The 57,671-nt window shown below is 37.2% G+C and carries 64 protein-coding genes (1 of these 64 running past the window's edge); 51 read left to right on the plus strand and 13 right to left on the minus strand.

The annotated features are described in order from the left end of the window. Positions 1–130 precede the first annotated feature (130 nt). From EHQ64_RS16745 to EHQ64_RS16855, 22 genes are all read left to right on the plus strand, one after another. Entirely contained in the window at positions 131–688 is a 558-nt protein-coding gene (locus tag EHQ64_RS16745; protein WP_135650951.1) for a hypothetical protein, read from the plus strand. Positions 689–968: 280 nt separating this feature from the next. Then, positions 969–1,250 (plus strand): type II toxin-antitoxin system RelE/ParE family toxin, encoded by a 282-nt coding sequence (locus EHQ64_RS16750; RefSeq protein WP_081603616.1) that lies wholly within the window; start codon positions 969–971, stop codon positions 1,248–1,250. 12 nt (positions 1,251–1,262) lie between these two features. Next, a complete protein-coding gene (locus EHQ64_RS16755; protein ID WP_036090699.1) occupies positions 1,263–1,568 on the plus strand; it encodes a HigA family addiction module antitoxin in 306 nt (101 codons plus the stop codon). Positions 1,569–1,776: 208 nt separating this feature from the next. After that, positions 1,777–2,472, plus strand: a complete 696-nt coding sequence (locus tag EHQ64_RS16760) for a hypothetical protein (RefSeq protein ID WP_135650952.1) — start codon at positions 1,777–1,779, stop codon at positions 2,470–2,472. Positions 2,473–2,490: 18 nt separating this feature from the next. After that, the gene (locus EHQ64_RS20430) at positions 2,491–3,210 is read left to right on the plus strand and encodes a hypothetical protein (protein WP_246048818.1); all 720 of its coding nucleotides are present in this window, start codon (positions 2,491–2,493) and stop codon (positions 3,208–3,210) included. 653 nt (positions 3,211–3,863) lie between these two features. Continuing rightward, a complete protein-coding gene (locus EHQ64_RS16775) occupies positions 3,864–4,613 on the plus strand; it encodes a hypothetical protein (protein WP_135650953.1) in 750 nt (249 codons plus the stop codon). A 192-nt stretch (positions 4,614–4,805) separates the two neighbouring features. Beyond that, complete coding sequence (locus tag EHQ64_RS16780) at positions 4,806–5,561, plus strand: hypothetical protein (RefSeq protein ID WP_135650954.1); 756 nt, start codon at positions 4,806–4,808, stop codon at positions 5,559–5,561. Positions 5,562–5,573: 12 nt separating this feature from the next. Continuing rightward, positions 5,574–5,903: a hypothetical protein gene (locus tag EHQ64_RS16785; protein WP_135650955.1), complete on the plus strand. Its 330-nt coding sequence runs from the start codon at positions 5,574–5,576 to the stop codon at positions 5,901–5,903. Positions 5,904–6,105: 202 nt separating this feature from the next. Further along, positions 6,106–6,813, plus strand: coding sequence for a hypothetical protein (locus EHQ64_RS16790; RefSeq protein ID WP_135650956.1), 708 nt, complete (start codon positions 6,106–6,108; stop codon positions 6,811–6,813). Positions 6,814–7,758: 945 nt separating this feature from the next. After that, the gene (locus EHQ64_RS16795; RefSeq protein WP_135651229.1) at positions 7,759–8,001 is read left to right on the plus strand and encodes a CopG family transcriptional regulator; all 243 of its coding nucleotides are present in this window, start codon (positions 7,759–7,761) and stop codon (positions 7,999–8,001) included. Then, on the plus strand, positions 7,991–8,266 hold the full coding sequence (locus EHQ64_RS16800) for a type II toxin-antitoxin system RelE family toxin (protein ID WP_135650957.1): 276 nt from the start codon (positions 7,991–7,993) through the stop codon (positions 8,264–8,266). The genes EHQ64_RS16795 and EHQ64_RS16800 overlap by 11 nt, the downstream gene beginning before the upstream one ends. Positions 8,267–8,483: 217 nt before the next feature. Further along, positions 8,484–9,968, plus strand: coding sequence for an ATP-binding protein (locus EHQ64_RS16805; RefSeq protein ID WP_135650958.1), 1,485 nt, complete (start codon positions 8,484–8,486; stop codon positions 9,966–9,968). 202 nt (positions 9,969–10,170) lie between these two features. Further along, positions 10,171–10,749, plus strand: coding sequence for a suppressor of fused domain protein (locus EHQ64_RS16810; RefSeq protein WP_135650959.1), 579 nt, complete (start codon positions 10,171–10,173; stop codon positions 10,747–10,749). A 127-nt stretch (positions 10,750–10,876) separates the two neighbouring features. Next, the gene (locus EHQ64_RS16815; protein ID WP_135650960.1) at positions 10,877–11,560 is read left to right on the plus strand and encodes a DUF4328 domain-containing protein; all 684 of its coding nucleotides are present in this window, start codon (positions 10,877–10,879) and stop codon (positions 11,558–11,560) included. 200 nt (positions 11,561–11,760) lie between these two features. Next, on the plus strand, positions 11,761–12,558 hold the full coding sequence (locus EHQ64_RS16820; protein ID WP_135650961.1) for an NADase-type glycan-binding domain-containing protein: 798 nt from the start codon (positions 11,761–11,763) through the stop codon (positions 12,556–12,558). A gap of 46 nt (positions 12,559–12,604) precedes the next feature. Beyond that, positions 12,605–13,411, plus strand: a complete 807-nt coding sequence (locus tag EHQ64_RS16825) for a hypothetical protein (protein WP_135650962.1) — start codon at positions 12,605–12,607, stop codon at positions 13,409–13,411. 157 nt (positions 13,412–13,568) lie between these two features. Further along, positions 13,569–14,057 (plus strand): VOC family protein, encoded by a 489-nt coding sequence (locus EHQ64_RS16830; RefSeq protein ID WP_135650963.1) that lies wholly within the window; start codon positions 13,569–13,571, stop codon positions 14,055–14,057. A gap of 152 nt (positions 14,058–14,209) precedes the next feature. After that, positions 14,210–14,776, plus strand: a complete 567-nt coding sequence (locus EHQ64_RS16835) for a dihydrofolate reductase family protein (RefSeq protein WP_135650964.1) — start codon at positions 14,210–14,212, stop codon at positions 14,774–14,776. Between the two features lie 279 nt (positions 14,777–15,055). Beyond that, positions 15,056–15,448, plus strand: coding sequence for a hypothetical protein (locus tag EHQ64_RS16840; protein ID WP_135650965.1), 393 nt, complete (start codon positions 15,056–15,058; stop codon positions 15,446–15,448). A 179-nt stretch (positions 15,449–15,627) separates the two neighbouring features. Beyond that, positions 15,628–16,752: a hypothetical protein gene (locus tag EHQ64_RS16845; protein WP_135650966.1), complete on the plus strand. Its 1,125-nt coding sequence runs from the start codon at positions 15,628–15,630 to the stop codon at positions 16,750–16,752. A gap of 138 nt (positions 16,753–16,890) precedes the next feature. Beyond that, positions 16,891–17,583 carry a hypothetical protein gene (locus EHQ64_RS16850; protein ID WP_135650967.1) on the plus strand — a complete coding sequence of 231 codons (693 nt, stop codon included), beginning with the start codon at positions 16,891–16,893 and terminating at the stop codon, positions 17,581–17,583. 120 nt (positions 17,584–17,703) lie between these two features. Further along, positions 17,704–18,105, plus strand: a complete 402-nt coding sequence (locus EHQ64_RS16855) for a hypothetical protein (protein ID WP_135650968.1) — start codon at positions 17,704–17,706, stop codon at positions 18,103–18,105. A gap of 73 nt (positions 18,106–18,178) precedes the next feature. Here the strand turns inward: EHQ64_RS16855 and EHQ64_RS16860 are convergent, their stop codons facing one another. After that, positions 18,179–18,688 carry a hypothetical protein gene (locus EHQ64_RS16860; protein ID WP_135650969.1) on the minus strand — a complete coding sequence of 170 codons (510 nt, stop codon included), beginning with the start codon at positions 18,686–18,688 and terminating at the stop codon, positions 18,179–18,181. 330 nt (positions 18,689–19,018) lie between these two features. On the opposite strand from EHQ64_RS16860, the gene EHQ64_RS16865 reads away from it, so the two are divergent. The 7 genes from EHQ64_RS16865 (at position 19,019) to EHQ64_RS16895 (ending at position 22,978) form a co-directional block, all read left to right on the plus strand. Next, positions 19,019–19,612, plus strand: coding sequence for an alpha/beta hydrolase (locus tag EHQ64_RS16865; RefSeq protein ID WP_281275542.1), 594 nt, complete (start codon positions 19,019–19,021; stop codon positions 19,610–19,612). Positions 19,613–19,680: 68 nt separating this feature from the next. After that, a complete protein-coding gene (locus tag EHQ64_RS16870) occupies positions 19,681–20,043 on the plus strand; it encodes a hypothetical protein (protein ID WP_135650971.1) in 363 nt (120 codons plus the stop codon). Between the two features lie 112 nt (positions 20,044–20,155). Next, the gene (locus EHQ64_RS16875; RefSeq protein WP_135650972.1) at positions 20,156–20,695 is read left to right on the plus strand and encodes an RNA 2'-phosphotransferase; all 540 of its coding nucleotides are present in this window, start codon (positions 20,156–20,158) and stop codon (positions 20,693–20,695) included. After that, a complete protein-coding gene (locus tag EHQ64_RS16880) occupies positions 20,695–21,222 on the plus strand; it encodes a hypothetical protein (RefSeq protein WP_135650973.1) in 528 nt (175 codons plus the stop codon). Before EHQ64_RS16875 ends, EHQ64_RS16880 begins: the two co-directional genes overlap by 1 nt. Before the next feature lie 9 nt (positions 21,223–21,231). After that, the gene (locus tag EHQ64_RS16885) at positions 21,232–21,789 is read left to right on the plus strand and encodes a dihydrofolate reductase family protein (RefSeq protein WP_135650974.1); all 558 of its coding nucleotides are present in this window, start codon (positions 21,232–21,234) and stop codon (positions 21,787–21,789) included. A 150-nt stretch (positions 21,790–21,939) separates the two neighbouring features. Further along, on the plus strand, positions 21,940–22,497 hold the full coding sequence (locus EHQ64_RS16890; RefSeq protein ID WP_135650975.1) for a hypothetical protein: 558 nt from the start codon (positions 21,940–21,942) through the stop codon (positions 22,495–22,497). A 13-nt stretch (positions 22,498–22,510) separates the two neighbouring features. After that, positions 22,511–22,978 (plus strand): CYTH domain-containing protein, encoded by a 468-nt coding sequence (locus EHQ64_RS16895; protein ID WP_135650976.1) that lies wholly within the window; start codon positions 22,511–22,513, stop codon positions 22,976–22,978. On the opposite strand, the gene EHQ64_RS16900 is transcribed toward EHQ64_RS16895, so the two are convergent. Next, positions 22,975–23,571 (minus strand): dihydrofolate reductase family protein, encoded by a 597-nt coding sequence (locus EHQ64_RS16900; protein WP_135650977.1) that lies wholly within the window; start codon positions 23,569–23,571, stop codon positions 22,975–22,977. The genes EHQ64_RS16895 and EHQ64_RS16900 overlap by 4 nt on opposite strands. A 147-nt stretch (positions 23,572–23,718) precedes the next feature. Here EHQ64_RS16900 and EHQ64_RS16905 point away from each other — a divergent pair, with 147 nt between their 5' ends. From EHQ64_RS16905 to EHQ64_RS16965, 13 genes are all read left to right on the plus strand, one after another. Next, positions 23,719–24,102, plus strand: coding sequence for a DoxX family protein (locus EHQ64_RS16905; protein ID WP_135650978.1), 384 nt, complete (start codon positions 23,719–23,721; stop codon positions 24,100–24,102). 9 nt (positions 24,103–24,111) lie between these two features. After that, positions 24,112–24,690: a YdeI/OmpD-associated family protein gene (locus EHQ64_RS16910; RefSeq protein WP_135650979.1), complete on the plus strand. Its 579-nt coding sequence runs from the start codon at positions 24,112–24,114 to the stop codon at positions 24,688–24,690. 38 nt (positions 24,691–24,728) lie between these two features. Next, on the plus strand, positions 24,729–25,793 hold the full coding sequence (locus EHQ64_RS16915; RefSeq protein ID WP_135650980.1) for an NAD(P)H-dependent flavin oxidoreductase: 1,065 nt from the start codon (positions 24,729–24,731) through the stop codon (positions 25,791–25,793). Positions 25,794–25,806: 13 nt separating this feature from the next. Beyond that, positions 25,807–26,451, plus strand: a complete 645-nt coding sequence (gene tmpT / locus EHQ64_RS16920; RefSeq protein WP_135650981.1) for a thiopurine S-methyltransferase — start codon at positions 25,807–25,809, stop codon at positions 26,449–26,451. A 9-nt stretch (positions 26,452–26,460) separates the two neighbouring features. After that, positions 26,461–27,165, plus strand: coding sequence for a hypothetical protein (locus tag EHQ64_RS16925; protein ID WP_135650982.1), 705 nt, complete (start codon positions 26,461–26,463; stop codon positions 27,163–27,165). A gap of 119 nt (positions 27,166–27,284) precedes the next feature. After that, positions 27,285–27,695: a hypothetical protein gene (locus EHQ64_RS16930; protein ID WP_135650983.1), complete on the plus strand. Its 411-nt coding sequence runs from the start codon at positions 27,285–27,287 to the stop codon at positions 27,693–27,695. 134 nt (positions 27,696–27,829) lie between these two features. Further along, positions 27,830–28,180, plus strand: a complete 351-nt coding sequence (locus EHQ64_RS16935; protein WP_246048819.1) for a DUF4345 domain-containing protein — start codon at positions 27,830–27,832, stop codon at positions 28,178–28,180. Positions 28,181–28,209: 29 nt separating this feature from the next. Further along, positions 28,210–28,581 carry a TM2 domain-containing protein gene (locus EHQ64_RS16940; protein WP_135650985.1) on the plus strand — a complete coding sequence of 124 codons (372 nt, stop codon included), beginning with the start codon at positions 28,210–28,212 and terminating at the stop codon, positions 28,579–28,581. A 60-nt stretch (positions 28,582–28,641) separates the two neighbouring features. Further along, on the plus strand, positions 28,642–29,031 hold the full coding sequence (locus tag EHQ64_RS16945) for an iron chaperone (RefSeq protein ID WP_135650986.1): 390 nt from the start codon (positions 28,642–28,644) through the stop codon (positions 29,029–29,031). 191 nt (positions 29,032–29,222) lie between these two features. Continuing rightward, positions 29,223–29,633 carry a DoxX family protein gene (locus EHQ64_RS16950; RefSeq protein WP_135650987.1) on the plus strand — a complete coding sequence of 137 codons (411 nt, stop codon included), beginning with the start codon at positions 29,223–29,225 and terminating at the stop codon, positions 29,631–29,633. 75 nt (positions 29,634–29,708) lie between these two features. Beyond that, entirely contained in the window at positions 29,709–30,365 is a 657-nt protein-coding gene (locus EHQ64_RS16955) for a hypothetical protein (protein ID WP_246048820.1), read from the plus strand. 2 nt (positions 30,366–30,367) lie between these two features. Next, on the plus strand, positions 30,368–30,763 hold the full coding sequence (locus EHQ64_RS16960) for a c-type cytochrome (protein WP_135650988.1): 396 nt from the start codon (positions 30,368–30,370) through the stop codon (positions 30,761–30,763). A gap of 52 nt (positions 30,764–30,815) precedes the next feature. Then, the gene (locus EHQ64_RS16965; protein ID WP_135650989.1) at positions 30,816–31,280 is read left to right on the plus strand and encodes a GNAT family N-acetyltransferase; all 465 of its coding nucleotides are present in this window, start codon (positions 30,816–30,818) and stop codon (positions 31,278–31,280) included. On the opposite strand, the gene EHQ64_RS16970 is transcribed toward EHQ64_RS16965, so the two are convergent. Beyond that, positions 31,281–31,511: a helix-turn-helix domain-containing protein gene (locus EHQ64_RS16970; RefSeq protein WP_135650990.1), complete on the minus strand. Its 231-nt coding sequence runs from the start codon at positions 31,509–31,511 to the stop codon at positions 31,281–31,283. It lies immediately after the preceding gene. A gap of 262 nt (positions 31,512–31,773) precedes the next feature. Here EHQ64_RS16970 and EHQ64_RS16975 point away from each other — a divergent pair, with 262 nt between their 5' ends. The 4 genes from EHQ64_RS16975 (at position 31,774) to EHQ64_RS16990 (ending at position 35,457) form a co-directional block, all read left to right on the plus strand. Further along, the gene (locus tag EHQ64_RS16975; protein WP_135650991.1) at positions 31,774–33,327 is read left to right on the plus strand and encodes an NAD(P)/FAD-dependent oxidoreductase; all 1,554 of its coding nucleotides are present in this window, start codon (positions 31,774–31,776) and stop codon (positions 33,325–33,327) included. Between the two features lie 13 nt (positions 33,328–33,340). Further along, positions 33,341–34,207 carry an effector binding domain-containing protein gene (locus tag EHQ64_RS16980; RefSeq protein ID WP_281275543.1) on the plus strand — a complete coding sequence of 289 codons (867 nt, stop codon included), beginning with the start codon at positions 33,341–33,343 and terminating at the stop codon, positions 34,205–34,207. Positions 34,208–34,285: 78 nt separating this feature from the next. Next, positions 34,286–34,717, plus strand: a complete 432-nt coding sequence (locus EHQ64_RS16985) for a DUF1801 domain-containing protein (RefSeq protein ID WP_135650992.1) — start codon at positions 34,286–34,288, stop codon at positions 34,715–34,717. 86 nt (positions 34,718–34,803) lie between these two features. After that, complete coding sequence (locus EHQ64_RS16990; RefSeq protein WP_135650993.1) at positions 34,804–35,457, plus strand: hypothetical protein; 654 nt, start codon at positions 34,804–34,806, stop codon at positions 35,455–35,457. A gap of 3 nt (positions 35,458–35,460) precedes the next feature. Here the strand turns inward: EHQ64_RS16990 and EHQ64_RS16995 are convergent, their stop codons facing one another. The 10 genes from EHQ64_RS16995 to EHQ64_RS17040 form a co-directional block, all read right to left on the minus strand. Next, complete coding sequence (locus EHQ64_RS16995; protein WP_135650994.1) at positions 35,461–35,889, minus strand: acyl-CoA thioesterase; 429 nt, start codon at positions 35,887–35,889, stop codon at positions 35,461–35,463. A gap of 23 nt (positions 35,890–35,912) precedes the next feature. Beyond that, the gene (locus EHQ64_RS17000; protein WP_135650995.1) at positions 35,913–36,632 is read right to left on the minus strand and encodes a hypothetical protein; all 720 of its coding nucleotides are present in this window, start codon (positions 36,630–36,632) and stop codon (positions 35,913–35,915) included. Positions 36,633–36,694: 62 nt separating this feature from the next. Continuing rightward, the gene (locus EHQ64_RS17005; RefSeq protein ID WP_135650996.1) at positions 36,695–38,263 is read right to left on the minus strand and encodes an FMN-binding glutamate synthase family protein; all 1,569 of its coding nucleotides are present in this window, start codon (positions 38,261–38,263) and stop codon (positions 36,695–36,697) included. A 93-nt stretch (positions 38,264–38,356) separates the two neighbouring features. Then, the gene (locus EHQ64_RS17010) at positions 38,357–39,154 is read right to left on the minus strand and encodes a UDP-2,3-diacylglucosamine diphosphatase (protein WP_135650997.1); all 798 of its coding nucleotides are present in this window, start codon (positions 39,152–39,154) and stop codon (positions 38,357–38,359) included. 128 nt (positions 39,155–39,282) lie between these two features. After that, on the minus strand, positions 39,283–40,587 hold the full coding sequence (locus EHQ64_RS17015; RefSeq protein WP_135650998.1) for a porin: 1,305 nt from the start codon (positions 40,585–40,587) through the stop codon (positions 39,283–39,285). A 181-nt stretch (positions 40,588–40,768) separates the two neighbouring features. Further along, entirely contained in the window at positions 40,769–41,161 is a 393-nt protein-coding gene (locus tag EHQ64_RS17020; protein ID WP_167882427.1) for a DoxX family protein, read from the minus strand. Positions 41,162–41,222: 61 nt separating this feature from the next. Continuing rightward, positions 41,223–43,157, minus strand: a complete 1,935-nt coding sequence (locus EHQ64_RS17025; protein WP_135651000.1) for an AMP-dependent synthetase/ligase — start codon at positions 43,155–43,157, stop codon at positions 41,223–41,225. Between the two features lie 101 nt (positions 43,158–43,258). After that, positions 43,259–45,052 (minus strand): sensor domain-containing diguanylate cyclase, encoded by a 1,794-nt coding sequence (locus EHQ64_RS17030; protein ID WP_135651001.1) that lies wholly within the window; start codon positions 45,050–45,052, stop codon positions 43,259–43,261. A 131-nt stretch (positions 45,053–45,183) separates the two neighbouring features. Further along, on the minus strand, positions 45,184–46,629 hold the full coding sequence (locus EHQ64_RS17035; RefSeq protein WP_135651002.1) for a polysaccharide deacetylase family protein: 1,446 nt from the start codon (positions 46,627–46,629) through the stop codon (positions 45,184–45,186). A 180-nt stretch (positions 46,630–46,809) separates the two neighbouring features. Continuing rightward, the gene (locus EHQ64_RS17040; protein WP_135651003.1) at positions 46,810–47,322 is read right to left on the minus strand and encodes an LB099 family protein; all 513 of its coding nucleotides are present in this window, start codon (positions 47,320–47,322) and stop codon (positions 46,810–46,812) included. A gap of 323 nt (positions 47,323–47,645) precedes the next feature. Between EHQ64_RS17040 and EHQ64_RS17045 the strand changes: the two genes are divergently transcribed. The 5 genes from EHQ64_RS17045 to recD form a co-directional block, all read left to right on the plus strand. Continuing rightward, the gene (locus tag EHQ64_RS17045) at positions 47,646–48,212 is read left to right on the plus strand and encodes a cysteine rich repeat-containing protein (RefSeq protein ID WP_246048822.1); all 567 of its coding nucleotides are present in this window, start codon (positions 47,646–47,648) and stop codon (positions 48,210–48,212) included. Between the two features lie 52 nt (positions 48,213–48,264). After that, positions 48,265–49,104: an SDR family oxidoreductase gene (locus tag EHQ64_RS17050; RefSeq protein WP_135651004.1), complete on the plus strand. Its 840-nt coding sequence runs from the start codon at positions 48,265–48,267 to the stop codon at positions 49,102–49,104. A gap of 242 nt (positions 49,105–49,346) precedes the next feature. Then, a complete protein-coding gene (locus EHQ64_RS17055; protein WP_246048823.1) occupies positions 49,347–52,787 on the plus strand; it encodes an exodeoxyribonuclease V subunit gamma in 3,441 nt (1,146 codons plus the stop codon). After that, complete coding sequence (locus tag EHQ64_RS17060; RefSeq protein WP_135651005.1) at positions 52,774–56,433, plus strand: UvrD-helicase domain-containing protein; 3,660 nt, start codon at positions 52,774–52,776, stop codon at positions 56,431–56,433. The genes EHQ64_RS17055 and EHQ64_RS17060 overlap by 14 nt, the downstream gene beginning before the upstream one ends. Further along, positions 56,430–57,671 carry the 5' portion of an exodeoxyribonuclease V subunit alpha gene (recD, locus tag EHQ64_RS17065; RefSeq protein WP_135651006.1) on the plus strand. Its footprint extends 537 nt past the window's final position, so the window shows 1,242 of its 1,779 coding nt (coding positions 1–1,242); its start codon is at positions 56,430–56,432; its stop codon lies off the right edge, out of view. Before EHQ64_RS17060 ends, recD begins: the two co-directional genes overlap by 4 nt.

Consider the following 57,671-nt stretch of genomic DNA (forward strand, 5'->3'; position numbering starts at 1 on the left):
TCACTCGTCTTGCTAAGCAAGCCTCATGCCAAGTGCGTGCGCACTCGCGAAACGTCGTCAAGCCTTGGTCGTTAGGCGAAAGCCACCAAATTATTGTCGATATGGATGAAATAAAAATACAGGTAATTAAATGATCAGAAATACTAGACTTCTTCTTTTACTATTAATTCCAGTTTTTTCTATACAGGCCTGGAAAGGTGATTCATTTGAAAAAATATTGAAAGATTTCAATTTTCAATTTAGTTTTAGTAATGATTTCAGATCGATAAAGACAAAAGATAATCCAAATTTGTATTATGATTATGCAATTAAGCATAAGAGCAAAAAATTAGAAATCAGATATTTCATTGGCTTGCCAGCACCTAAAGTTGAAGGATTCGATTTTGAAAAGAATGAGTTTTATAAAAAGCAAGCTCTAACAACAGCAGCAAACGTTTGTCAGTGTATGGATAGGATTCGTTCGAAAGAGTTATCTGCAGATACAGTTTTGTCGTTTAATGCAGATTGGGGAGCCAATTTTTATATTGAGGCGACTTCAGAATTTGGCCGGGGGTTCAAGTATTCAATAGTGACGGCAGTTCATAAGAAAGATTTGCCTGATCTTTATACAATATTTCTTTTTGATGATTTTGAATTAGTAATGCCTGATATCCAGGCAGCTGCCTTAAATCTCAAATATAACCCATAATCTATTAAACAAGTGGCCATCGCCTAACTATCGGCTCTGACGCTGCGCTTCGGGTTTGCTTTGCAACCCTCGCTTGGGCTGCGCCACATTGGCTCAGTCACTCGTCTTGCAAAAGCAAGTCTCGTGCCTGTCTTCGCTTTGCTCAGCGCGCCAACGTCGTCAAGCCTTGGTCGTTATACGCCATGCTTAAAATTCATTTTATATAGGAAAAACTACAAAATTTGCTTCAAATCTTATTAATGGCGCTTGACACCAGTGGTGCATATCGCCATTATAAATTGTGATCCTTTCTTTTTCGGATAAAGAATGCGAAACCATATGGCTGGGTAAGTTTTCAAAGAAATTCCCGAAGGATATACAAAGAACAGCTAGACGGAAGCTTATACATTTAGATAGCGCGAAAACTTTAGAAGATTTAAAAATTCCTCCCGGTAACAGATTGCATGCTTTATCTGGAGATAGGCGAGGACAACATAGTATTTCCATAAATATGCAGTATCGGATTTGCTTTATTTGGGAAAATGGTAATGTAACAAATGTCGAGATAGTCGATTATCATTAGGCGGCAATAATTATGAATAAAGAATTAATGAATATTCACCCTGGAGAAATCTTAATAGAAGATTTTCTAAAGCCGATGGAAATTACTGCTTATAAATTAGCTCAAGCTACTCATATAGATCAAAAGCGTATAAGTGAAATAATTCATGGTCGTCGTTCTATTACTGCTGATACTGCGCTAAGATTTTCTCGTTTTTTTGGAAATTCACCAGAGTTCTGGTTATCAATACAAGCTCATTATGATTTAGAAGTTAAACAGTATGAGCTTAAAAATGAATTAAAAACGATCAAAAAGTTTCAAGAACTTCAAGCTAGTTAATCAAGCACGGCGTATAACTATCGGCTTGGCGTTGCGCTTCGGACTCGCTTCGCGATCCTCGCTCCAGGCTTCGCCACATTTCGCTTTGTCATTCGTCTTGCAAAGCAAGCCTCATGCCAAGTGCTTACGCACTCGCGAAACGTCGTCAAGCCTTGGTCGTTAGGCGAAACACGCATTAATTTTATTTTATAACCATAAACGAGTGCCGATGAAAAAGAACATATTCCTTATCTTAGTAAGTATGAGTATCCATTGTTCAGCAGAGCAAGGTAGGGTAGAAAATTATATTCCGCCTTCGACTGAAGAAAGAAATAGTATAATTTGGACATCCAATGAAAAATTTCCTAATGGAAAAGAATGGGCTTTTGAGAATGATTTTTCATTTTATAGATATGTAGATATTCTAAAAAAGTTTAATAAAGAAACTGCTTATATCTTGTATGATATTAATAAACAAGCAATTGCTATTGCATTTGAAGATTTTATATACGTTAATCGAATATTCTTTTCAGATGTGAATCGAAAAGATTTTCTAAAGATAATTGAAAAATATTTAGACTGGGAACTGATAGCAAAGAAGAATAAAGAAACTTTAGAAAAAGACATTGGTGAGGTTGGCTTTTATTGCCTTTGGAGTCAAAAAAATGGAGATTCTCATTTATCCTCGGAACAAAAAATGAAGATTAGCTTTCTGAGCCAAAATAAAGACTATCATCAGCTTGTTCTTATGTTTCCGACGGTAAGTTCAGAAAGAAATGACTATATATCGCATAAGCCGGAAACGATTTATCTAGATAAAAGTAACGTATTGGCCCTTAAAAGTATATTCGATGATGCTTCAATTGGAAAAGTATTACAGAAAATTATACAAACGCAGAAAGCAGAGGAAGAAAAATACAAATAAGCTCATGCTTAAGAATGCGTGCATCGCCTAACTTTCGGCTCTGACGCATCGCTTCGAGATGCTTCGCACTCTCGCTCGGGCTGCGCCACATTTCGCTTTGTCACTCGCCTTGCAGAGCAAGTCTCGCGCCAAGTCCTAACGGACTCACGAAACGTCGTCAAGCCTTGGTCGTTAGGCGAACATGCAGGCAAATTTTTCTCTTTTACTAAAATGAACTTTCTCGATAAATTACTCAAAACTATCGATTTATGGGTACCTGACGAACGTCAGGTAATGTTAGATAAAGGAAAAGATTTTGAGAAATATGTAATATCAAAATTTGATAAGAAATATTTCACTATAGTCGATTGGACACGAGATCATAATATAAATTCATCTGGGCGATTAGTAGAAAGTAATCTAAATCCCGATCTTAAAATTCGTTATAATCCGACAAAAGATTTATTTGCTGTGGAATGCAAGTTCAGAAGTAATCCGGTGAAAAGTTCGAAGATTAATGATTATGTAGTTAATTGGTCTAAGCCAGAACAAATCAAAAGATATTCTGACTTTATGAGTAGGGAAAGAATTCCTGTGTTTATTGTAATTGGTCTTTCTGGTGAGCCCAGAAGCCCGGAATATATGTTTTGTTTACCATTGACGTCTGCTCCGTATCCGGAAATATTTCCAAGCGTACTGGATAAGTTTGAGCGTGATCCGCGAAAGAACTTTTTCTGGCAAAATGGAATTTTAAAATAATTATAAAGTAAAAATTGTTGCATGATAATGCCTGCACGTCGCCTAACTTTCGGCTCTGACGCTGCACTTCGGGATTGCTTCGCAACCCTCGCTTGGCCTCCGGCACATTTCGCTTTGTCACTCGCCTTGCAGGGCAAGTCTCGCGCCAAGTCCTTACGGACTCGCGAAACGTCGTCAAGCCTTGGTCGTTAGGCGCCATCCGAGAGAACTCTTGAGTTTTGGTTATGAAACTCGGAAGTTTTAGAAATTTACAGTGAATTGGCCTTAAAAAATCATTCTCTATAATTCTCGCTCCTTGATAGCTTATTTCAAAAGTATATCGGTTGGAGCTATTTACAGAATTTGGTTACTTGAGTCGCTTGGTGAAATCGGAGCGTCTTTTAGTATTTGCAAAAAGGGTAGTAAGGGCATGTTTCTTAGAGTGGAGATTGGGTTAACTCTCTCGTTATACATTCGGACGGCAGCCTAACTATCGGCTCTGCTGCATCGCTTCGGGATTACTACGTAACCCTCGCTCGGCCTTCGGCAAATCGCCTCGGTCACTCAAATTGCAAAGGCAATTTTCGTTCCCGTCTTCGCTTCGCTCAGCACGGCGACTTCAGCAAGCCTTGGTCGTTAGGCGAAAGTCAGCATCAATTAAATAGAATGACAATATGAAATTTGAATTAGTAGTAATTGTAGGAATTATCAGTGTAGTAGCCTGGAATTTAGCTCTGTATATAATCGGGAATGCTTTTTGGGGTGAAAGAAGCTACATTGTATATCAATGGAAGAGTAGAATTGCAAGTTCCATTGCAATGATTAAGCAATCATGGTTAACGGGCATTTGCTCATTAGCTATTTTCTCTTCATTTATGCTTCTGGATATTGTGGTGAATTTTGTTAAAGTATTTTCCATTTTTAATTCGGATACATCAAACCCTGTCTCAAATAGGAAAGCAAAACCGCAAAATTATACTCATCTGAGTGATATTACTATTTTATTTTCTGTTTCGATTACAATAGTTATTCTACATAATAGTAATACATCAACAATTGATCAGTGGTTATTTTTGTATCTTTTGTGGAGACTTGTCCATCCCATTACAACGTATTTTCAAATGATTTTTGAGTCATTCTTACCTGAAAAAAATAGTCCAGATGTTTTAGCATCTCTTCCTAGATCGTTCATTCTATGGATAATTTCTTTAATAGAAGTTTCATTGATTCTTTCTTGGAGTAAGGACGGTTACATGAGCTTAAAGTATATAACTTCAATCATAACACTCGGATGTGACAATTGCTCAGACATGAAAATTAACGAGAATTGGTTTAGAATCTTCGGATTCGTTTTAATTACTATCTTTATAAGAAACTTGAGAAATTTGCCCATTATTGACGATAAAAAGAATCAAGAAAGCTGACCTTCGCCTAACTTTCGGCTCTGACGCTGCACTTCGGGATGCTTCGCACCCTCGTTTGGCCTCCGGCACATTGGCTTCAGTCACGACTTTTGCAAAGCAAAAGGTCGTGCCTGTTCTAACGCCTCTTCGAGGCTCAGAAATCGCCAACGTCGTCAAGCCTTGGTCGTTAGGCGAAACGCTTTAATTTTTCCGATGAATAAATTTGACTTTTCCAGTTTGCGAACCATTCAGATAGAGCGCTCAATTAAGAGAGATGGGCCTATAAATGGAATAGGGTCTGGATTCTTAGGAAAATTAGATAATCAAGTCTATGCTATTTTTGCTGCGCATATTAATCGAAAAGGAGAATATTTATCAATTAGAACTGCAATAAGAAATCCTTTAAACCCTTCTCAGGCATTGAGATACACGATCAATCCTACATACTATAAGATCTATAAATTAAAATCTTTTGCAAAGCTATTACTTATTAAAAGAAAACTTTTCCGGCAAAAAATCGAATTTAATACTTTATTTAAGGTAAAAAGAATAATCGATGTTGCTACTCACGTTCTCCCTTATGGATTTAAAGTAATGCATGAACACGCGTTGATAGAATCTAAGGACATATATAAATCTTATGTGAATGTAGAAAGGTTGCCGCAAATACCGAAATTTAAGGAACCCGCATTCTTTTCGGCTCTTTGCGATTTGCGGATGAAATCGATACGTATTGAAGGTCAAATACGATTAATTGACAATATCATTTTTCTATTCAAATCTAAAAGACATTATGTATATATTATTTTAAATAAAGAGAAAGGGCTAGATTTAAAGGGATCCAGCGGATCTCCTGTATTTAACTCGTCCAATGAGGTAGTTGGTATTGTTACCAAGCCATCAATATTTTCAAAAAGAATCCTATATATTACACCCATTGATTTAATTATAAAGAATATAAATAAGTAAAGGAATAGCCATATGAAGAATGATGAAGATTTTATATCTGACCCCCCTGAATTTAAAGATAAAAGATATAGTGCTGATCTAAGTAAAGATACTGATTTAGACATCCAGAGAAATTCGATATTAGCTGAATCTGAAAGTTCAAAGTATCTTCGGATTATAGCTTTTGCTTTAATTCTTGGCGGTTTGGCTCTTGTATTCCTTGGTTATTCTGGCACGATAAGCCTTGAAATAGCCAGTAAGATCCTTAGCGCGAAAATTTTGAATAGTACGCCTGGGTTATTGTCAATTCTTTTAGGCGTAGTAGTAGCAATATTTTCAAGACCCAAGATTAAGATTAAATAAACGCGCTTCGCCTAACTTACGGCTCTGGCGCTCCGCTTCGAGCTGCTACGCACTCTCGCTCCGGGCTGCGCCACATTTCGCTTTGTCACTCGCCTTGCGGTGGCAAGTCTCGCGCCAAGTGCTCCGCACTCGCGAAACGTCGTCAAGCCTTGGTCGTTAGGCGTAATAAACGCCAAAAAATATTGTAAAGGAAAATTCAATTATGGATATACTGTATTCAATTCTGGTGACTACAATTATATCGATACCTTTAACTTCTCTCATTTCATTTTTGATTAAAGCGTGGATAAATTCAGGATTTTCGAAGAAAATTGAAAAATTTAAGAGTGAGCTAGATAATATCACAAGAATTCAGGAGTTTAAGTTCAAAAAAGCACTCGATGATTATTCATTATATTCCGCAAAGAAACACGAAATTTATCGAAACTTGTTTGCAATATTTTCTGAGAGTTTTGGGCACCTTTTTTCACTTTCTGGATTCACTATTGGTCCAGACTATAATGTATTATCGAAGGCTGATATTCTAGAAATAATACCTTCATTAGGTATTTCCGATACAGATAAGAAAGAGATTATTAATTCCGGCGAAATCAAAAAGAAAGATGATATAATTTCAGAAATCCGGAGAGCTGAATATAAAGTTAAAGTAGTGATAGCCGATCAGAAATTTAGTGAATTTAAAAACTTTTCTGTTTTAAATGAAATATACTTTGCTGACGATATAAACAGACTCATAGATGAAATCATTAAGCAAAAGGCAAAATTGATTACTTCTGCTAAAATAAGGGCATTTAATAGCAATAAACATGTTCAAACTGGGATAGATGAAGAATTGATTAAAACAAGTCTAAGCGATTTGAAGGACCAATTAAGAAGAGTAATTCGGAACGGCTTATTAAATTCCGATTAAAGGCGTTTACTACGCCTAACTATCGGCTCTGACGCAGCACTTCGGGATTGCTTCGCAACCCTCGTTTGGCCTTCGGCACATTGGCTTCAGTCACGACTTTTGCAATGCAAAAGGTCGCGCCTGTTCCTAACGCCTCTTCGAGGCTCAGGATTCGCCAACGTCGTCAAGCCTTGGTCGTTAGGCGAAACGATTCAAATCATTTCTAATATAAGAAATTACTCCTTCGATCAATTTTAGATAGTTATAGAGATTATATGAGGCCATTGTTAGAATATTGCTTAGATACCAGTTCAATTCTTCTTTTGCTTATTTGGTCATTTTTGCCTTTGAATTTTGGACTTAAACCAATCTATGAAGATGGATTTTCTTTAGCGTTCTTAAGTATTTTTCCTTTAATAATTCTAGTAATACTTCAATTAAGAGTTAATTTTGGCATATTCCCGTTGAGCCAATATCGTATGTTTATAATTGGCTCGATTTCTATAATTAATTTAGTAATCTTTCTGATTAGTCTTTCTGCATTAATTTATAGACTGTTCAATAGAAGCGATTTACGGAGACCTATCGTTGGGATTATAATAATTTCACTTTGCGTTTTGTTAAGCATACGTATTTCTATGAAATTCATTAAAAATAGTAACTGAGTTGCAGAAATGAATCGCATCGCCTAACTTTCGGCTCTGACGCAGCGCTTCGAGATGCTTCGCACTCTCGCTCGGCCTTCGGCACATTTCGCTTTGTCACTCGCCTTGCGGTGGCAAGTCTCGCGCCAAGTCCTTCGGACTCGCAAAACGTCGTCAAGCCTTGGTCGTTAGACGAAACGACCGCCGAATTTATCTGTAAGATCTAAAATTATTAGGAATTTTGTTCGAAAAGGCTTTAAAAAGCAATTTGACATAAGAATTATAATGCTATATTTTGAATAAAAATGCAGGTCTAATAAGTATGTCCAAAACAATCACATTAAGAATCGAAGATCCAATTTACGATATATTTAAGAAAGCGGCAGAAGGGGAAAGACGTACAATTTCCAATTTTGTGGAGAACGCAGCTATTCAATATTTAACAAATGAATTTTACGCTTCTGATGAGGAAATGGATGAAATTCTTTCAGACAAACAGCTAATTTCATCTTTAAAGAAAGGTCTCAAAGAAGCAGCTCAAGGAAAGTATAAAGTTGTCCGCTGAATATAAAATAGCGGAGACTGAACAATTTCAAAATAAGCTCAAAGATAGACAATTTTCTCATCTTCAAAAGAAACTGACTGATTACGTATATCCAATCCTTAAAAAGAATCCATTTTTTGGACCGAATATCAAAAAGCTAAAAGGTGAGTTTGATGGCCTTTATAGATATCGCATTGGTAAATATCGCTTATTTTATTTGATTAAAGATAACGAATTATTAGTAATTTTTGTAGATATAGATCAAAGAAAGGATAGCTATAAGTAGGGCGGTCGCATCGCCTAACTATCGGCTCTGACGCTTCGCTTCGAGATCGCTACGCGACTCTCGCTCGGCCTTCGGCATATTGGCTCCAGTCACCCCTTTTGCTTTTGCAAAAGATCGTGCCTGTTCCTAACGCCTCTTCGAGGCTCAGAAATCGCCAACGTCGTCAAGCCTTGGTCGTTATACGCAATTTTACAAAAAAATAAAGGAGGAACTAAATATGGCAAAACATGAGGTAGAATTAATAGCAAACGAAGGCATATTTAAGGGTCTAGCAAAGCAAAACATGCTTTTTCATCAATGCATTTGTGAATTAATCGACAACAGTATTTCAGCGAAAAGCGACACAAGAAAGTTCATAATTGATGTTATACTGCACAAGATTGATGATTTATACATTTCAGTATTTGTATGTGATAACGGAAGTGGCATGAATCTTGAAACAATGAAGAATGCACTACAATTAGGCAAAGAACCAGTAGGAACAAATAGACTGAATGAGCATGGATTTGGGCTAAAAAATGCCTTAGCAACACTCAGTTCTGCAAGTGAGGGATGGTCCATATTTTCAAAAGATCTGAATTCGGGAAAGATTGCCTCGGTGAATGGCCCTTTCGGGCCAAAAATGAAAATAGAAGATGATGATAATTTTCCAAATTTTGATTTTTTACCTGCAGACTGTACGACAATAATCGAGTGTAAAGTAAAGCTCTCATTCGTTCAAACATTACAAGGCAGAGGAGCGCCAACAAGCGACCTTTCCAAACTAAGAGAATGGCTAATTGAGCATCTCGGTGTTCTTTACAGAGGTTATATAGAAAATGATCCAATTAGTTACGATAATTTAGGTAATATTTATATTTCCATTGATAAAGACAGACAGGTAGTTCCTCCAATTCCAGTGCCTTTAGGAGCTAGAAAAACAGAATACTTCGATGTTGAAATATCAGGGAAAAATTATAAATTAGAATACCAACATGGCACAATCGATGAGGTCAAACGAGATAAATTAGTACGCGGGAATAAGTCAAAGTATTATTATCTTGGGAACACTTCATCCCAAGGTATTGATATTAGACTTGGAAAACGAGTAATTGCCGTTCGACAATTGGAAACAATATGGAAGACTGATGAAGGAAATCGTTCTACGCAGGTAACTCGTCATAGTGATTTTAATGATTTTGCAGGCGAATTAATTATTCCTGAATTACCGAGAGGCGTCCTTTCTACCGTAAACAATAAGACAGATTTTAACTTGGATGATAATGACTGGCAAAAAATCTTTGACCAATTAAATAATTTCAAACCTCCTCGCCGTCAAAGAGAAAAATCAGAATCGGAACTTCGTAAACGTTGGGTAGCAATGTTAAAGGCTACAAATCCTTTAGAAACTATTTCCGATGAAAAAACAGTGTGGCCTACAGGCGTAAGAATTGATGTCTACCGGAAAATGGCTAATTCTGACATTATTATATATGAATTAAAAGTTGGAACAGGTGCCCCTCAACATTTATATCAATTAAAAATGTATTGGGATGGACTAGCTCTGCAAAACGAAGAGCCCAAAGAAGGCATACTATTGGTAGAAGACTTTAATACAACTTTGGAAGAAATGGCAAATAAAATCAATGGATTTAAATCTCCAACGGGTAAACAATATAACCTTAAAGTGGAAAAATTAAAGGATAGAAATCTATTAAGCTAGTATTCATGAAGTGTAAACCTGCGTATAACTTACAGCTCTGACGCTTCGCTTCAGGATTGCTTCGCAACCTTCGCCACATTTGCTTCTGCCACTCGTCTTGCGGTGGCAAGTCTCGTGCCAAGTGCTTACGCACACGCGAAACGTCGTCAAGCTTTGGTCGTTATGCGCAATAGGCTAGAATATTCACAATAAAAGTATTTATATGAAATCAATCAGTCGAATTTTGCAAGATTCTTATGTAGAGAATTTGATCTCGCATTATAGAAAGGTGTGGGGTAGTAATTATCATCTTCTAAAATTTGATAAAGGCCCTATTGAAAAATTTCCTGATAAGTTTCAGATTATTGAATTTTCTCCTCAAGGGTCAAAGAACTATTGGATATATGCTACAGTTGGAATGTCATTTTACTTTCCTAAGCAGCCAATTGAACTCCATATTTTTTCACCGACTAAAGAAAGAGGATTACTTGAAATTTTATATTCAGTTGTCCATTTTCATTGGTATGAAAGGCAACTAAATTTACTTCATATCGTCAATTTTGGGAAAGGGTGGATAAAATCATCCGCTTGTTCTTATGGATTGATTCAATTGCCTTATATTGACGGGCCAGCTGTCGAAATATTTAACTTTGAGCCTTATGAAGTCCATTGCTATTGGTTATTACCAATCACTGAAAATGAAAGAGATTTCAAAAAGAAATACGGTTTTGATTCTCTCGTAGAGATTTTCGAGAAAAAGCAAATTAACTATATTGACCCAAATAGGAATAGCTTAGTTTAAATAAACTGTCTTACTGCCTACAGCGCCTAACTATCGGCTCTGACGCTACACTCTGCCGTACCATTGTAAAACTTCGGCAAAGTTTGTTCGTTAGGCGAAAGCCAGATACATATCGTTAAGGATTAAAATGGGAAATAGTAAGTCAAATTGGACAAAAGGGCGAGTGGCAATAATAGTCATTTGGACTCTACTCGTTATAAACATATTCTCTCTAATATTTTCAGTATTTCAATTAGAGTTGGTTCTAAAACTTATAAAAGGGATAGAGATATCAGATTTGACTATCGAAAAGTATGACTATTTTGATAGTTTAATTTCTTCAGTAACCTTTGGACTTTACGTCATATCGATTGTTACCTTCTTAAATTGGTTTGCTCCAGCCTACTTAAACTTACTGGATCGTATTCCAAGCTTAAGTGCGACAAATACTCAACTGATACTTTCATGGTTTATTCCAATTATTAACCTTTATCGCCCGTTTGATATCATGAAAGAAATGTTTCGGCGATCTCAGGAATTGTTGATTGAGAAAAAATTCATTTCTAACAAGATTTTCAATATCTCGCTTTTGTCCTGGTGGTGGAATCTCTGGATATTTGATAATATAGTAATTCTTATTAAGAGAAGTTTTCTTTTGCCAGAGAGGTCTGCTGAAGAATTCATAATCGGCATTAGTTTACGTATTTTTGAGAACATTCTTTATATTGCTCTTGTGATAGTAACTGCCAAGATGATTCGCGGTTATGAAAATATCGAATACATGATTTTGGAGATTCCGATCGATAAGGATTTACCGGAACAAGCCGTCTGATCCAAATCACTTTTATTATGTAAAGGCAATACAGTTAATGATGTTCTGGTGCATCGTTTCGAGATTGCCACGTACTTTCACTGCCATCACTACATTTGTTTACGAAAATTCGTTCCGTTGCAAAATGTCGCCGAGTCATAATCGTTCGGTGTAATATTGATAATAATTTTTATAGGAAAAAGGAAAAAATCCCAAAAGCCATGCTAAGAACAATTTCGTTAATTATCCTAATACTCATTAATTTTATACCTTTGTACTCTCAACTTTATGATGCTACTCCTTGCAGTTTTGGAAATAGAAATAACTCTTCTAATTCGAATTTAGAAAGTTTAACCAGTAATAATTTGAAGAAATTTGACTTGTGGGAACAATCTGGGAAAGACTATCCGAACTATTATTCAAATTGGACATCTTCCATTTTAAAACCGGAGGGAGTTCCTCCCAAAAAACAAATTTCATTCAATATCGATGGTTTAGGAAAAGAAACCGTATATACGAAAGAATATATTTCATACACATGTAAGTATTCTCCTGCTGCAGCCTTCGATAATAATACGGGAACCGCATGGTCAGAAGGAGTTGAAGGAGATGGAATTGGTAAGTATATATTCGCTAAAATTGATATTACTAAACCGATAAAAATTTGGAATGGCTTTGGAAAAAATGAAAACTTATATTATAAAAATAATAGAGTTAAAGATTCTACCATCTATATTTTCGTATCAAAATGTAACAGCCATGCCGATAATGCTCGTGCTTACCATAATTTCTTTTTTATCGATAAATTCCGTTTTACACTTCAAGATTTAAATTCTTTTCAAGAAATTAAAGTTCCAAATTCAATATCGGAATATTTTAAAAAAATACATAACGAGGCTCAAGATTCGAAAGAATGTGGAAATGAGAGCAATTATACTTCATTTATCGCCATTCAAATTGATTCAGTTTATAAAGGTTCCAGTTATTCTGATACTTTAATCACGGAAATTAAGAATTAGGATACGCGTAAATACAATGCTTATTCGAAATTAAATAGAGGAAATCATGAAAACTAAAAATATTATTCTAACAATATGCATACTTATACTTGCGAACTCGATTGAAGCGCGAGAATTTTCTTCAAGTGATATATTATTTGTATCCCAAAAGAATAATGCTCCGATGAAGGTTAATCTTAACGCATATTTCTTAGCTCACAATTTTCTAACTCATGTGGCTGGCCCGCTGGGCTTGGATTTATCTGCGAATGAAGCCGTAGGAATGCTGAGGTTTATAGCGGCTTCTGGATCCTTAGCTGCTCCAAATCAAATCTTGATTAAAAATTTTCAAAATGGAGATGATCTGAAAATTAACTTTCGTTATTTAAAGCCTAAAAATGATATAATTTTATTATTTACCGCAAATTATAATGTAAATAGTTCAAAGATCGATAACGAGGATGAGAAGAATATTTTTGCGACCATTTTTGTTCTTTCTCTCGATAGATTAGTATATTATAATGATACATATTCCAAAGAAAAGGAAGATGAATTAAAGAAGTCTGATAATTTATTGTCTCTTTCTGATTCTTATATTCTCGATGAACTTTTTGAAAATGATAATTTGGTTATACCTATTTTAAATAAAATCGAGAGCGATTCAAAACGGGATCCATTTGAAAAGGTAATAGCTATTTTAAGTAAAGGGCAAATAGCTTTAATTAAAAATGATTTCAAGTCTAGTGAAGATATTATCTCGGCTGCAAAATCGGCAATGGGCAATCTCTCGGGTGAAAAATTAACTCAACTAAAGCAGATCTTTGATCTTTTTAGTTACGAACACTCAGTTGTAAGGTTATATACAGAGAAATAGCCTGCCCACACCTAACTTTCGGCTTTGACGCTTCACTTTGGGATGCTTCGCACCCTCGTTTGGCTTCCGGCAAATTTTGATTATCAACTTGACTATGGTAACCTGATCAATTACTACCTGTATCGTAGTAATTGGCAAATATGGCTAAGGAGTTCGAATGCAAAAGATAGTAACTTTTCTTTGGTTTAACGATCAGGCTAAAGAAGCAGTAGATCTTTATATATCGCTGTTTGAAAATGCAAAAATCACGAACATGTCGTATCTCACAGAATCAGTGGCAAAAGCAGCTGGAAAGAAAGCCGGCGATCTGTCAACAATCGACTTTGAACTGAATGGGCAAAACTTTACTGCGCTAAATGGTGGCCCGATGTTTACTTTTAGCGAGGCTATCTCAATAGCTGTAAACTGCAAAACTCAGGAAGAGATTGATAAGTTATGGGAAGCTCTATCAAAAGGCGGCCAAGAAATTTCTTGCGGATGGCTTAAAGATAAATATGGCTTAACATGGCAGATTGCACCGGAATGCCTCGACATCATGATGAGTGATCCAGATACTGTTAAAGCCGATCGGGTTAGTGCTGCTATGCTTGGCATGGGTGGTAAGTTGGATATAAGCGCACTTGAAAAAGCCTACAAAGGTGAATAAAAATTTCATCAAGTCTTTCCCGTTAGGCGTTATAACTCACTGGCACTTGATCAAAGGCCAGCCCACGCAAGACTGATTGTAGTTATCTGTGCAATGCCTTTAAAAGGCTATAAAAATGATGAGAAAGTCGTAGGCGAAAATATAAGGAATATATGAGAAAAATAATCGCAGCAATCAATATGACTCTCGATGGGTTTTGTGACCATACCTCAGGTGTTCCTGATGAGGAAATACATCAACATTATGCTGATTTGTTAAGAAATGCCGGTGCCGTTTTGTATGGTAGGGTAACATACCAGCTTATGGAATTTTGGCGAACTATACTAGAAAATCCCACGGGCGAAAAAGCAATGGATGATTTTGCAGTAGCAATAGACAGCACCCCGAAAATTGTTTTTTCCCGCACGCTGAAAAATGTAGATTGGAAAAGCGTAAAATTGGCAAGTCAAGATCTTGAGAAAGAAGTTTTGGAGCTCAAACAACAATCGGGTAAAGATGTTTTTGTGTGTAGTCCAAGCTTGATCGTAGCTTTGACGAAACTTAATTTAATAAACGAATATCAACTTTGCGTTCACCCTGTTATCGCAGGAAGCGGTTTGCCGTTATTTAAAAATATCAGCGAAAAAATTTTGCTTAAACTTACAAAAACAAGACCGTTTGGCGTTGGTGCAGTTATTCTTTATTATGAACCAACAACAGAAAAAACAACGGCTCATTAAGATAGGATATCGAGAGAAATCCACTCAGTCTCTTTTCTGATTTATAGTAGCAATAGTTCTTGAATTGGAACCACACTAAACTTTAGCGTGTGCGTCCACGGGTTTCTTTCTAAAAATGCAGCAAGTTACTATCTGTTCTGATGCATCACTTTCGATTTACTACGTGACCCTCGCTTAATTTCGTATCATTACAGAACATTGTTAGGCGAAAAAATACCAAATCTATCTTTAAATAAATGAATGATAACAAATTGAAAAATCTGACGGAGAATAACTAATATGGATCCAATTGCTTACAGAGGTATAGAAAGATTGTTAATAGCCTTTGGAGGAATACTCTTCGGGTATTTAGGCTACCGGCTTTTTCTGAAGGGGATAACGACGACTAAAAGCGATTTAAAATTTGAATCCGCTAGTTTGAATATAATTTTTTCAGGAACCGGGCCAGGTTTGTTTTTTATGATATTTGGTGCGATAATTTTAATTACTTCTCTTTATAGTGGAGGAGTCTCGGTCAGTGAGAAGACATCGTTAGATGAAAAAAATACGGAAACGACTGCAACTATCCCCAATGAATCGGAAGAAGCGAAGGTAAAAACAAAATTACCAGAAGTAAAGTCTTCAAAGCCGGAAAGGCCAACTCGTGAAACTCATACGCAAATGGGGCTTTGAATACAATACTTTCATTGCCTAACTAACGAATCCAACTCTTGCTTCCAGCCCTTATTTGGGCTTCGCATATTTGGGTCTGTCACTCATCTTGCAAAGTAAGTTTTGGTCGTTAATCGTTATGAAAACAAATAGCATCGAACTACTTATACCATTTGAGAATTTAATTGTATGGAGATTAAATGAAACTATTACTTCTAATACTGTTGTTAGCTTCCCATAGTATTTTTGCGGATGATGATTATCGAAGACAAATTTTTAAAGCTGTGAATGAGCTAAGAAAAATTGAGGAAAAAAGTTCGAATAAAGAATTAGATAAAAATAATGCTCTTATGGATGAAAACTGGGCCTTATTTAAAAAGAATAAATCCGATTCTATAAGAATATTAAAGAATATTTTGGACGAAGAGATCAAGAAGGAAAAACCAAGTTCCTTGGTTATTTTGGACCTGTCTTGGTTTTTAGTCTTAGAAGATAAAAACAAAAATGAATATCTTCCTCAATTAATTAAGTACTATGAGAGGATAGATTTTAGATCTAAAATAATTTCTTTTAGCTCACAGCAATTCTTTAACTTTTCACTATTTTTAAGTGAAAAGCAACAACCCGATTTTTTAAAACTTATTGATGAACGTTTTTTAAGACATGAAACCGGTACATTTTTCATCCCACAACATATGACTTCCGTTAGTAATCATGCGCAGCGGACGCACCTATATGGGGTTTACGGAAACCAAAGTATTAAACATTTGCTAAATATTTTGGAATCAGAAAAAACAATTACAAATAGACAATCGATTTTAAGTATTTTGCGGAGAATTTGTACTTCGGACTGTGCAATTCCTATTTCCAATCTCTTAGAAAAAGAAAAGGACCATGAATCATTTGTGAGCGGAACCTACATTTTGCTCGATAATGCCGGTCCGATTGGCAAAGAGCTGTATTTAAAACTTTCAACAGGCGCTCTATCCGCAAAGACTAAGGATTATTTTGATAGTGAAAAAGAATTCGCCAAAAATCTTACATACGAATATCTAATGAATCAAATAGAGCAAAAATTTGGAAAGAGTAATAATCAATTTAACGACAAAGAGTTGTTATCCGAGACTGAGAAGATGATCAATAATGCAGGTTCATCGACTACTTTGCATCCATCTGACTTCATTAATAGTACGAAAGATAAAGAAATTTTAATCGGAAAATTGTTGGAAGCAAGACGTAAAAGTTTTTTGAGAGTAAATAGGCATGGATTGGATGATATTGATATTACAAACATGGTGATTAATACTCTCAATTTTAAACCTTAGTATCTCGTCTATCAAGTCGCCTAACTGTTCCCTCAAGATGTTATGCTCTTTCTTCTTTTATAAGAATTGATTGTTAGGCGATATCCCTTCATATTGTACTTTTTTAATTATCATAGAAGGTAGGAATTAATTATTAAAATGAATAACGTTACCCTTAGATGCTTAGTTAGTTCTCTAATCATTCTTGGTATTTCGCAATGTAAGACTAACGCCGAAGTAAATAACGTTGATCATCTTTGGGAAGAATCGAATAAATTAATTTCGGAAATATGCTGCGCTCGGAAAATTAATATAGATGAACTCTTAGATCGGAAGCATGAAAAAACAAAAACCCGGATAAATGGTACGTATATTTACGATAAAAAATCGCAAAAATACATTTTTGATTTTGGGGATATTAACGGAGCAAAAGTCTCACCAGATAATAAAGAAATTCAAAGACAACTTTTGGTTTTAAACTCGGCGTCCAGTAAAGGAATTTATACCGAAGTTATCAAAACGGACAGGAGAAAAACCATTGGAGGTAAGGTTACTATCGGATTTGACTATAAAAGAGAGATCCAGAGTGCGGGGGAAAACAGTTATTTCAAATCTTCATATGGAACGAAGTGGATTGATCCCATTTCAAAGTTATGCCTTTCAAATGAAGAGCATTATACACTTCCGACTTTTTCGCTTTATAGGATTATATTTGAAAAGTCTGAACTAAATGCTAATTTTGAATATGATCGTAATGGAAAATTGGTATTTATAAGTAATGATATTATTATGAAGCTAAAATTTTCTTTTTTCGATTCGACTATACAAACGAAAATTAAATATTACTTATAAATACGACGTATTTCGAATAACTACAAAATTGATGGAAGAGCGGCTTAAGTTATAGACTAAGAAAAATTATTTGCTTCGACTGTCCGTTTTGGACCGGTACTTGGTATGCTTATCTAGAATATGGAAATTATTATCGAGATTATCGTCGAAGTATTTATTGAAATAATAGGACAGTTTATCGCCGGTTTAATAGCGGAAAATATAATGCAGTCGGTGAGGGCATCTAAATTTATCGAATATTTCTTTTGTGCAGTCGGTTACATCATTTTTGGCGCAATAATAGGATATGCAAGTATGTTAGCATTCCCAAAAATTTTGCTTAAAAACCCGAACTTGCAGATTATAAATTTATTGTTGGTCCCAATTTTAGTGGCATTAGCGATTTGTGCTGTAGGGAATTGGCGTAAAAAAATCTCTATTTTCAGAATTAATTTCGAAATATTTATATTCGCTTACTTATTTGCTTTTACTGTTTCATTCGTTCGATACTCTTTTTTAGATGTAGCGAAACCATTTTGGTGATATTAATATCACCTTAATTTTTTAGTCACTTGTTTGCATTCGATAATGCAGACATTGATTATAATGTTTAAGTTTAGTTCAGAAATTTTTTAATATTAATAATGTTTTCTTGATCAAATTTCACTATGACTTCCTGAGTCCCGGCAGTAAATTTTATAGAAATTTCTTTTGCCTTCAATATTCTTTCTTTTAAATCTTCATTGATTAAAATTTCTCCTGAAACAACTAAATCTTCGTCAGTAATTTTTCCAGAAGGATCTGGTTTATATATAACCTGTGAATTCGCATTTTGAACTGTGCCTTCAAGTATAGACTGATCAAATTTGAAATAGAATTTGTTACTAAGCGTCTTTCCAGGAAAGTAAACGTATAGTGTACGCTTGAATTTAATTTTTGCATTTTCAAGCTTGGGTGTACTTGTTTTAAGTTTTGAATAATCGAATTCAAAACCATCAACGAAGTCATTCATTTCGATATTTGTCATCCCAGTGAAATTATCTTTGGTAATCCTAATTTCCCCTCTTGGAATACAAGAAATTAGATAAATGCTTATGATAAAGAAAAAATAATTTGCCGGTCTCATTTACGCCCTTTATGGATAGCTTTCCTTTAATGTAAAATATGTCTATGGTGTTTTTGTATATATTCTTCTGGGTTATATATTATGCATAGTTGCTGTTCGCATTCTAAATTTTGAGGTTTTGACGAATTGAAAAGAAGGGTCCTAATCTTCACAATTGCTGCTTTTACAGTTTTAATCTTAGCTTATCCGTATTTGTTTAGAAGGTTCGTATATTTCGGTAAAAATGAGAAAATAGATCCTGGGCAAATCCCAGGAGAATTAATTACAATTTCTAATTCGGATAGAAAAGTAAACGCTCATTTGTTTTTAGGAAAGGATCTGTCAAAGGGGTTGATCATTTTGCTTCATGGCCAGGGAGGGACCATGTACGGGGAAGCTAGATTTTTTAAATATTTCTATGAACGGGGTTATTCAGCTCTTCTTGTTGAATATGCTGGATTTGGATTATCTAAAGAATATTCGCCAAATGAGATTAGATTGTACGATGATTCGGAGAAAATTATCAAATATGTTCAGAGCAAATATAGTTTTTCTAAACAGAAAACATCATTATGGGGTAGATCTCTCGGCAGCGGCGTTGCCTTAGAATTGTCTTTAAGAGATATATGTTCTCATTTAATTCTTGTGACTCCTTATACATCTTTAGGTGAAGTCGCAAGGTATAAATATTCTCATTTTATTCCGGAATTTCTTATTTTAGATAAATTTGATAATCTTTCAAAAGCGGAGAAGGTAAGTTTGCCTACGCTAATAATCGGAGCAAAATTAGACACATTGACACCAGTGTTTATGGCGAACCAATTAAACAGGAAAATTAACGGCTCAATCTATATAGAGCTACCTCATTCCGACCATTTTCACGTTAATGAAAATTTGTCTTCTTTGGAGTGGGATAGAATAATTTCCTTTTTACAAAAGATATAAGAATATTTCGACTTTCCTTGTCTGATATTCGGATTTGATAGTATAGACATTACGAAAGGAGACTTAGAATGAAGTGTTACTCACATAATGGGCAGGATGCGATTGCAATTTGCAAACATTGTAATAAGGCTTTATGCCCAGTTTGTGCCGTTGATACGGGAGTAGGGATCTCCTGCCAAGGACTATGCGAGGAAGAGGTGAAGATATACGGTGAGTTGATGAGTAGAAGTAAGAAAACATTTGCAACTACAGCCGGCTCATTTAAAAGAAACTCTCTTATTTATTTACTACTTGGTGTTGTTTTTTTAGGAGTAGGCCTTTTGAATATCTCGAGTGGATCTACACTAATCACTATTCCAGCGGGCTTGGTCTTTTTATTAGGGGCTTATTTAAGCTATTCTAGCGGTAATAAATTCCTCAAGAAGGACTGATCTTTCGTTTCGTTTTATGATCGATTATAAAGTAAGCTTGTGTCGATTTGAAATGTTGTTAAATCTTTGCCGTTAGTTATCCGCTCCTAAGTATGAAATTGCTATTTATTGTATGAATGATCCAACGAAAATAAGTAAGTATTTGAGTTATATACTAAGACATGCCCCTGGATCTATTGGTTTAACTTTAATGGATGATGGTTGGCTTCGGATAGAAGACCTAATTTCTGCCTCCGAAGAACACGGAAATTTTATTTCGATTAAATCCATTCAAGATGTAGTGAAGAATAGCGACAAACAAAGATTTTTGATTAGTGGAGATGGTTTATTTATCAAAGCAAATCAAGGGCATTCGGTTTCTATCGAACTAAATTTTAAAGAAGTAAAACCTCCTGATCAATTGTATCATGGGACTGCGAAACAATTTCTAAAGAGTATTCAAGAACAAGGCCTATTAAAGATGAAGAGGCATCATGTGCATCTTTCTGATTCGGAAGAAAAAGCTCGTCAGGTGGGAATGCGCCGAGGATCCCCGATTGTATTGGCAATAAAATCCTCTTTCATGTTCGAAGCAGGTGAAAAATTCTATTTATCAGAAAACGGTGTTTGGTTAACCGATCATGTCTCGCCGGCTTATATAAGATGGGGTTAATGAGAAATATATTTTTCCATGAGGATGACTATTGTCAACGTGAGTTGCTGCCAATAGACAATTTCGAATTTTGTCGAAATCAGATTTCCGAAATTGAAGAATCTTCCAAAATGAATTTCGACGGTTACGGATGGAATGATCTAACTATTCGAAGAGAAAATCCAATTAAATTATCCGATCTAAATATTAACTTAGAGATCATTCGTGAATTTATTTCCGAAGAGCTTCCTGAATATGATAAAGTAATGACTGGTTATAGCTCTTATAGAGAAGAATGTAGCAATATTTTTGCATTTGGTCTTGAAGATACGGATACTCTTTTTGTAGAGGTTAATGAAGAAAATATCTTAATTTCTATATGGTGCAGCCACCCAATGAAAGAATTATATACTCTACCTTTCGCGAAAGAAATACTGTATGTTGATTGGAGCTGGGGATTTGTTTGTCCCTTATCAGATCCAGAAACTATTAATCAATATATTATGGAATATGAAAGAAATAAAGAAACAACTAACAAGAATTCCTAAAAAATATCTATGAGAAAAATTATTTTTGCGATCAATATCACCACCGATGGGTACTGCAGTCATATGGATATGATTGCAGATGACGAACTGCATAAATATTTCACTGATCTTTTGCGGAATGGAAGTCTTATGCTCTATGGCCGGGTCACATATCAACTTATGGTACCTTTTTGGCCTGAAGTAGCAAGAAATCGATCAATGTCAGAAGTAAGTAATGAATTTGCAGATGTATTCACTTCGCTCGAAAAGATCCTATTTTCCACTACATTGAAACATATTGATGAAACGAATACAAGGCTCGTGCAAGGAAACATAAAAGAAGAAGTTCTTAGATTGAAGCAAGAGCCCGGAAAGGACATTTTAGTAGGTAGTTTAAGCATTGCCTCTCAACTTTCGGAATATGGACTGATTGATGAGTATCGTTTTGTAGTTCACCCAGTCCTTGCAGGGAAAGGGCCACGATTATTCGACACTGTGAAACTACAGGAAACACTTCGGCTTGAATTTCTTGGCTCGAAAACTTTTCAATCCGGATCCATTGCTCTTCATTATAAAAAACACACATGAAGAGAAACGTATTTTGGAGCAATAACTGTTACTATCATGAAGTCCTGTATAAACTTCGCAACTCTTCTCGTGGATTAAACGATGCTTATATACGAGTATCAGATTCAGAACTGTTAGTTTGTTAGGCGATATCCTGAAAACGAATACTTAATGGAACACCTGAAAGAAATAATAGAATTAGGGCCAGGAATCATCGTCCAAGTTCAAAGCACATTCATTTTGGTTAAATCTTCTAATCCCTCTGAAAGTGTAATGTATAAGATCCACTCAAAGAAAAAAATTGATTCACGAGTTATAAGAGGGGCAACTTTTGAAAATATCTATTATTATGATGAGCATCTTATCAATCTGGAAAGGAGGGAAGATTCTTTTCAAATTTATTTTATGGCTGAAGATGATGATTCACTTATTTCCTTAATCAATTTTTCAATCAAATGTATTGAGGATATATATTCTGCTTATAGATCTCCAGAATATTTTATGAACGACTACTTTTTAAATTATACTAAAAGAAATACAGGTCCGATTTTTGGCCTTATTTGCGAAGTTCCTGAAACTGTTCTAAAGCTGATAGAATCTAAACATATCGAAGGAATTAAACTTTCAAAACTTTCTTCGAGAAAATATGAGTCGGCGGGAAAAGTGTTGATGTTGGATGATATGTTTATCTGGGCCCAGGATTTTCGATCAGAAAGAATATTTAATTAATATTAGGTAATAAATGGAAATCGAAAGGAAATTTTTAGTAAAAAATTCTGATTATAGAAAGGAAGGTAAGGCTTCCTTAATTTCTCAAGGATATCTTAATTCGGACAAAAATCGTACGGTACGAGTTAGGATTAATTCAAATCGGGGGTTTATTACAATTAAATCAAAGACTGTTGGAATTTCTAGGGAAGAATTTGAATATGAAATTCCCCTTATAGATGCCGAAGAAATGATCAATAATATTTGTGAGAAGCCCATTATTAAAAAGCTTAGATACCTGGTTCATTTTCATGGAAATATTTGGGAGATCGATGAATTTCTTGAAGATAATGAAGGACTAATAGTCGCTGAAATTGAATTACAGTCGGAAGACGGATCCTTTGATAAGCCGGAATGGGTTGGAGAAGAAGTTTCGAATGATCCTAGATATTTCAATTCAAGCCTCATCAAGAAACCGTTTAAGGAGTGGAGTAATATTTAATAACTCCCGGTTTCAACTTTGCCTGCACGTTTGTAAGTCGCAATAATGATACCGTTTGGGGAAATTTGACTTTCTGTTACCTTGAATGCTGCCGGAATTGTGCCTTCAACGAACAACCGTTTCCCAGTGCCTAAAGTCAGGGGATAAATTTTTAACCAGAACTCATCAACCAAATCATGTTTCATAAGTGTTTGAACAAGATTTGCACTTCCATACACATGCAAATCGGGTCCTTCTTCTTGTTTGAGGTTTCTGATTTTTTCTACAATGTCACCGTTTAAGAAAACTGAAGGTTTCCATTCATGAGAAGCCAAAGTATTCGAAGCAACGTATTTAGTCGCGGTCATGACACTTGGCCAGAAATCCGAATGTTTGGGCCAATAAGGAGCCCAAATATCAAAGGTCTTTCTTCCCAATAATAGATCGAATGGAGGGCTCATCTGTTTATTCATGACTGTCCCGAGAACGTCGTCTGAGTATGGGACCTGCCACCCACCGTACTCGAAGCCGCCACTTGTATCTTCTTCCGGTCCGCCTCCAGCTTGTATTACGCCATCGAGAGTGATAAATTCGAGTACAATAATTTTTCTCATGATAGAGTACCTTCCGCATGATATTCGAGCTTAATTTTGAAGTTAAAGTTTACACACGTCAATAGAATTTACTTAGAGATTTTCATCCTACGAACGAACATACATAAATCAGTTGCATACAAAGTATGATAATCTAAAATATCGATCATGACGAAAATAGGTAAAATCATATATTGGATCTCTACTCTTTGGCTTTCCTTAGGAATGATTTCAAGTGCAGTAGTGCAACTACTTAAACTAAACACCGAAGTGGATTTTATTACGCGCTTAGGCTACCCTAGTTATTTTCTAACAATATTAGGAGTTTGGAAGATTTTTGGTGTTATCGCTTTACTAATTCCTAAATTCACTTTATTAAAGGAATGGGCTTACGCAGGATTTTTCTTTTCCATGTCGGGAGCGATAGTATCGCATATTGCATCCGGAGATCCTATAACCGAAGTTTTTCCTTCTTCATTACTATTAGTTTTAACTATTATATCCTGGTATTTTAGACCTGCTAATAGGAAAATTATTCCTGCAAACCAATAAGTATATAGAATGAATTCGAAAGTTGATAAAATCATAAATAAAGAAAAAAAGTGGAAAGTTGAATTTGAGAATCTCAGACAGATTGCTCTTGATGCAGGTTTAACTGAAGAATTAAAATGGGGACAACCATGTTATACATATCAGGAAAATAATATTGTTTTGATCCATGGGTTTAAAGAATACTGCGCGTTTTTATTCTTTAAAGGAGCTTTATTAAAAGATCCAAAAGGTATATTAGTCCAACAGACGAAGAACGTACAATCTGCACGCCAGATCCGATTTACAAGTCTTCAGGAAATCACAAAGAAGAAGTCGGTATTGAAGACTTACATTCGCGAAGCCATAGGCGTAGAAAAGGCGGGATTAAAAGTAAACTTCAAAAAAACTTCTGAATTCGAAATGCCCGAAGAATTTATAAATAAATTGGATGAAGTTCCTGAATTGAAAGTCGCCTTTGACGCGTTAACACCCGGTCGACAAAAAGGATATCTTTTGTTTTTTGCTGCTGCTAAACAATCTAAGACTAGAGAGTCTAGGATTGAAAAGTATATTCCACAAATTTTAAAAGGTAAGGGATTAAACGATTAATAGGTAAAATATAGGGTCTAATTTTTTAGGAGAGCTCTTTGAAATCGCAAAATCAAATTGTCGACATTCTACAATTAAAAGGACCTTTGATCCTTGCTCCTTTGGCAGGGGGGCCTTCTACTCCAGCTTTAGTTGCTGCAGTTTCTAATGCAGGAGGGCTCGGTTCTCTTGGGCTTGCTTATGAAACCCCGGAGCAGATCTCTTCCATTATAAAAGAAACAAGAAAGCTAACTTCGAAACCATTCGCGGTAAATCTTTTTGTTCCTACAAAGGATCCAGATCTTCTCCCTGAAAAAACGGAATTAGCGATCAAGTCTACGGAAAAGTACCGAAAAGAATTAGGAATACCTTCTCCTCAACTTAAAGCCCCGTATAGCATCGATTTCGATCAACAATTCGAATCTATACTCAGGGAGAGACCGGCGGTGTTCAGTTTCACTTTTGGTCTTCTTGATCATCACTATGTAGAAGAATGTAGGAAGAATAATATTATTACCTGCGGAACTGCCACCACATTAGAGGAAGGAATAAGTTTAGAAGAAACTCATGTAGATTGGATTGTTGCCCAAGGGATTGAAGCAGGAGGTCATCGAGGGATTTTTTCAGCTTCTTCCGAAGATCAGATGATAGGATTATTTCCGCTTACTCGGTCTTTGACGCAAAAACTTCGGATCCCTGTGATCTCTGCCGGTGGAATTATGGACGGTGCAGGGATAGCTGCGGTCCTCGCTTTGGGAGCACAGGCAGCACAACTCGGTACAGCATTTCTTCTTTGCGATGAGGCTGGGACATCCGAACCATATAGAAAGGCATTATTAGATCAAAAAGATCGTAAGACTAAAACGACTCGAGTGTTCTCCGGTAGGATAGCTCGTGGCTTGGAAAATAGATTTATGAAGGAGATGGAAAAAGATCCGGATGTGATCCTTCCTTTTCCTGCGCAAAACGTTTTCACAAGAGATATTCGAAAAAGGTCTTCAGAGTTAGGCATCTCCGATTTTTTATCTCTTTGGTCCGGCCAAGGGATCGATTTAATCAGGCAAATGAAAGCAGAAGAGCTGGTTTCGGTTTTATTCGAAGAACTGAAGACATATTCTGCATAACGTAGGAATATTCATGGAAGCAGATTTTTGGCACCAAAGATGGGAGAAGAACGAAATTGCTTTTCATGAACCTGAAGCAAATCCTCTCTTAGTCGAATACTTTGGAAAATTATCCTTAACTAAAGGAAGTCGGGTATTCATTCCTCTATGCGGTAAGACTCTCGATATTTCTTGGCTGCTTTCGAACGGTTATCGGGTCGTTGGAGCCGAATTGAGTAAGATCGCGATCGAGCAATTATTTCAACAACTTGATATGGGAGTGAAGAAAACAGTTATAGGCGGTATAGAACATTATGCTGCAGAAAATATAGATATCTTTGTAGGAGATATTTTCCGCTTATCAAAAGATATCGTCGGATCTGTAAATGCTATTTATGATCGAGCTGCTTTAGTTGCATTGCCTGAAAAAATGCGTAAGTCTTATACAGATCATTTAATAGAGATCTCGGTTAAAGCCCCTCAACTCTTGGTCTGTTATGAGTATGATCAGAATTTGATGGAAGGTCCACCATTCTCTATAAGTAATGAAGAAGTAAAACGACATTACGAAAACACATACAATTTAAATCCACTCTCTAGTAGGGATGTAGTTGGTGGTTTGAAAGGAAAATGTCCGGCGAAAGAAAACGTTTGGCTACTACAATCGCCTAATCCGTGATGGCAAGATATGAAGAGAATTATTTCCGAAAATATTATTTTTGGTTACTCTGAAGTATCCGAGTTAATTCGAAGTTATATACTAGGGGTTGAGGCTCAAGTCGAAGATTCCATAAATAGATATTATAATAGTCAAAAAGAACAGATTTCGGATAATTTAGAATTTGATGATATGCCAACATTGACACATCTCGGTTTGGATTCGGGGCCATGGAATTTAGAAGAAATATTTGTAGAACATTTCCCTAATCTTTTAAGGCGCTCTGCTTTAGTCACGTTGTTTTCATTTTTTGAATCTCAGCTGAATGAGTTTTGTAATGTGATGAAATTTAATGATTCTTTACAATTAAGTTATAAGGATATAAGCGGGCAAGGTATAGAAAGATCTAAGAAATATTTAGAGAAAGTAATCTATTTGAATCTCTCCGAACTACTCCCCGTCTGGAATGAAATTAAGATAATTCAAACAATAAGAAATTTAATTGTACACCAAGATGGTGAGATGGATAGCCTGAGTGAAGGTTTATCAAAAGAGATTAATAGATATATTCGTTCAAAATCTCCTTTATTATCAGATGAAAGGGGTATAGTTATTCAATCTGGATATTTATTGCATGCCGCCTCGGTTTTTGAAAAATATTTCAAAGGTTTAGAATCAATGGTAGAGCATACAAGTATTGTAGAAAATGATAACTGGGATGCTTTTTTCCGCTGAAATCCTATTTAATACGTAAGCTACTTTGATATTAGAAATCTCATCCGAGATTTTTTCACTTGCATGTCTTAAAAATTATCTTATAAATCGTTCACTTTATTATTTGGTGATGGGATCGTATGAACTCGATTATTAGGAATATTCTCTCCGTAATTCTAGGATTTGTTATTGGGAGCTGCGTGAATATGGGGCTCATATTGATCAGCGATAAAGTAATCCCTCCTCCGACCGGTGCCGACGTGACCACATTAGAAGGGCTAAAGGCTTCTATTCATTTATTCCAGCCGAAACATTTTGTTTTTCCTTTTCTTGCTCATGCTCTCGGTACTTTTATAGGAGCTATAGCCGCTTCTGTCATCGCTGCAAGCCATAAGATCAAATTTGCCTTGGTCATCGGTGGACTGTTTTTCTTGGGCGGATTAGCAAACGTATTTATGATCCCTTCTCCTGTTTGGTTTATCGTTTTGGATTTAGTTGGGGCATATATCCCAATGAGCATATTGGCGGGAAAATTAGCCGTCAGGAAATAATTTTGTTCATTGTGTTCCCACGAATTCTAATTTTGAGCCTACATAATTTCCATTGACAACAAAATTATGTTAAACTAATTCTTACTGCAATGAAAACAGATAGTTCGGTTTCTATAAGCACGAGAGTAGTGCAAGTGTGTTTATTTCTTGTTGCGGCTATCGCTCTTTTTGGCGGTTCCTTGCAGATGTATCTCGGACAACCTACAACGACTCCTAGATTAGATAATGTCCATCGTTTTCTGGCAGGAGTTTATCTTTCTGCCGGATTGATATCTGCCTGGGCTGCTTGGACAGTACAAACTCAAAAGGTCTTAGTATATTTGATCGCTTTAGCTGTTTTTAATGCTGCTATAGGACGACTTATTTCTATTAGTATTGTTGGTTTGCCGGAACCTGCCGCTGTTTGGATCGGATATTTGCTTCCGGAGTTGATCATTCCGATAGTCATTCTAATCGCTCAAACTTTTCGGAACAGAGAAAGTTAATATTAGGTCTTATTTAGTCTGAGGAAAAAATGTCTGAATTTAGAAGCAAGAATGTAGATGAAGTTTTTTGCAGATCCTGCGGATCCGTGATCAAGAAAGAAGCTGAAATTTGTCCGAAATGTGGAGTAAGACAAATGCCTGCTCCAAATACCGCCCAAAGTTTCAATATGAATAGCGAGATGGATCACTGGACCATGACTTTACTATTATGCCTGATCGCATTCTTTGGGGTTGCGGGGATCCATAGATTCTACAACGGCAAGATCGTGACCGGTGTTTTAATGTTGATCACTTTCGGCTTCTGCGGGCTTTGGACTTTAATCGATATTATACTCATTGCATCGAATCAGTTTACTGATGCAAAAGGGAATATTATCTCAAGAGGGAACAGAGCTCTTTAAATTTAGTATTTAAGAAGAAGGTGGATCGAAAACTGACTTTCTGGTCCACTAACTGATTTTATGGATAATAAAAATACATTCGAATCGATTGATGAATATATAAAAACTTTTCCTAAGGATGTACAATCCCTCTTGAAGGAACTTAGAAAGGTAATCCAGGAAACTGCTCCGAATGCTGAGGAAAAAATCAGCTACCAGATGCCGACATTTTTTTTGAATAAAAATTTAGTCCATTTCGCCGCATATAAAAATCATATAGGATTTTATCCGGGCGCGAGTGGAATCGCAAAATTTAAGAAGGAGATCGACAAATATAAAAATGCAAAGGGATCGGTACAGTTCCCAATCGATAAATCTTTACCTTTCGATTTGATCCGAAAAATCGTCAAGTTCAGGGTGGAAGAAGATCTAAAGGATCCTCCTAAAAAGCAAAAAGCCAAAAAGAAATAATTGCGTGAAGAAATTTATAGATCTTCTGTCCTTATATCGAACCACAAATTCTTAATAATTTATTACATTCTACACTTTGATCTAAGTTCGAAAAAGATTTTAGGTCCATATAAATTCAAAATCGATCAATTATAGTTGAACTTTGCTTCAAAGATCTCAAAATTGCCATCTCATTTGGAGGAAAATACAGAATGGGATCTCAAGAAGTTTCAAAAGGTCAATTATGGACAGGACGGATCCTCAGCGGATTGATCGTAACATTTCTGCTTTTTGATGGAATAATAAAATTTTTCCTAGATAAAATACCGATGTCACCCGAGGCTCAGGCAGATGCACTTAGACTTGCATATCCTCCTGAACTAATGCCGTATTTAGGAACTCTACTGATCATCATAACTTTGTTATACGCATTTCCAAAAACGGCGATTTTAGGTGCTATCTTGATTACCGGTTATTTAGGTGGTGCGGTCTCAACTCATGTTCGGGTTTTAAATCCTTTGGGTTCCCATATTTTATTTCCAGTATATTTGGGGATCATTCTTTGGGGAGGCTTATATCTTCGCTTTCCTAAATTAAGAGAACTTACTCCTTGGCAAAAATAAACTAGAAAGCCGGCGGTGTTGATCCTTTAACATCGCCGGATCTAATCACACCTTCCGATTTCCGGATAGAATTTTATGATCAAATCGATCTTCTCTATTCTCTATATAAATAAGATTCTACAGTATAAATTTATAATATTATCTTTCCATTTCCTATTTATAGGCTGTAGTGCAAGTATTCAAGTTGTTCAGGACCAATTTAAGGGTGCTACTATAGTTAAATTGGATCTAGATCATGAAGCAAAGATTGAAAATCCGAACAAAAGTGTATATTCCAGAGGCGGTCAATATGCTAAGGAGATCAAGAACGGACTTTCTTCTCCGATAGCTTTGTTGATCAGATTACAAGGCTCGGAAACGATGGCGGCATTAGGGCCCGAGGCTTATGTGAAAGTGGATCAGAAAATGTTTAAACTTTCCTTAATGGACACGAATTATTCCGTAAACCAGGAAACGATCAGGACCCAAACCGCTCCAGGTTTTATTGGAGGACCGGGATATGGATATTATTCCCCTGGGTTTATTTCGAGTAGCAGAACCCTTACAGTGACCTCAAATATTTGTTCCGGTAAATTAACTTTTACGAAAGAAATAGAAAATGAGATCTTATCTGCGAAGGTTCTGCAATATAGATTCTATAGTGCAAACGATGCGGTTGATCTTTTTGTTTCGGATTCGGATCTGGAGCTTATCAAAAAATTCATTAGGCACAAAGGGGAAATTCAAAAATAAATATGTCTCGGCTTACACTACTTTATCCATTAACGATTTTGATTGTGGTGTCGTTTTATGTTGCGCCGATCGCACAGATATTTTCTCAGTCAAACTCCAAAAAAATAGCGTTGGGCAAAAAATTATTCAATAGCGATAATTTATCATGCAACGCTTGCCATAGTATCGATGGCCAACGATTTGTGGGAGCCTCGATGAAAGGGTTGTATGGTAGCATAATACCATTGACGGATGGATCGAATGTTAAGGCCGATATAGAATTTATTAAGGAATCGATATTAGAACCCAGTAAAAAGATCCGAGCAGAATATCCTCCTGTGATGCCAATCTATTATAAAAATAAAATAAGTCCTCAAGAATTGGAAGCAATTGTCCAATACATCATTAGTTTAAAATAATATATGGACTTTATCCGAAAAATCGATCCAAATTAAATTTTAGAGATCCTTTATGCGAATAATCTATTTAAAAGAAAAACCGGAATTTGTGGATGAGGTGGCCTCTCTATGCTTTGCAGAATGGTCCCATCTTTCCCCAGGGAAAACACTAAAGGACTATAGAGATTCAGTTATAAAACGGATCAGCGGTTCTGAAGTTCCTTCTGTTCTAGTTTCTGTGGACGATTTCGGAAAACTGACAGGCACAGTTTCATTAAAAGAATATGATATGGATATTTATCGCGAGTTTTCGCCTTGGCTCGCAAGTTTATATGTCAAATTAGAATATAGGAATTTCGGATTAGGTTCCAGTCTTTTGGAAAAAGCGGTCCAGATCGCAAAAGATTCCGGAGTAACTAGGCTTTTTTTATACACTCCTGATAAGGAAAAATATTATTCCAAAAGAGGATGGAAAGTATTGAGTCGGGAGATTTACCACGAAGTGGAAGTTTCTATCATGTTTATCGATTTGAATTGATCATTTTCCAGAATACGCTGAGAAGAAAAACCCGGCGGGTTTTCCATACAATTGATACATTTTTAGGAATATTTCAACTTCCAAAGAAAGTATTCCCGACTCTATTTTAGATATAAAACTTTGACTTGTTCCTATTCTTTCTGCGACTTCTTTTTGAGTGAACCCAGAATCGACCCTTGCTTGTTTTAATGACTTTAAGAAATTTCTCTTTTGTCGATCTGTTACTTTCAAGAATCTACCTTTTCATTCTTCTACATAAAGTTCCTACACTTCACGAAATAGAAAAACCAGCTCGGATATTGCCTAAGTTTTTCAACTTACAATTCGATCTGAGAATTTTGCGATTCTAATTTTACTCCTTCCCCGGAATCCTCTTTTCCGCTTCAAATCTCCTACCGATTTCCTCCCTGTTTTTTAGAAAATCCTTGCCTCCTTCCTCCTTTCTTTTTTATATTCTGAACATACTAATCTTCAAAACTTTTGGTCCCGAACTATGACCCAAGAATTGGAACTCAGGCTCTTGCCGGAAATTGCAGAGCAAGCTGATCAATTAACTCAATATATTTCTAAATCCAAAAAGATCCCCCCGTCGGATATCAAACATTTAGAGATCCTGAATCATTCCATTGACGCCAGACAAAAAACCGTCTTTGTGAATCTGAAGGTCCGTGTTTATATCAACGAGGAATTCGTTGAAAAGCCGATCCTTCTTCCCGATTATCCGGATGTCAGAAATTCCAAAGAAGTCATTATCGTAGGTGCCGGGCCCGCCGGTTTATTCTCCGCTTTACAATTGGTCGAGTCCGGCTATAAGCCGATCGTTTTGGAGAGAGGGAAGGACGTAAGCGAGAGGCCTAAAGATCTTCAGAATATTAATGCCCATCATATAGTTGATGAAGATTCAAATTACTGTTTTGGGGAAGGCGGAGCCGGGACTTACTCGGACGGCAAATTATACACCCGGTCCAAAAAGCGTGGGAACGTTCGTAGAATACTGGAACTCTTAGTAGCATTCGGGGCAAATCCGAATATTTTAGCGGAAGCTCATCCTCATATCGGAACAAATAAACTTCCGAAAATCGTAAAGAAGATCAGAGAAACGATTATTGAAAGAGGAGGAGAGGTTCATTTTAATAAAAGGGTCACCGATCTTTTACTCGAGGGAAATTCGATTAAAGGAGTAGTTACTAAGAATGGAGACCGTTTTCTTTCCGACAGAGTAATTCTCGCGACCGGACACTCGGCAAGAGATATATTCGAATTATTTTATGCAAAAGGTATAGATATCAATCTAAAACCTCTAGCTGTCGGTGTTCGTGTAGAACATAAACAATCTTTAATAGACTCTATACAGTATAGCTGCGATGTTCGAGGGCCTTTTCTTCCTCCTTCTCCTTATAGTGTCGTAAAACAGATAGGAGGAAGGGGGGTATATTCTTTCTGTATGTGCCCTGGAGGAGTGATCGCTGCCTGCGCTACAAAACCGGGAGAGATTGTCACAAACGGTTGGTCTTCTTCCAAAAGGGCAAGGCCTACTGCGAATTCGGGGATCGTAGCAGAACTTAAGCAGGAAGATTTTATTCCTTTCAAAAAGTTCGGTCCCTTAGCTGCAATGGAATTTCAGAAAGAGATAGAACAAAAAGCTTGGGTTGCAGGAGGAAAAACTCAGGTAGCGCCCGCCGCTAGACTTGTGGATTTTGTAGAAGGTAAAATTTCTTCCGATCTTCCTAAAACTTCTTATCCTCCTGGGATCATTCCTGCAGATCTAAGTTCAGTACTTCCGAAATTCGTTTTTCAAGCTCTACAAAATGGATTTAAAGAATTTAATAAATCCATGAAAGGATATCTTACGAATGAAGCTGTTGTCCATGCTCCAGAGACCAGGACTTCTTCTCCTGTCAGTATTCCTAGAGATCCTGAAACCTTGGAGCATATCAGGATCAAGGGATTGTATCCTTGCGGAGAAGGTGCCGGATACGCTGGCGGGATCATCTCTGCCGCGATGGATGGGATCAGATGTGCGCAAATGGCAGTGATCGCCAAATAGACATTCATTTTTTATGATAAACCATTACGATAAGATAGATTCTGCCTTAAGGTTTATCGAAAAAAACCTTAAGAACAATATTACGGTTAAAGATGTTTCGGATAATTCTTTCAGCTCTTTATGGCATTTTCAAAGAATATTTAGGTATATGACTGGCCATTCCGTTTATTCTTATATTCGAAAAAGAAGACTTTCGGAGGCAGCTCAAAAACTGATCCTAACTAAATCTAAGATCATTGATATCGCGTTGGAATTCCAATATGAGGCTCCGGAAACCTTCCTGCGTGAATTTAAAAAGGAATACGGGACTCTTCCTTCTGATTATAGAAATTCGGAAGAGCATCTTATATTTGAAAAAATTAATATTCAAGAGGAAAAATATAGATCGGTTTATGAAGGTGTCGGGATAGAATTTAAACCAGTAATTAGAAATAGTTCCGTTCTGATCGGTAAAACTTATAAAACTTCGATGCAAAAGGACAAAAGTGTATCGGATATCCCTAGGATTTGGGAAGAATCATATGCGAATGGGATTTTTGATCAGATCCCTAACCGAAAAGACACTCATACTGTCCAAGGAGTATATTCGAATTGGGATTTGGATGAAAACTTTGATTTTTTCGTGGGCGCGGAGGTAGACTCGGAAACTTTACCGATATCCGGTTTTACAAAACAAGTCCTTCCTGCTTCTAAATATATGTTGTTTACCGTTCCTGGAAATACTATGGAAAAATTATTGAACGCTTGGAAGTATATTTACGGCACTTGGCTTCCAAATAGCGAATATGAAAGAGGTTCTGAGGACGATTTCGACGTATTCGATGAAAGATTCTGGGATCCCAAAAACCCGGTCTCCGATATCTATATTTCTATCCTATAAAAGCACAAAAGGTCAAGATTTCATGTTGGAATTCCAACATACTGATCCTTAACAAAGAGATCAGAAGTAGGCGGCGCCATGAAAAAGGAATATTTCAGAAAATTCAATAATTCCGACGTAGCCAGATTATTTGCGGACTATCCAAAAGTTTTACAAGCAGAACTTCTTAACTTAAGAGAGTTGATCTTTAAGACCGCAGAAGAAACAGCAGGAACCGGACAGTTAGAAGAGGTCTTAAAATGGGGGCAGCCCAGTTATATTACTCCTGAAACTAAAAGTGGCAGTACGATCCGAATTGATGCGCTTAAAGGAGAGAAGGAATATGCGATCTTCTTTCATTGTCAAACGGATCTTGTATCTAGATTCAGAAAACTATTTCCTAAAAAATTTCGTTTCGAGGGTAATCGATGTATTATATTCTCTAAAGGAGATGTTTTACCCAAAACAGAATTGAAACAGTGCATATCGTTTGCATTGACCTATCATTTAGATAAAAAGAGAATAAGATAGAATACGTTATTTAGAACATATTCGTTTAGTAAAAAACTTATTGCTGCTGTTGACCTTCTCGACTTTTCCTGTTATGCTCTCAGGCCATGAAAAGGGCCTATATTCTCATCTTGTTCCCTTCTTATATAGTATTCGGGTCTTGTTTGATCTATCATACCACGAACCCAGTACTAGAAGATAAACCAACTGCTCCTTCCGCATGTATTAGTTCCGTCTCTTTCAGAACTATGATCAGTGGTCTTCCTCCGGATATTGAAGTGAAGGAAATCAAGCAGGGGGATAGGACAACTCAGGATGTAAAAGTTAAATCGGATCCCTTGAACGGACAGTCCCATCCTCAACTGGATTTGATGGCGAGAGAAGTGTTTTTGGAATCTGGCATCCTAACGAATAACCCGAAGGAAGGGCAGGTCCCGGACGGCATATTTATCCAGATCAATAATCGATTGGAGTATCCACTTTTAGGTTATACTTCCATGTTATTCTCTACGATCACATTGACCATACTTCCGGGTCATAATGTTACCACGGAGACTTTTGATGTCATCGTTTTTGAGAATAAAAAATTCTTATTCAAAAAAAGCTACACTCATGCAGTTTCACAATGGCAATGGCTTCCTCTTCTATTTTTCTTTTGGGCCGGAGAAGATCTAAGTTTCGGAAAGGTACATTATAAAAATGTGTTAAAGGATACCCTTTCAGAAATAATTTCTCTTAAAAAGAAAAGTAAAAAATGTTGAAATCTAAAACCAAGACTTGAATATTTCCGGGATATTACTCACGGTTCTTGTGGTATAATCCATAAAAACGAGTCCGGTTTTCGCGTTGCATACGATCTTGCCGTTGATCGGTCCATCTGTATGGATCATTCTATAATAAAGATCGCAACCTTTTGTTGTGAAATCACCTGCGCCGATCTCTACTCGGACTTGGTCCCCGAAAAATGCCTCGGCCTTATATTCCACTACAAGATCAGTAAGGATAATTCCATAACCGTTCACGTTTAATTCTGAAAATCCTTTTTCTTTGAATAGTCTGGCCCTGGATTCATGCAATAAGGAGACGACTCTATCGTGAGCTAAATGCCCGGCAAAATTCGTATCATAGATCCTGATATTTAAACTTGTTGACCATGCCAATTTTTCCGGCAGATCCAGTTGAACTCTCGCCATTCTTTATCCTTTCTTAAAATAATTTAGTCTACGTAACCTTTCGCTTTTCTGGCTTCTTCTAACTTGCGGATCACATCTTCCGCCTCTTGGATCTTCTCCTGTTCTTCTTCCGGAGTCATCGTTTCTGGTTGAGAGGGTAGATTAAAGTTTTCAAGTTGGGTATTGTCTTTTAAAAAGAAGACACTGTACGATGCCAGACCGATCAACAATCCAAAAATGATACTAATTCTTTGGTTCGCTTCTATCCCGTAGAACAAGGAGAGTATAACTATAAAGGAGAAGTATATAAAGAAAAGCAAATATATGACGGACCCGAACATTCCTGAAAATCCGAAGAAGATCAAAAGTCCCAATATTAGAAATAAATACGAAAATTTAGAACTTAAGTCTAAACTTCTCTCTAGATCGAATTGATAGGAGAAAATTTTTGTAATACTCCAAAAGATCCCTGTTCCAAGCCCTAATAAGAGTACAGTAAGTAAAAGAGCATATAATGTTCCTACAAATAGATCCGGAAGAATAACACGAGTCAGTAAATTCGAAATAGACCCGCCTAAAAACACATATTGTAAACCTAAGGCCTTAAAAGAGAGATGCGCAAAGAAATATCCGATTAGGATCGGCACGGAAGTTTTTAGAAAAAGTTTCTGATATCCGGGGAATGGAGTTTTTTTCTGAAATTTGTTTTTGGGAAAACGAATGAATTCCCAAAAATCTTGGAAAAATAGTATGATAGATCTCATTTAGGTCCCGCAAATATTCCTAGGGACCCGACCTAATGCAAGCGATTTAAAACAAAACGGATTTATCCGAGTGCAGTGATATGACTCGTATAATCCATCATAGTAGTAAATCGAACGGGGACCCTTTCGTATTCTAAAACTTCTGTTAATGTTCTGAATCTATTCTGACCCGCGCCGATCTCTATATCGTTCCCTGTAAATTGTAAAGGATGTTCATATCCACATGCATGAGCGACTGATAGTAATTCTTTTCTAAACCCTTTAATGTAGTTCGCTGCACGTTTTGCTTTTAATTCCACGTCCAAACCTGCTTGTAACCATTTACTTTGAGTGGCCACGCCCGCAGGGCAATGCCCAGTATGACATTTTTGGGCTTGGATACATCCGATAGACATCATCGTTTCTCTAGCGACATGTATGAGGTCGCATCCCATTGCGAATGCAACGATGGCCCTGTCAGGAAAACCTAATTTACCGCTCCCGATCCAAACGACTCGATCGTCCAAACCGTAATTTTGAAATATCTTATATACTCTAGCAAACCCCACCTTAAATGGAAGGGATACGTGGTCCGTAAAAGTTAAAGGTGCCGCTCCAGTTCCTCCTTCTCCTCCGTCGATCGTAATGAAGTCAGGCCCATGACCAGTCTCCTTCATTCTAATCGCAAGCTCCTCCCAAAATTTAGATTCTCCTACTGCGCTCTTGATCCCGACAGGAAGTCCTGATTCGGTTGCTATTTTTTCTATAAATTCGATGAGACTTTTCACATCATCGAATTCCGTATGCGCGTTCGGAGAAATACAATCCTGTCCTGGTTTGATCCCACGTATCTCTGCAATTTCCTTTGTGACCTTTGCTCCTGGGAGGATCCCACCTTTTCCAGGTTTTGCTCCTTGGGAAAGTTTAATCTCTATTGCTCGAACATTCGGATTATCTGATAATCGTTTCAAAAAACGATCCAAAGAAAATCTCCCATGTTCGTCTCTAGCTCCGAAATATCCCGTTCCCAATTGCCACATAACGTCAGCGCCGAAATTATGATAGGGAGAAAGTCCCCCTTCTCCGGTATTATGATAACAACGTGCGATCTTCGCACCTTTATTCAAAGAAGAAACGGCCCTTTCTCCCAAAGATCCGTAAGACATTGCTGAAATATTTACTATCGAAGCAGGTCTGTATAATTTTTTTCGATTTCGGAATTCTCCCATTACTTTCAAAGCAGGGATCATAGAACTATCACCTTCTATAAACTTTGCCTTACTATCAGAAAAAGGAAAGGCAGAATGTTTGATGATCGGATAGCCCGCGTCGTACAACAACTCGGTTGTTCCGAAACCGAAATTATTATTCTGCGATTTCGCAGTCGCATATACCCAGGATCTTTCCGCTCGATTGAAAGGCATTTCTTCCTTATCGTTTGCAACCCAATACTGCCTTAGTTCCGGGCCTATTTTTTCGAATAGATATCTGATATGGCCTACGATCGGAAAGTTATGTTTGATCGTATGCTTTTTCTGGAATATATCGTGAATAAAAACGATTGCTAAAAAAACAAAACCCACTCCTGACCAAAAAAGCCAGGCGTGTTCATCTATGAGTTGTAAATATTCGAGAAATAATTCTTCGGACATGGGCCGAAGTATATCGTATAGGAAAGAAATTGCAAATTAGTTTTTAGAGCGGAAAAATGCGGAAGATGAGGTTCTAATATTAGTAAAAAAGGATCAAACTTGTAAGACGAATTCTTTCTTAAATTCTTTTCGAGCAGTCATCCGAATTCCGGAGAATTTTTTGCCGTCCTGAATGACAAAAGTATTACTCTTCACCCAATCTCCAGTATTGATGATATTCATTTTGGGGATACACAAAAAATCGTGGGTATGACCCGAGATCAATACCTTCTTTTCCTGATGAGTAAGCTTGGAAAGTTTTTGATAGTAATGAAGTGTTTCTTCGACAGTGCTCGGGTCCTGCCTATTCAGATGTTTATGATAGAAGTTTTCGGAAAATTTGAATAATGCCGGAAATGCAGAAGCGAAAACATGCAGGATCCTAAGCACCAGAATGGAGCCCATCCAAGTGAATTTATTGTATTGGCCTTGATGCCCATGGATCGCGATGAGTATATCGTTTTCGGCTTTTTCGCAGATGATCCAACCTCTTTCGATCAGATAATGTTCCACTTTAGGGGTCAGTCTCATCAAATAAGAAGTTGTATCGTGATTTCCGACGATATAATATTTTTTTCCGTTCCCGGAAGAAAGACGATCCAATCTTTCAAAAAGTTTATTAAACCTTTTTCTGCCCTTAACTCTTTGTAATCTTCGATCTGCGCTGAAAAACCAATTCTCTATAATATCTCCTACAAGATATAGATTGTCGAACTTGATCTCTTTTTTACTCAGATGATCCAATAATTGGAATAATTCTTTATGTTTATGGGATTTGATCTTCTTGTTCAGAAGATAATGGATATCCGAAATGAAAAACGCGTCGTAAAGTCGTCCTCTTCGAAATTTCATCTAGCAGAATGATACCTTACTTCCATATGATGAAATCCTCTAGGATTGTCAACGGATTCGAGCCTTAGATCCGCTTTCTGAAAAGTTTTGGAGATGAAAAAACGATTACATTTACCAAAAGGAAATTTTCATAAAAAGACTTGGATTTGCGCCCGGATCCTATGAGAGCCTATATTATCCACATATCCTCCTTCCAGATACGCGTAGTCGGCTTGGAATTTCAAATTATGATCTTTCAGATAATAGGATAGGGCGACTCCTCTTTCTCTGGAAAAAGTAAGTTTCGGATCCGTTTTTCCCCAGGGTTTGTATTCTGAGTATCTTAAAGCTAATCCTAGGTTATTCTTGAAAAGATATCCGACTTGAAAAAATCCCCCCTTAACCGATCTGGAATATTCGGTCAAAGTTTGAGAAACGATCACTTTTTCTTCGAAAGGAGAATTCGCTTTTCGGGTCATGTACTCCCCGGATGCAGAGAAACCTTTCCATTGGAATAAGAACTCCGCTCCAGTATGAGTATAATCGAATCTTGCAAATTGATAAGTATCTCCATGAGTGGATAATTCCCGATTTGTGTTCCTGTTATTTGCTCCTGCAATAGAAATAGAAAGTTTCGGTTTTTCTGTATGTTCTAGATCCGGCTCTCCATTATCCGCAAAAGTTCCGAGAGGGTAGTAGGTAAGTTTTCCGCTAGTCAGAGCACCACTCGCGTTGGAGGTCCTATTTCTCCCGTCTCCTCCAAAGATCCCAGCTGAATATCCCAAACAATTCCATCCAAAAAGATTGGTAGAAGATACTAAGACTCCTACATCTCGATCTAGATTCAATTCTTCATTCGCGACGGTCCTATCCACGAATTCTTGAAGACCGTCTGAGATAAATCTTTGCCGATTGAATGGGACCTTCATTTGCCCTATCTTAATATTCGCATTATTGAATCTGGTATAAGATAGAGAAGCGTCCCTTAACGGAACAGGGCGATCTTCTTCCATATCTAAATTAGAAAAAGATAATTGTATGTAATACTGCCAGAATTTGCCTAAAAAATTTCCCGAAAAAACAAGTCTTGCTCTTCTGGTTTGTAGTTCGAATTCATCTTTAGGCTTTTCCCCTTCTTCGCTGCGAAGTGTCTCTGTAGCTCTTTCCTGGAAACGAACCCTCATGTTCAAAAAGTTCTGTTTGTCAACTGTCTCAAAGGAAAGGCCTTTTCCAAAACCCATACTTGTCAGAACAGTTTCTTGAAATTCAAGATTGCTTTCGTTCGATGTCAGAGTATTTTCTTGTTCTACTCGAGCTTTTCTCTTTTTTGAGATCTTTGTTTTTACTTTTGGAAGAGGCTCTTTTCCAGTTTTTGCAACTAACGACTGAGAGATCAAAAAGATGAAAAGAATGGGAGAGATATAGAATATTTTTGGCAAAGAATAGGATCTCATATATTTCTTATCTTCCAAATCCGAATTCGGGTTTAGAGAAGAGTTCCTTTTTTTCGAAAAGATTTACGGTTTTGACCTTCCGGATAAGATCAAAATAGCCGTATACTCTTCGTTAGAAAGTACAAGAAGAGATCCGTTTCTTTTTTTGTAAGAATTTAGAAAAGAGAATAAAAAAAAGAAACTAGGTCGGAGGTCGTCGGTCCCACTCTAGATTGAGTATAATCGTGCAGGCGATTAAAACACTCACCGCCATTGCGAATAATAGTCCTCCGTCATCATCTACCACAATTCCTAAAAACAAAATATGGGATAGTACTGCACCGATCATCAGTCCAAATCCCACTAATGCTCCTACAAATCTAGATGGAGGAAAGATCAATAACGCTGCTACGAAAAATTCTACAGAACCTGTTCCGATCCTACCCCAAGGTTCTATTCCCAACGTGGAAAAAATTTTAACGGATTCGTCGTCTCCTGTGAATTTGAAAAATAAAGTCTGTAAAAAAACAATGGCTGAAAAAACGGAAAGCACCATCGACAATCGATCTTTTACCGTTTGGGTCAAAACCGGCATGAAAAACTCCTTTTTATTGGAATTCGATCCCATATCTTCTTTGTTACAGCCAATCTCAAATTTATCTGAATAATTCTTCGATTTGGTTTTTATATTTATCCGAAACTACATTTCTTCTGACTTTCATCGTCATAGTAAGTTCGTCGCCTGGCTCGAATTTCTTAGGCAGAAGGTAAAAATTAGAGACCTTTTCGAAATTTTTGAAACCGTTTTTCGAGGAAACTCTATCTTTAATTTCCTTTTTGAAAAGTTCTCTCACGTCCGGATCCGAATTCGGATCTTCGATTTCTTGTAATAATCTGGACTTCCATTCTCTCAATTGTTTGTCTAACGCTTCCCAATCTGGGACTAAAAGTGCGCTTAACGTTTTTTGGTCGTGGCCTACGATCATTGCCTGTAGGATCAATTCGCTTTGTGTAAGAGCAAATTCGATCGGTTCCGGTTCTAAATTTTCTCCTCCGAGAAGTACGATCGTATCCTTTGCCCTTCCCGCGTATTTTAATTCTCCCTGAGCGGTCCAAAGGAGAAGATCACCTGAATTCAACCATCCATCCTTCATGGTTTCGGAAGTTTTCTCAGGATCCAAATAGTATCCTTGCATAATATGTCCGCCCTTATGCCAAGCGATCCCTTTCACTCCCGGTTCGTGGATCTCTTCTCCCTTTTCATCCAAAATTTTGATCTCAACTCCTGGGATACATTTACCTAGAGTTCCTACAGTGATCTTATCTAACCTTCTTCTAGTCGAAGCACCGCTAGTTTCAGTCATCCCGTACCCTTCTAAGATCGGGATCCCTATGGAATTGAAGAAACGATCTATATATTCAGGTAAAGCTCCTGCCCCCGAAATCGCGAATTTCAACTTTCCGCCCAGGCTTTTGCGTATTTTAGAAAAAAGTAATTGAGCTAAAATATTCGGTACAAACCAGAACATTGTGCCTAAAAGTCCTTCTATCCGATGGAAAAATTCTCCGAAAAAGGATCTAGGTTTTAACGCGAACTCAAGACCAAAAAGCCTACTTTTGAATTTGTAATAGGAATTTGCGACGGATTGGAAACTTCTGAATAGGAATTTAGCAACGGGAGAAGCGTCTTTGAGTTTATCCTGTACTTTATTATAAAAACTTTCCCAAACTCTAGGCACAGAGAGTAAGAAAGTAGGTTGGATATCCTGCAAGTCCTGTCCTAAACTAGAAATGGAAGTAAACGCTTCCGAGGCACCCGCACGAATACATGCAGTCTCGATCAATCTTTCCGCAATATGCCATGGAGGAAGATAAGCCATGGTTCGATCCGAAGGAGTGATACGAATATCATCTAATGACAGGGACATGTTCACATTGAATATGATGTTCCTATGGGTCAACATGACACCTTTCGGTCTTCCGGTAGTTCCGGAAGTATATACGATTGTAGCTAGATCCGATTCTTGAACGGATTCCCCTCTAGAATGAAATTCTAATTCTCCTTTTTCCTGGATCCATCTGTCGCCTAACGAGATCAGATCATCTAAATGTAAAAGTTTGAATGGAAATCTTTGATCTGAATGAGTGGAACTTTCAAACGAGATCACTGTTTTTAGATGAGGGAAGGATTCGTAGGAAGAATGGATCTTACGTACTACTTCGAAATTACCGGCAAAACAAACTTCTGCTTTGGAGTGATTTAAAATATAGATCAAATCCTCTAATGTGGAATCCGTTCCCCTTGGAACATCCACACTTCCTATATTCGTAATCCCTAAACTCGCCCAAAGCCAACGATGTCCTGAGTCCGCGATCAACCCTACATTCTCGTTCTTCTTAACACCGATCGAAACTAAACCTAACCCGATACGTACGACTATATCTCCGATCTCTTTGAAGCTCACGGATTTATAAGTTTTGCCGTCCGGTTTAAAGAATTGAGCAGGATGATCCTTAAAGGTTTCCGTAGAAGATTTTAACATCCAATATAATGTCTGTGAATTTAGAAAGGGGAGTTTGAGAGGTTCCATGCGGGGACCGATTTTAATCCGGACCAGGAGAAGGGTCCAGGAAAAATTAAAAAAACGTGATTTTCTAGATGGTCTTTCTCGAACGATTGTTTAAGAAAGAATCAATGACGTATATGATTTCGACCGAATGCCTTCGAATCGTATAGGTTTTTATCAGCTAATCCTAATAGTTCCTGATACGTATGGATATCTCTATCCGTATTGCTAGACACGCCGATCGAAACAGTGACTCTAGTGAATGTACTTTCTGAGTGAGGAATGCCCATATCTTCCACAGTTTGTAACATATTCAATGCTACTACGATCGCACCTTCCACAGGAGTATCCGGAAGTATTACGGAGAATTCTTCTCCACCGTATCTTGCGATCATATCGGAGGAACGATTTAAACATTCTTTTAATGATTGAGCAACCTGAGATAAGACATGATCTCCTTTTAAATGCCCATAAGTATCGTTATACGCCTTGAAGAAGTCCACATCTATCATCAACAGAGAAAGTGGTCTTTCCGTCCTAACGGAACGGTTCCATTCTCTTTCTAATTCTTGATCGAAAAATCTTCGGTTCGCAACACCAGTAAGAGGATCCATTAAAGAGAGCTCGAAAAGTTTATCCGCTCTTTCTTTATACTCGTCTTTTTCTTTTCTGAAAGTATTGATCCTGTCCACGAGACCTAAGGAAAGAAGAATGACATTGCTTAAGATCCCGATCTTCATGATACCGGAAGCGATCTCTTCCGAATCATAAAATCCTAATTTGTTTAGAGAAAATATAAAAGTCCCAATCAAACTAAAGATCCAGGCGCTTAAGAAGATACGAGCTTTTCTATCCTTTCTTAAACTTTGGATGAGTGAAATAGTCATCAAGATCAGGATCTCTATAATAGGAAGAATAGAAGTGATCGGGAATAAATACTTTAAAGGAACAAAGATCGGCAGAATGATCAATATCCCCCAAAGGATCGTCAATCCTCGAATGACTTTATGAACGATCGGATATACGTTCTTTGTCTGTAGATATTCTTCTCCGAATAATCCTAAAAAGATCATGGAGATACAGGTAGCTATAATAAAGGAAAAATTGATAAATTTAGGGGAATTGGGAAGTAGGAACCAGAATCCGTATCCCGAACTCATGACCAGAAAATAGGTTACGGAAGAAATTAAAATTACGTAATATATATATGTTTTTTCCCTGATCCCCAAAAACAGGAAAAAATTGTAGAAGATCATTACTCCTAAAGCGCCGAAGTAGATCCCATTGATCAAAAGAGAGAATCTGGAAGAAGATTCTAAATTAGATTTTGTTACTAGATGCAAGGGGAGGGCAAGAGAACCTTCCGATCTGACTCGAATATAAACGTCTACTTTTACTTTATCTTCGATAGGAAGTGGGAAAACAAAATAGCGTTCTGCTACAGGTCTTTCCCGGAAAGGAAGCATGTCTCCGGTATGAAATTCTCCTTCTCTACCTTTGGAATCTTTCCAATAAACATCCACATAATCGATAAGAGGATATTCTAAGGTGAGAAATCTTTCCTCTGAAAGTGATTCTTCCGTTTCAACGGTAAACTTTAACCAATATGGAGAAGGGTCATAACCGAAATTGGGGATCCTGTCCGGATTCTTTTTGAATTCTATCTCCGAATCCTGTGCTGAGATATCTTCCCAACTTAGGCCCTCCGTATCTTTCAAATACGAGACTTCTTCCCTTAATTGTATCTTTCCGGGAGAATGTGCATCCAAACGAAGGATTTGATTGGTAGAAGTTGTTGTTTGAGCGAATAGGGAATAAGATAGGGGAAAGAGCCCAAGACAAGTCCATAAAACAAGAGAAAGACGGATCTTAGTCCGAGTGATTTTACCTTGCCTGTTTGTCTCAGGATCTTTTGGCATACCGAAAATATTCTTACCTACCTAGAGATGTCAAAAAACTTTCACGAAAATAGTCTACGATTTTGACGAATCTTCTAAATAAAATATAACGCTCGGCGCTTGGAAACCGAAGATTTAAGAAAAATAAACCTTTAGTCGGGGTCCCTTTTAAACTCTTTTCTGTTCACAAACAAAAACTGAGTCTCGCTTCGTTTACCGGAAGTAGTTTTTCCCATTACCACCATCGCAGGATAAGTAGTCTTTTTGAATTCAGGAATTCTAATGATATATTCGGTATTCGTTTTTCTTTGAACGATCCCTTCTTTACCGCTGATCTTAATTGCCACCGACTTAGGGTCTAGACCTTCTACTATAACTGGAAAACTATCTCCCGGTTTTACCCAAGAACCATCCGGAACGCCTAATTGGATCTTAGTTGGAGGACTCGCGCTTAAGATAGAATTAAATCTAGATTGAGACATTCCCCAAGTCACCAAGGACCTATGGATTGTATATGCATATGTGCCTGGAACATTTTTCCCAGGATTTACAGTGAATGCCATTCTGTATCCGGCAGCCTTTGCTTCCTCAATTACTCGTACGTCGAATAATCCGAATGGATAAGCGAGATCCTGAATCTTTCTTCCTGTCTTAGCTTCTAGAGTTGTTTTGGAATCTTTGAGCTGGCTACGGATCTCGGCTCTAGTCATCGCAGGAAGTTTTGGATGATAAACAGTATGTGATCCGATATCTAAAACTCCGCTATCCAATGCGTCTTTTAGTTCTGCCCAGCTAAGATAAAATTTATATCTAGGATTTGAGATCACTGTAGGATAAATAAAAACGGAAGCTCTCATCCCGTATTTTTTTAGAAGAGGAACAAGCACGTCTCTATGCGTCAAGGATCCGTCATCGAAAGTCAGAAGAACTGGACGAGATGGAAAATCAGAACCCGCTTTTCCCTGTTGATACTGATAAAACTGATCTAAACTTACTGTCTGATAGCCTAAGGATTTTAAGTATTTAAATTGTTCTTCTAATAGGCTGGGATCTAAATTGTATCCGCCCATCGGATTTTGGTTCCCGACCAAATGATGATAACATAAAACTGGGATCCCTTTCCCATGTCCCAATTCAGCGTTTGCCGGTTGATTCTTTGTATCGTATTCAGTTTTAGGAGGAAGTTCCGAAACACCCGGCAAAGAATTTTCGTATTTTTTAGAAGCGGTTTCTTTCTCTTTTACTTCCTTCTCTTTAGTCGGTTCCTTTTCTTTTTTAGAAATTTTGGATTTCGATTTTTTTCTACGTTGGATCCGTTTGGATTTTTGAGGAGAAGGGGAATGTTCTGCTAAGTTCTCTTCTTTTTCTTTTTTAACTTTTGCTTCGATCTTAGGTGCAGGAGTAGAGGGTTCTTGGACCTTTTTCTCTTCTTTTGGTTGAGACGAATGAGTAGGCTTTTCCTCTTCTTCTTTAGAGCTTTGTTTTTCGGATTTACGGTCTGAACTTAAGAAGTCGTTTACCGGGCCCGCGTTTATAACGGAAGAAGAAAGAAATACTAGAGTTAGTAGGAAACAGAAACGGTTGATTTGTATATACATTGGATGATCAGTTCCAAGATTCTCTCTGCCGGATGACGTGCAACTTTTTACCGAAAATGAGGGAGATGAAAACTGAAGACCGAAAGAAGAAGACCCCTCATTTGAGGGGCCTTTCTGTCTTGCTCTCGTAAGAAATTTATTGACAAGGTCCGTTTCTTCAATGAAACGGACAAAGAGAACTTATTTTTTTCCCTTTTCCTTGATCAGACGTTTGAGTACCGATTCTGAATGACCGCTAAGTTTGATCACTGCAGCTTTGCTCGGCTTCTTTTTTTCCAATTCTAGTAAGATAGTGGAGAAGCGGAACTTTCTACGAATATGATTCACGGCAGGGATAGAGGTCTTGAAGATCCTAGCGAGCTCATGATCCGCATTTCCTTCCTGATTTAAGTCGTAAAACTTGGAAAGTTTCGCTTCATCCCAGGTGATCTTTTCGTCGGTTTTGTAGTAATTATGATATTCTAGGCGGCGGCTGTTTCTTTCGTAAGAGCCTTTATTTCTTTTTTCTCTCCAAAAAGGATGCCGATTCCTTGCATATTTGATGTCATCTATTGAATAACCGGATTTATTTAACCATTCTGTGGTAATACTGGACTTCTTGGGTCCTTCTAGTTTTGATTTTATGGAAAATTCAATATACTGCTCTGGCGTTTTCGCAGAGAGAAGTTTCTTTTTTTCCTTTTCGTAATCCATATCCTTGCCTTGCGATTTCTAATGCACCGTCAGGTGTAATTTTCTTTTTAAGTCGAAGGATAGTGTTCCTTACCTGGACCAATACCGAAACTCTTTTTCAAATAAGAGTAGGAAAAAACAAATATCTCATTCGCTTGATCGGTGCAATGCGAGATAGATTCGCAAAACCTCCCTTAAAGTATACTAAGTTCTTTTAAGACTCGCGCATGTATTTTAAGTTTGTCCCTCGAAGGACTACAAGAAGCCGTTCGCATGACCTCGTACTCTTACAGAATTATCATATGATAGATGAAAATGTACGATTCTAAATTATTAATCGAAGTATGAAACATTTACATCTTTCTGTCTCAGTTCCGACGAATAATAACGTTGCGTGGGAGCTCCTACTTTCTATATTTATTAGACTTCGGTTTTTATATTCTGAGTTAATTCTAACAGTTAGAAAAAAAGGAACTTATAAATCGGCTTCGGGTCTTAAAGGAAATTCATCCACTATGCTTTTTAGAAATACAAATCAAGGCAGAATTAGAAAAGTTACGGCGTATCTGTGCCTTTTTTACTTATTCTCTCTTCCTCTTCTCGCTCACGAAGAAGGAGCGAGCCATCCTCACAAAGATCAATGCCGTTCGGAAAAGGAAAAATACTGTAAAGATTCTCCCAAAGGGGAAGTTCTATCCTGTTTGAGAAAGAATGAAGATAATCTTTCGGAAGAATGCAAAGAACTTTTACAAGAAGTAAGAGAAAAGGCGAAACAAAGAATGGAAGCATGTAAGGAAGATAAGGACAAATACTGTTCTGATCGAGGAACAGCTGTTATTCGTTGTTTGTCGGAAAATAAAAATTCACTCTCTCCAAAATGTAAATCTGCGTTAGCTCAGGATCCAAAGTAGAAGATACCATATATAGCTCAAAACATTTTAGAATAAGAGATTCGGAGAACATATGAAACAAGCAATTATCACAGGCGGAACGGAAGGGATCGGAAAAGCTACAGTGCTCGGCCTTGCGGAAAGAGGATGGGCCATTACTCTAGTAGCAAGAAATAAGGAAAAAGCGGAAAAAACCCTTCAAGAAATTTCTAAACAAACCGGAAATTCCCATCTGGATTTTATCCAAGGAGATTTGAGTTCTCTTTCGGAAGTTGGAAAGATCGGTCAGGAACTTTCTTCTAAATATCCGGTGATAGATTGTCTGATCAATAATGCCGGAGTGATGCCTCAACAGAGAAAAGAATCTAAAGATGGTCACGAATTGAACCTCGCAGTGAATCATCTCTCCCATGTTCTTTTAACAAAAATACTTTTGCCAAATTTGCAAAAATCTACTCAAGCAAGGATCGTGATCGTAAGCTCAAAATTGCATAAAAATGCCAAACCGGATCTGGAAGATCTGGAGAAGGCGAAAAATTTTGCCTGGATGGGAGCCTATTCAGATTCCAAATTATACAATGTGTTTTTTGCCCAAGATCTGGCAGAAACTTTGCAAGGGACTAACGTCACTGCGAACGTTTTACATCCTGGTGTGGTCAATACTGAATTAGTCCGAGATCTGAACGGTCCTGCAAAATTGATCTTCGGAGCTTTCAAAAATTTATTCTTTATCAGTCCGGAAAAAGGAGCCCAGACTTCCATCTATCTGGCGGATGCCCCGGGCCTCGAAAACACCAGTGGAAAGTATTTTGAGGATAGAAAACAGGTTCCTTTGAAAGGTTTGGCCTTAGACAAAAACCTAAGAGCGGAGATCAGAAATAGAACTGATAAGATCCTTGCTCCGTTTTTGTAGGCACTTCGACAAAACGGAAGCTTTCTCCCCCAACTTCCGATAATCAACATTATGTCGCATTAGTATGAATTGCTTCGAATTACGGATTTGTTAGCTTATAAGAGCTCCCCTCTCGGGAAAAAATCCGATTTTTGGGCCTTCTATTTTTGATCAAAATCGAAAGAAGTTTTTACGAGTCTCGAAATTCCTAAAGTTTTCGTTTTACCAGTTTTGTTTTTAGAAATTCTTGGTAGAACGATTGCTTGGCTTTTCTCAAGCGAGAAGCGGGCAAGATCCGAACCAAAATGCCGATCAGAGTCAATAGTTCCGACAGTCTTTCAGATCTATCCGAGATCTTAGCAAAATCCCTTCGGCAAGAAATTTCCAAAGAGGACGGACTCTATTCTCCGACGATTATTATCCCGAACAAAAGTATGGAGACCTGGTTAAACTTGGATCTGGTCGAAAGGTTCGGAGTCGTTTTTAATATCCGATTCCTATTCTTGGAAAAGTATTTGGAAGAAGTTTTACTCCAAAAATTTTCTCCGGAAATCGATCCACATTCCAGACCGTTTTTACAATCCGAATCCAGGAAGTTCCAGATCTACGAAACTCTTCTTCAGGATCGTTCTTTCTTGGATAAGTATCCTATACTTAAAAACTATCTTTTGCCTTCCGGAAGAAAAACCGCTGACCCGATCCGTCTTTTGGATCTATCAGGTAGGCTGGCAAAATATTTCAAAGACTATGAGCTGAATAGACAGGACTGGATCCGAAACTGGCTCGGTGAAAAATATTCTATTCTTAGGTTACCCGGAGAAGATATCTGGGAAGAAGTTGCCACCCAATCTGAAATTTTCTTTTTCCAAAAGGAATTATATTCTTATCTAACTCACTCCGACGAAAACAAAGAAACTCTGATCCAATATGCGATGAAAAAATTAGGATTAAACTCGGAAAATCAGAAGAGCCAAAATGTATATCTATTCGCTTTATCGCAACTCTCAAGCACTTACATTTCCATTTTTAGAGATCTTCTGCCAGAGATCAAATTAGAAGTTTTTCAATTCGGAGTCCCAAAAGGAGATATTATTTCCGGAACGGAAAGAAATCAAATTTGTAGGAACTGGGCAAATTCTTTCCGATCTTTAAAAAAAGCATGGGAAACTGCAGGTGCCGAGTTCCCGACGGAAAATACTCATAAAAAAAATGAAAACGTTTCGGTCTTATCCGAACTTCAAAAATATTTAATAGAAGGAAATGAAAAGATCCGAGCGAAAATTTCACCGGATGAAAGTTTTCAGATTTTAGAAGTTCCCGGAAAAGTAAGAGAAGTAGAAGCTATCTTCCACCATATACTTTCCATCTTAGAAGGATCTAAGGAAACGAAACTCACGGACTTCGGGATCTTTTGTTCCGATCTCTCCGAATATAGGGCAGCAATAGAATTCGTATTCGAGGGCGGGATCCAAGCAAAACTTTCAGCTCAGACACAGGAAGCCTCCATAAAAACTTTACCATATAGTATAAGAGATGTGATGGCTTCCGAGATCAGTCCTTATTTAAGCGGGATCCTTTCCATATTCCCTTTGCTTACCGGAGAAAGATCTAGAGCGAATCTATTTCGTTTGTTCAGAAACGTTTGTTTTCAATCCAAATGGGAAATCGAATCCTCTTCTGTGGAAGAATGGGCGAGACTATCTGAAGATATGGAATTGTACCAAGATGATTGGAACGGATCGGAAGATCCTGTTTCATTCTCTTTTAGGAAAGGATTCGTCCGTTTATCCGCGGGGAATATTCTTTTCGGATCGGAAGAAGAAAATCTTCCAATCTCTCCTTATGATGCGGGCCCGGGCTCTTCTGTTATAGTTTGGATCGGAGTTTGGAGAAAAATCTCTAACTCATTGGACCAATTTCAAACTTTAATTTCAGATCCGAAAACTTCTTCGGAAGATATATTGGGATCTTTATCGATACTCATTCGCTCCCTATTCTCTCCTGATGCCTCCAGCCAAGAAATGGAGCAAAATATTATAGATTCATTATATGATTTAAGACATGTAAACTGGGATCCAAAAAACGAAAGAGACAGACTTCGATTTTTAGAGGCTTTTTTCAAACAAACCGGGGGAGAAATACAGGTCAGAAAAGGCCAATATTTGACCGGAGGAATAACCGTCTCCTCTTTACAACCGATGCGCCCCATCCCCTTCCGGCATGTATATGTTTTGGGTCTGGGAGAAGGACTATTTCCGGGTACGGACGATACTTCCGCTTTCAATCTCAGATATATTTCACCAAGAGAAGGGGATATAGGGGTTAGAGGATTAAATCAGTCATTATTATACGAAACCGTATTATCCGCAAAAGAAAGTCTTGTACTGTCTTTTGTTGCGGAAGATATTACAAAAGATGAAAGTATAGCACCTTCTTCTTCATTACTATTATTGGAACAAGCCTTAAAAGAAAATATTTTGGCCCCGGAAACATCGATACGGGTCAGGATCCCATTAAATAAACATAGCAAAGAATATTTTATAAAAAAGGAAAATCCGGATCTCAAAAAATTCGGGGAGAAGTTTCGCAAAACTTTCGACTTATCTTCTTCCTTATTACACGGCACGAAAGAAGATCGGGAATATTATCGTAATACCGTATTAAAAAATCTGCTTTCAGAACATGTTTCTCAAAAGGAACCCCAAAAGCCCGAAACAGTAGATTGGAATGACCTAGTTAGATTTGCAAAATCTCCCTTAACCTTTCATCTGCAAAAAAGATTCGGATTATATTCGGAAGAAATTTCAGAAACGGAAACGGTCTCAGAGGAGCCTTTTCGTATCTCGGATAATTTTAAATTTATGAAAGAGTTATGGTCTTATTCCATAGATCGTGCAGGATCACCTGAGATCCGAAATTCATTGGATAAACTATTCTCTATTTGGGAAAAAAGAGGGAACACGCCTAGAGGAATTTACTCGGATGTCGAATTTTTAACTAAGTCGGAAAAGATCGAAAAAATTTCGGATTCTTTATCTGAAACTCTTTCAGAAGTGGAAATTTTGTCCGGAATTTCCTTTGGAGAATCTACGAAAAAAGGAAATCTACTTCTATTACCTAGTATCCAGTTCCAAATTAATAAAACAGAAAAAGTAGAGATCAAAGGATTAAAGGAAGAAGTTCTGTTAAAAAAAGAACCTGACGGTTCTACGTCCTTAATACTTATTTATCCGAATTCTAAGAAAAGATATAAGAATCTGATCGAACCTTTTTTGATCCAATGCTTGTTGGATTGTATTTCTGATAAAAATATCCCAAGATCCGTAATTTCCATATTCGGTTACGGAGATAAACCTTCCGTTCTACAAATGGATCGAGAAGGAGAAGAGAACATTCGTAAAAAATTTCTCTCCGACCTAATCCAGGAATTCCTACGTCCTTCTCTTGCTCTTATCTCTCCAAGACTTTGGGAGGATTTTCCGGATAGATCCGAGTTGGATCCGAAAGTAACAAAACCTTCCGAACTTTTAAGAAAAGAATATGAGACCTGGGCCAGAGAGTCTGTACAATACGATCCTGAAATTTATTTGGATGATGTTTTAAGATTAATCCCCTACCCTCAAAATTATATTCATACAGAGGATCTTTCTATCTGTTTAAAATTATATCATCCTCTTACGAGTGTTCTACGTGGCGAAAAATAGAACGGAAACTCAAACGATATCTTTTGCCGATCAGATCGATATCTCAAAGAACGGATTTATCGGAGCCTCCGCAGGTACGGGAAAAACTCACACGATCGTTTTTTTAGTTCTAAAGATATTAAAAGAATCTTATAGAGCTTCACTTCTTTCTAGCTCTACTCCTTTAGGAATCGAATCCATTTTAGTACTTACATATACTGAAAAAGCGGCTTCAGAATTAAAAGGTAGGATCCGAGCAGAATTAAAAAACACGATCCTTGAGCTAGAAAAAATTGGATCTACTACGGATGAAGGATCCAAGGAACTGGATTATTTTCTGAACCAAGCTTCTCGTTTAGACCAAGCATATATATCTACGATCCATGGATTCGCACATAAAATCTTAAAGGAATACTCTTTAGAAGCGGGAACATCCGAAAATTCGGAATTGGTAGAGGAATATTCCGCGGTTTCCAAGGCATTATATCTAAGAATGAAAAAAGAATTCGGAGAAAAATATCCGAAGGAACTTCTACCTTTCATATTAACTGAAGCGAATCGAAGATATAACGACGGATTTTTAGGAACTACTTGGGAAAATTTCGTATCGGATCTTGCCGTAAAGAAGGTATCCTCTCCTGATTCTATTCAACTTCTACCTCGCCCGAAAGATTTTCCGGAACTTATTTCGATCCAAAAAATATTTCAAGAGATTCATTCTATATACCCCAAACTTTTGGAGATCCAGGAATCATTCAAAAAGAAGATCAATGCTAGTAAATATAAGGCATTGTCTATCCGTCAGGAAGAGTTCGGAATTTCTCTAAGGGAATTAATTTCAGTTTCAAAACCGTTTCTTGCCCTACCCTTCACATTATCCGTTCAAAAGATCTTAAATTTAAAAAGAGGCGATTTGCAAGGAATAGAAGCTACCCTTCTCTCCGACGAAGAGTTAAAGAGTGCCTCGTCAGAATCCGGATATTCTTCTTATGTAATAGAAAGAGAAAAATTGAAAAAACTTTCTTCAGAACTGAAAACTTTAGAAAGCTCATTAGCATCATTTATCGTTTCTCTCGCAGAAGATATCGCGGACGATTCTCAAAGGATCAAACGGGAAGAAAATTCGATCACCTATGGAGACATGATCCTAGGCCTCTCCAATTCCTTACGAAAGAATAATAGTTTAGTAGAACAACTTAGAAAAAGATTTAAATACGGGATCATTGATGAATTCCAAGACACAGATCCGGATCAATATAATATTTTTAGAATATTATTTCTGGAGAGATCCCAGGGACAGGCACCCGAGGGAAAATTATTTTTAATCGGAGACGCAAAACAATCCATTTATGGATTCAGGGGAGCCGATCTCGGAACGTATCTGTCTGCAAAACAGGAATTCGATTCCGGCGGAGAATTTTCTAATTCTTCAATTGTTTATCCGGAGTTAGATACGAACAGAAGATCTTTACCGGAATTAATTTCCTCCTACAATACTATGTTTGGGTCTACGAAGGGAGAGTGGTTCCCGATCGGTGAAACAGGTTATTTACCAATAGAATATCAAGAGATCAAGGCTCCAGATTCTCCCGGCAAAGCAGTATTATATTCAGATAAAAGTGATCGTTCTTCCTTAAACGCATTTTCGCTTCGGAAGGAAAGTAATGCGGACAGACTTAAAGAACAGTATTCCAAGTTTTTAGCCGAAGAGATCCTACATTTGATCTCTGAAAAGTCCGAAATCTATATTAAAAAAGAAGGATATTCATTTCCTGTAAAATTGAGCTGGTCCGACATTGTGGTTTTGATCCGAGGAGAGAATGACTCGGAGTTCTTAAGAAAACAATTCAAAGCAAGAGGGATCCCCTACACTTATCCAAAACAAACCGGTTTATTCAGGTCGGGAGAAGCTATACGAGTTCGGGAAATCCTAAAATGTTTGGACGAAGAAGGAAGCAGAGACTCTTTCTATAAACTTCTGATCTCGGACCTATTTTGTGTTCGCCCGGAAGATCTTCAGAACTACGAAGAGTATCCGATCGAATCCGGAGAAAAAAGGCTTTTGGAAACCTGGAGAAAATTCTGTCGTAAAAAGGATTTTCCTGGCTTATTCAGTTCTATTCTTACCCAAAGTAAACTGTCTTCTCCTCTATCGAATGAATCACAACAAGATTGGGAAAGAAAGATCACTAATTTTAAACAATTATTCTTTTTATTATCCGAGAAGGCGTCCAAATCCGGCATTTCCTTAAGTGAATTGATCGTTTATCTGGAATCTAAGATCGTTTCGGATAAAGAAGAAAAAGATTATTTAGAAAAAGATTCTGAAGAAGATAAGGTCAAAATTTTTACAATACATTCCTGCAAGGGTTTGGAATTCCCGATCGTATTTTTGTTCGGGGGTTTTTCCGGCTGGGGGACTCAAAGAAAAAAATTTTCCGAATATAGGCAGTCCGAAAAACGTATTATAGATCTCGAAAATAATAGAGAGGCGGATGTTACCGCAAACATCATTAACGAAGACAAAAGATTATACTATGTTGCTTTAACTAGAGCGATGTACAAATTTTATTTTCCTTTGCTTCCTGAACCGGACCCCAAACGACCGTTGGAATTATTCCGAAAATCTTTCCAGGCTTCCTTGTCGGAATTTCGAGAGACAGCTTCTGTTTCAAAATTTTGGGAGAATGAAGAAGGGAAATACGAATGGGAAATGATCCGAAATTCGAAAAGTATTTCCGGATATTCAAATCCTAACAAAAAAGAAGAAATTCCGGTTCTTTCCGGATCCATCCCAGTATGGCCGGAAAAGGCCGAAAAAAGAAAGATCGTATTAGAGAGTTATTCTTCCTTGGATTCTTTTTTTGCATCCGAAGCGGAAACATTCCGTGCATCCGATATGAGATCATTTAAGAACGATGAAGTTCCTACAGAAGAGATCGGGCCGGAATTACCCTCTTCTAATCGAATGGGAAATTTACTTCATCAACTTTTGGAAACGGAAGATTTTATAATCTATCAGAAATCCGGATCTATACAGGAAATACCGGAATCCGTTAAAAAATCATATAAAAATATTCTAAAGTCTTATGGTTACGGAAATACTCTGGAACAATTGGATTTTTTTGCAGATCGGATCTCTTTGTTCTTTTGGAATACACTCAAGACTCCCCTTCCTTATATGGAAAATACTATAAGCCTTTCGGAGATCCCAATTTCAAAAAGAAAACACGAAGTGGATTTTTTCCTGAAGATACCTGAACAAAAAGGGAATTCCGATCTATTAAAGGGGACTTTGGACTTAATTTTCGAACATGCTGGAAAATTTTGGATCTTAGATTGGAAATCCAATCTACTTGGAGCAAATTACGGAGATGATCCGTATTCAGGACCCAATCTAAAACAAAAAGTGGAAGAGGCATACTCATTACAATTGGCAATATATTCCGTAGTTTTGGACGATTGGCTTCGCTTGAAGTATGGAGATTCTTATGATCCGAAACTTCTCGGGGGAATGTACTTCGTATTTCTAAGAGGTACGGATCCTGCTCGTCCTGGTAGAGGGATTTTTTTCCAAGAATTGACTTCCGAGTTCGTAAAAACTTCCAAAGAAAGAATAAGAGAAACCCTTTCCTTGAAAAATAGAATTTCTATGGAAAAAGAATGAAAGAAAGATCCTTAGAAGATATTATAGATTTTGAATACGCAGGATTTCTGACAAAGGAATTTCGTACTTATGCAAAAGAAGTTCCTGAGAAAGTATTATTTTCTTGGAATCTTTCTCTCATCCAAGCCTCAAAAAAGGGAAGCATCGCGATCCCTTATTCCGGAAATGAAAATATTTCTGAATTTTTATTTAGAAAAAGAAATGATCTATTATATTTTAATAAAGTATTTGGGCAATTAAGCCGGGTAGAAGAGGGTTTCAAATCTTTATTATATCCTAAATCTCCTAAATCGGATCATTCTCAGATCCAAAACGTTCTTAAAGAACTTATTTCCATAAATCCCTTAACGATACAAAGAAATAAAAAGGAATATATACTTTGTGGAGAAGGAGAACAAAAAGAGGCTCTAGAAAAAGCCCTACAATTCCCTTTTTTCGTTCTGACCGGAGGTCCAGGTACGGGCAAAACGACTGTAGTCGCAAACCTAATTAGAGGTCTTTTACGCTTGGGATATGACCCGAATCGTATCGGACTTGCGGCTCCAACAGGAAGAGCTGCTCAAAGATTGAAAGAATCTTTGGAAAACAGTATATCTTATATCAGAACTAAGAACGATCTGGATCATTCCATTTTAGATATTCCTGCATCCACCCTTCATAGACTTTTGGAATATAATCCTAGAAAGAGAACTTATAAGTACGGTGAAAATTTTCCGCTTCCTCATCATGTGATCATTCTAGACGAAGTTTCTATGGTAGATCTTCATATGATGTATCGGCTCATAGAAGCAATCCCATTCGATTCGACGAATTTTAGACTGATCTTATTAGGAGATCCGAATCAATTGCCGAGTGTAGAAACTGGAGCAGTGCTTTCCGATCTGGTCAAATCGTTAATCTCAAAAAATTCAGAAAATTTAATCTCCTTAAAAACAAGTCATAGACAAGAGGAAGAATTTTCTACTATTTCTAAAGCCGCCGATATCTGCGTCCAAGAAAAGGTTTCTATTTCTCAATTCAAAGAAAGCATTCCTGAAACTGAAGAACTCGATCCTGTTTTTAAGAATGATCTGAAAGGATTTTTAAGATTAAAAATAGATCATAAAAAAGAATGGAAAAACTTTCTAAAGAAGACGGTCGAAACCAAGATACTTCCGAACTTTTCCAACCTACCGGATCCAAATTCAGCTTCTGCATTAAAAGAATATATAAGTAAGGATCTAAATAGATTTAAAATA

This window comes from Leptospira sarikeiensis, assembly GCF_004769615.1.
In the GTDB taxonomy this organism is placed as follows: Bacteria; Spirochaetota; Leptospiria; order Leptospirales; family Leptospiraceae; genus Leptospira_B; species Leptospira_B sarikeiensis.

Excerpts from the sequence above, each read along its gene's own strand:
- EHQ64_RS16745 (WP_135650951.1), top strand. The coding sequence starts at position 131 with ATGATCAGAAATACTAGACTTCTTCTTTTACTATTAATTCCAGTTTTT.
- EHQ64_RS16755 (WP_036090699.1), top strand. The coding sequence starts at position 1,263 with ATGAATAAAGAATTAATGAATATTCACCCTGGAGAAATCTTAATAGAA.
- EHQ64_RS16760 (WP_135650952.1), top strand. The coding sequence starts at position 1,777 with ATGAAAAAGAACATATTCCTTATCTTAGTAAGTATGAGTATCCATTGT.
- EHQ64_RS16775 (WP_135650953.1), top strand. The coding sequence starts at position 3,864 with ATGAAATTTGAATTAGTAGTAATTGTAGGAATTATCAGTGTAGTAGCC.
- EHQ64_RS16780 (WP_135650954.1), top strand. The coding sequence starts at position 4,806 with ATGAATAAATTTGACTTTTCCAGTTTGCGAACCATTCAGATAGAGCGC.
- EHQ64_RS16785 (WP_135650955.1), top strand. The coding sequence starts at position 5,574 with ATGAAGAATGATGAAGATTTTATATCTGACCCCCCTGAATTTAAAGAT.
- EHQ64_RS16790 (WP_135650956.1), top strand. The coding sequence starts at position 6,106 with ATGGATATACTGTATTCAATTCTGGTGACTACAATTATATCGATACCT.
- EHQ64_RS16795 (WP_135651229.1), top strand. The coding sequence starts at position 7,759 with ATGTCCAAAACAATCACATTAAGAATCGAAGATCCAATTTACGATATA.
- EHQ64_RS16805 (WP_135650958.1), top strand. The coding sequence starts at position 8,484 with ATGGCAAAACATGAGGTAGAATTAATAGCAAACGAAGGCATATTTAAG.
- EHQ64_RS16810 (WP_135650959.1), top strand. The coding sequence starts at position 10,171 with ATGAAATCAATCAGTCGAATTTTGCAAGATTCTTATGTAGAGAATTTG.
- EHQ64_RS16815 (WP_135650960.1), top strand. The coding sequence starts at position 10,877 with ATGGGAAATAGTAAGTCAAATTGGACAAAAGGGCGAGTGGCAATAATA.
- EHQ64_RS16820 (WP_135650961.1), top strand. The coding sequence starts at position 11,761 with ATGCTAAGAACAATTTCGTTAATTATCCTAATACTCATTAATTTTATA.
- EHQ64_RS16825 (WP_135650962.1), top strand. The coding sequence starts at position 12,605 with ATGAAAACTAAAAATATTATTCTAACAATATGCATACTTATACTTGCG.
- EHQ64_RS16830 (WP_135650963.1), top strand. The coding sequence starts at position 13,569 with ATGCAAAAGATAGTAACTTTTCTTTGGTTTAACGATCAGGCTAAAGAA.
- EHQ64_RS16835 (WP_135650964.1), top strand. The coding sequence starts at position 14,210 with ATGAGAAAAATAATCGCAGCAATCAATATGACTCTCGATGGGTTTTGT.
- EHQ64_RS16840 (WP_135650965.1), top strand. The coding sequence starts at position 15,056 with ATGGATCCAATTGCTTACAGAGGTATAGAAAGATTGTTAATAGCCTTT.
- EHQ64_RS16845 (WP_135650966.1), top strand. The coding sequence starts at position 15,628 with ATGAAACTATTACTTCTAATACTGTTGTTAGCTTCCCATAGTATTTTT.
- EHQ64_RS16850 (WP_135650967.1), top strand. The coding sequence starts at position 16,891 with ATGAATAACGTTACCCTTAGATGCTTAGTTAGTTCTCTAATCATTCTT.
- EHQ64_RS16855 (WP_135650968.1), top strand. The coding sequence starts at position 17,704 with ATGGAAATTATTATCGAGATTATCGTCGAAGTATTTATTGAAATAATA.
- EHQ64_RS16860 (WP_135650969.1), bottom strand. The coding sequence starts at position 18,688 with ATGAGACCGGCAAATTATTTTTTCTTTATCATAAGCATTTATCTAATT.
- EHQ64_RS16870 (WP_135650971.1), top strand. The coding sequence starts at position 19,681 with ATGAAGTGTTACTCACATAATGGGCAGGATGCGATTGCAATTTGCAAA.
- EHQ64_RS16875 (WP_135650972.1), top strand. The coding sequence starts at position 20,156 with ATGAATGATCCAACGAAAATAAGTAAGTATTTGAGTTATATACTAAGA.
- EHQ64_RS16880 (WP_135650973.1), top strand. The coding sequence starts at position 20,695 with ATGAGAAATATATTTTTCCATGAGGATGACTATTGTCAACGTGAGTTG.
- EHQ64_RS16885 (WP_135650974.1), top strand. The coding sequence starts at position 21,232 with ATGAGAAAAATTATTTTTGCGATCAATATCACCACCGATGGGTACTGC.
- EHQ64_RS16890 (WP_135650975.1), top strand. The coding sequence starts at position 21,940 with ATGGAACACCTGAAAGAAATAATAGAATTAGGGCCAGGAATCATCGTC.
- EHQ64_RS16895 (WP_135650976.1), top strand. The coding sequence starts at position 22,511 with ATGGAAATCGAAAGGAAATTTTTAGTAAAAAATTCTGATTATAGAAAG.
- EHQ64_RS16900 (WP_135650977.1), bottom strand. The coding sequence starts at position 23,571 with ATGAGAAAAATTATTGTACTCGAATTTATCACTCTCGATGGCGTAATA.
- EHQ64_RS16905 (WP_135650978.1), top strand. The coding sequence starts at position 23,719 with ATGACGAAAATAGGTAAAATCATATATTGGATCTCTACTCTTTGGCTT.
- EHQ64_RS16910 (WP_135650979.1), top strand. The coding sequence starts at position 24,112 with ATGAATTCGAAAGTTGATAAAATCATAAATAAAGAAAAAAAGTGGAAA.
- tmpT (WP_135650981.1), top strand. The coding sequence starts at position 25,807 with ATGGAAGCAGATTTTTGGCACCAAAGATGGGAGAAGAACGAAATTGCT.
- EHQ64_RS16925 (WP_135650982.1), top strand. The coding sequence starts at position 26,461 with ATGAAGAGAATTATTTCCGAAAATATTATTTTTGGTTACTCTGAAGTA.
- EHQ64_RS16930 (WP_135650983.1), top strand. The coding sequence starts at position 27,285 with ATGAACTCGATTATTAGGAATATTCTCTCCGTAATTCTAGGATTTGTT.
- EHQ64_RS16940 (WP_135650985.1), top strand. The coding sequence starts at position 28,210 with ATGTCTGAATTTAGAAGCAAGAATGTAGATGAAGTTTTTTGCAGATCC.
- EHQ64_RS16945 (WP_135650986.1), top strand. The coding sequence starts at position 28,642 with ATGGATAATAAAAATACATTCGAATCGATTGATGAATATATAAAAACT.
- EHQ64_RS16950 (WP_135650987.1), top strand. The coding sequence starts at position 29,223 with ATGGGATCTCAAGAAGTTTCAAAAGGTCAATTATGGACAGGACGGATC.
- EHQ64_RS16955 (WP_246048820.1), top strand. The coding sequence starts at position 29,709 with ATGATCAAATCGATCTTCTCTATTCTCTATATAAATAAGATTCTACAG.
- EHQ64_RS16960 (WP_135650988.1), top strand. The coding sequence starts at position 30,368 with ATGTCTCGGCTTACACTACTTTATCCATTAACGATTTTGATTGTGGTG.
- EHQ64_RS16965 (WP_135650989.1), top strand. The coding sequence starts at position 30,816 with ATGCGAATAATCTATTTAAAAGAAAAACCGGAATTTGTGGATGAGGTG.
- EHQ64_RS16975 (WP_135650991.1), top strand. The coding sequence starts at position 31,774 with ATGACCCAAGAATTGGAACTCAGGCTCTTGCCGGAAATTGCAGAGCAA.
- EHQ64_RS16980 (WP_281275543.1), top strand. The coding sequence starts at position 33,341 with ATGATAAACCATTACGATAAGATAGATTCTGCCTTAAGGTTTATCGAA.
- EHQ64_RS16985 (WP_135650992.1), top strand. The coding sequence starts at position 34,286 with ATGAAAAAGGAATATTTCAGAAAATTCAATAATTCCGACGTAGCCAGA.
- EHQ64_RS16990 (WP_135650993.1), top strand. The coding sequence starts at position 34,804 with ATGAAAAGGGCCTATATTCTCATCTTGTTCCCTTCTTATATAGTATTC.
- EHQ64_RS16995 (WP_135650994.1), bottom strand. The coding sequence starts at position 35,889 with ATGGCGAGAGTTCAACTGGATCTGCCGGAAAAATTGGCATGGTCAACA.
- EHQ64_RS17000 (WP_135650995.1), bottom strand. The coding sequence starts at position 36,632 with ATGAGATCTATCATACTATTTTTCCAAGATTTTTGGGAATTCATTCGT.
- EHQ64_RS17005 (WP_135650996.1), bottom strand. The coding sequence starts at position 38,263 with ATGTCCGAAGAATTATTTCTCGAATATTTACAACTCATAGATGAACAC.
- EHQ64_RS17010 (WP_135650997.1), bottom strand. The coding sequence starts at position 39,154 with ATGAAATTTCGAAGAGGACGACTTTACGACGCGTTTTTCATTTCGGAT.
- EHQ64_RS17015 (WP_135650998.1), bottom strand. The coding sequence starts at position 40,587 with ATGAGATCCTATTCTTTGCCAAAAATATTCTATATCTCTCCCATTCTT.
- EHQ64_RS17020 (WP_167882427.1), bottom strand. The coding sequence starts at position 41,161 with ATGCCGGTTTTGACCCAAACGGTAAAAGATCGATTGTCGATGGTGCTT.
- EHQ64_RS17025 (WP_135651000.1), bottom strand. The coding sequence starts at position 43,157 with ATGGAACCTCTCAAACTCCCCTTTCTAAATTCACAGACATTATATTGG.
- EHQ64_RS17030 (WP_135651001.1), bottom strand. The coding sequence starts at position 45,052 with ATGCCAAAAGATCCTGAGACAAACAGGCAAGGTAAAATCACTCGGACT.
- EHQ64_RS17035 (WP_135651002.1), bottom strand. The coding sequence starts at position 46,629 with ATGTATATACAAATCAACCGTTTCTGTTTCCTACTAACTCTAGTATTT.
- EHQ64_RS17040 (WP_135651003.1), bottom strand. The coding sequence starts at position 47,322 with ATGGATTACGAAAAGGAAAAAAAGAAACTTCTCTCTGCGAAAACGCCA.
- EHQ64_RS17045 (WP_246048822.1), top strand. The coding sequence starts at position 47,646 with ATGAAACATTTACATCTTTCTGTCTCAGTTCCGACGAATAATAACGTT.
- EHQ64_RS17050 (WP_135651004.1), top strand. The coding sequence starts at position 48,265 with ATGAAACAAGCAATTATCACAGGCGGAACGGAAGGGATCGGAAAAGCT.